The sequence below is a fragment of the Flavobacterium frigoritolerans genome, from assembly GCF_025847275.1.
In the GTDB taxonomy this organism is placed as follows: Bacteria; Bacteroidota; Bacteroidia; order Flavobacteriales; family Flavobacteriaceae; genus Flavobacterium; species Flavobacterium frigoritolerans.
This window is the reverse complement of sequence record NZ_JAOZEV010000008.1, coordinates 115343-173013: the sequence shown is the minus strand read 5'-3', so window position 1 is coordinate 173013 and position 57671 is coordinate 115343. Positions and strand designations below refer to the sequence as shown.

General features: G+C 31.5%; 37 protein-coding genes (2 of these 37 running past the window's edge). 25 read left to right on the top strand and 12 right to left on the bottom strand.

Going from position 1 to position 57671, the window contains the following annotated elements:
- From OIU80_RS12145 to OIU80_RS12115, 7 genes are all read left to right on the top strand, one after another.
- On the top strand, positions 1–500 hold the final stretch of the coding sequence (locus tag OIU80_RS12145; protein ID WP_264287271.1) for an Eco57I restriction-modification methylase domain-containing protein. The gene continues 3988 nt to the left of window position 1, outside the view; only the last 500 of its 4488 coding nucleotides appear in the window; its start codon lies off the left edge, out of view; it ends in the stop codon at positions 498–500.
- Positions 497–889: a hypothetical protein gene (locus OIU80_RS12140; protein WP_264287270.1), complete on the top strand. Its 393-nt coding sequence runs from the start codon at positions 497–499 to the stop codon at positions 887–889. The genes OIU80_RS12145 and OIU80_RS12140 overlap by 4 nt, the downstream gene beginning before the upstream one ends.
- A 1-nt stretch (position 890) precedes the next feature.
- On the top strand, positions 891–1646 hold the full coding sequence (locus tag OIU80_RS12135; RefSeq protein WP_264287269.1) for a hypothetical protein: 756 nt from the start codon (positions 891–893) through the stop codon (positions 1644–1646).
- 9 nt (positions 1647–1655) lie between these two features.
- Entirely contained in the window at positions 1656–3131 is a 1476-nt protein-coding gene (locus OIU80_RS12130; RefSeq protein WP_264287268.1) for a ComEC/Rec2 family competence protein, read from the top strand.
- A gap of 148 nt (positions 3132–3279) precedes the next feature.
- Positions 3280–3510 (top strand): hypothetical protein, encoded by a 231-nt coding sequence (locus tag OIU80_RS12125; RefSeq protein ID WP_264287267.1) that lies wholly within the window; start codon positions 3280–3282, stop codon positions 3508–3510.
- A gap of 122 nt (positions 3511–3632) precedes the next feature.
- Positions 3633–7289, top strand: coding sequence for an ATP-dependent RecD-like DNA helicase (locus OIU80_RS12120; RefSeq protein WP_264287266.1), 3657 nt, complete (start codon positions 3633–3635; stop codon positions 7287–7289).
- A gap of 11 nt (positions 7290–7300) precedes the next feature.
- On the top strand, positions 7301–14230 hold the full coding sequence (locus tag OIU80_RS12115) for an AAA domain-containing protein (protein WP_264287265.1): 6930 nt from the start codon (positions 7301–7303) through the stop codon (positions 14228–14230).
- A gap of 548 nt (positions 14231–14778) precedes the next feature.
- On the opposite strand, the gene OIU80_RS12110 is transcribed toward OIU80_RS12115, so the two are convergent.
- On the bottom strand, positions 14779–15609 hold the full coding sequence (locus OIU80_RS12110) for a M57 family metalloprotease (RefSeq protein ID WP_264287264.1): 831 nt from the start codon (positions 15607–15609) through the stop codon (positions 14779–14781).
- Positions 15610–16179: 570 nt separating this feature from the next.
- On the opposite strand from OIU80_RS12110, the gene OIU80_RS12105 reads away from it, so the two are divergent.
- The 7 genes from OIU80_RS12105 to OIU80_RS12075 all read left to right on the top strand — a co-directional run bounded on the left by OIU80_RS12105 (position 16180) and on the right by OIU80_RS12075 (position 27197).
- Positions 16180–18894, top strand: coding sequence for a S8 family serine peptidase (locus OIU80_RS12105; protein WP_264287263.1), 2715 nt, complete (start codon positions 16180–16182; stop codon positions 18892–18894).
- 119 nt (positions 18895–19013) lie between these two features.
- Entirely contained in the window at positions 19014–20036 is a 1023-nt protein-coding gene (locus tag OIU80_RS12100) for a catalase family protein (protein ID WP_264287262.1), read from the top strand.
- A gap of 9 nt (positions 20037–20045) precedes the next feature.
- Positions 20046–21920 (top strand): LodA/GoxA family CTQ-dependent oxidase, encoded by a 1875-nt coding sequence (locus tag OIU80_RS12095; protein WP_264287261.1) that lies wholly within the window; start codon positions 20046–20048, stop codon positions 21918–21920.
- Between the two features lie 23 nt (positions 21921–21943).
- Positions 21944–23014 (top strand): NAD(P)/FAD-dependent oxidoreductase, encoded by a 1071-nt coding sequence (locus OIU80_RS12090; RefSeq protein ID WP_264287260.1) that lies wholly within the window; start codon positions 21944–21946, stop codon positions 23012–23014.
- A 226-nt stretch (positions 23015–23240) separates the two neighbouring features.
- Positions 23241–23585, top strand: a complete 345-nt coding sequence (locus tag OIU80_RS12085; RefSeq protein WP_264287259.1) for a hypothetical protein — start codon at positions 23241–23243, stop codon at positions 23583–23585.
- Positions 23586–23972: 387 nt separating this feature from the next.
- Positions 23973–24917, top strand: coding sequence for a hypothetical protein (locus OIU80_RS12080; protein ID WP_264287258.1), 945 nt, complete (start codon positions 23973–23975; stop codon positions 24915–24917).
- Between the two features lie 348 nt (positions 24918–25265).
- Entirely contained in the window at positions 25266–27197 is a 1932-nt protein-coding gene (locus tag OIU80_RS12075; RefSeq protein WP_264287257.1) for an amino acid permease, read from the top strand.
- Between the two features lie 296 nt (positions 27198–27493).
- On the opposite strand, the gene OIU80_RS12070 is transcribed toward OIU80_RS12075, so the two are convergent.
- The gene (locus OIU80_RS12070) at positions 27494–28696 is read right to left on the bottom strand and encodes an aminotransferase class I/II-fold pyridoxal phosphate-dependent enzyme (RefSeq protein WP_264287256.1); all 1203 of its coding nucleotides are present in this window, start codon (positions 28694–28696) and stop codon (positions 27494–27496) included.
- Positions 28697–28988: 292 nt separating this feature from the next.
- Between OIU80_RS12070 and OIU80_RS12065 the strand changes: the two genes are divergently transcribed.
- Positions 28989–29447, top strand: coding sequence for an Lrp/AsnC family transcriptional regulator (locus tag OIU80_RS12065; RefSeq protein WP_264287255.1), 459 nt, complete (start codon positions 28989–28991; stop codon positions 29445–29447).
- 290 nt (positions 29448–29737) lie between these two features.
- Positions 29738–31141 carry a dihydrolipoyl dehydrogenase gene (lpdA, locus tag OIU80_RS12060; RefSeq protein WP_264287254.1) on the top strand — a complete coding sequence of 468 codons (1404 nt, stop codon included), beginning with the start codon at positions 29738–29740 and terminating at the stop codon, positions 31139–31141.
- Between the two features lie 117 nt (positions 31142–31258).
- Here lpdA and OIU80_RS12055 read toward each other — a convergent pair whose 3' ends face one another.
- Together OIU80_RS12055 and OIU80_RS12050 are read right to left on the bottom strand one after the other, a co-directional pair.
- Complete coding sequence (locus OIU80_RS12055) at positions 31259–31636, bottom strand: DoxX family membrane protein (RefSeq protein WP_264287253.1); 378 nt, start codon at positions 31634–31636, stop codon at positions 31259–31261.
- A gap of 191 nt (positions 31637–31827) precedes the next feature.
- Complete coding sequence (locus OIU80_RS12050) at positions 31828–32733, bottom strand: DUF4349 domain-containing protein (RefSeq protein ID WP_264287252.1); 906 nt, start codon at positions 32731–32733, stop codon at positions 31828–31830.
- A gap of 207 nt (positions 32734–32940) precedes the next feature.
- On the opposite strand from OIU80_RS12050, the gene OIU80_RS12045 reads away from it, so the two are divergent.
- The 3 genes from OIU80_RS12045 to OIU80_RS12035 all read left to right on the top strand — a co-directional run bounded on the left by OIU80_RS12045 (position 32941) and on the right by OIU80_RS12035 (position 37936).
- Positions 32941–34227 carry an anthranilate synthase component I family protein gene (locus OIU80_RS12045; RefSeq protein ID WP_264287251.1) on the top strand — a complete coding sequence of 429 codons (1287 nt, stop codon included), beginning with the start codon at positions 32941–32943 and terminating at the stop codon, positions 34225–34227.
- Between the two features lie 296 nt (positions 34228–34523).
- Positions 34524–35831: a tRNA lysidine(34) synthetase TilS gene (gene tilS / locus OIU80_RS12040; protein WP_264287250.1), complete on the top strand. Its 1308-nt coding sequence runs from the start codon at positions 34524–34526 to the stop codon at positions 35829–35831.
- Positions 35831–37936, top strand: coding sequence for a protein-disulfide reductase DsbD family protein (locus OIU80_RS12035; RefSeq protein ID WP_264287249.1), 2106 nt, complete (start codon positions 35831–35833; stop codon positions 37934–37936). The genes tilS and OIU80_RS12035 overlap by 1 nt, the downstream gene beginning before the upstream one ends.
- 319 nt (positions 37937–38255) lie before the next feature.
- On the opposite strand, the gene OIU80_RS12030 is transcribed toward OIU80_RS12035, so the two are convergent.
- The 4 genes from OIU80_RS12030 to OIU80_RS12015 form a co-directional block, all read right to left on the bottom strand.
- Positions 38256–39572 carry an ammonium transporter gene (locus OIU80_RS12030; protein ID WP_264287248.1) on the bottom strand — a complete coding sequence of 439 codons (1317 nt, stop codon included), beginning with the start codon at positions 39570–39572 and terminating at the stop codon, positions 38256–38258.
- Between the two features lie 502 nt (positions 39573–40074).
- Entirely contained in the window at positions 40075–41382 is a 1308-nt protein-coding gene (locus OIU80_RS12025; RefSeq protein ID WP_264287247.1) for an amidohydrolase family protein, read from the bottom strand.
- A gap of 35 nt (positions 41383–41417) precedes the next feature.
- Positions 41418–44405: an amidohydrolase family protein gene (locus OIU80_RS12020; protein WP_264287246.1), complete on the bottom strand. Its 2988-nt coding sequence runs from the start codon at positions 44403–44405 to the stop codon at positions 41418–41420.
- Between the two features lie 175 nt (positions 44406–44580).
- The gene (locus tag OIU80_RS12015) at positions 44581–46017 is read right to left on the bottom strand and encodes a S41 family peptidase (protein ID WP_264287245.1); all 1437 of its coding nucleotides are present in this window, start codon (positions 46015–46017) and stop codon (positions 44581–44583) included.
- 345 nt (positions 46018–46362) lie between these two features.
- Here OIU80_RS12015 and OIU80_RS12010 point away from each other — a divergent pair, with 345 nt between their 5' ends.
- A complete protein-coding gene (locus OIU80_RS12010) occupies positions 46363–46770 on the top strand; it encodes a RidA family protein (RefSeq protein WP_264287244.1) in 408 nt (135 codons plus the stop codon).
- 57 nt (positions 46771–46827) lie between these two features.
- On the opposite strand, the gene OIU80_RS12005 is transcribed toward OIU80_RS12010, so the two are convergent.
- Together OIU80_RS12005 and OIU80_RS12000 are read right to left on the bottom strand one after the other, a co-directional pair.
- Entirely contained in the window at positions 46828–47901 is a 1074-nt protein-coding gene (locus tag OIU80_RS12005; protein WP_264287243.1) for an alanine/ornithine racemase family PLP-dependent enzyme, read from the bottom strand.
- A gap of 203 nt (positions 47902–48104) precedes the next feature.
- The gene (locus tag OIU80_RS12000) at positions 48105–48539 is read right to left on the bottom strand and encodes a GNAT family N-acetyltransferase (RefSeq protein ID WP_264287242.1); all 435 of its coding nucleotides are present in this window, start codon (positions 48537–48539) and stop codon (positions 48105–48107) included.
- Between the two features lie 956 nt (positions 48540–49495).
- Between OIU80_RS12000 and OIU80_RS11995 the strand changes: the two genes are divergently transcribed.
- From OIU80_RS11995 to OIU80_RS11975, 5 genes are all read left to right on the top strand, one after another.
- Positions 49496–50131 (top strand): hypothetical protein, encoded by a 636-nt coding sequence (locus OIU80_RS11995; RefSeq protein ID WP_264287241.1) that lies wholly within the window; start codon positions 49496–49498, stop codon positions 50129–50131.
- Between the two features lie 342 nt (positions 50132–50473).
- Positions 50474–51103 carry a hypothetical protein gene (locus OIU80_RS11990; RefSeq protein WP_264287240.1) on the top strand — a complete coding sequence of 210 codons (630 nt, stop codon included), beginning with the start codon at positions 50474–50476 and terminating at the stop codon, positions 51101–51103.
- A 1259-nt stretch (positions 51104–52362) separates the two neighbouring features.
- Positions 52363–52992 (top strand): hypothetical protein, encoded by a 630-nt coding sequence (locus OIU80_RS11985; protein ID WP_264287239.1) that lies wholly within the window; start codon positions 52363–52365, stop codon positions 52990–52992.
- A 435-nt stretch (positions 52993–53427) separates the two neighbouring features.
- Entirely contained in the window at positions 53428–54963 is a 1536-nt protein-coding gene (locus OIU80_RS11980; protein WP_264287238.1) for a YifB family Mg chelatase-like AAA ATPase, read from the top strand.
- 52 nt (positions 54964–55015) lie between these two features.
- Positions 55016–55525: a hypothetical protein gene (locus OIU80_RS11975; RefSeq protein ID WP_264287237.1), complete on the top strand. Its 510-nt coding sequence runs from the start codon at positions 55016–55018 to the stop codon at positions 55523–55525.
- Between the two features lie 61 nt (positions 55526–55586).
- On the opposite strand, the gene OIU80_RS11970 is transcribed toward OIU80_RS11975, so the two are convergent.
- Both OIU80_RS11970 and OIU80_RS11965 read right to left on the bottom strand, forming a co-directional pair.
- On the bottom strand, positions 55587–56819 hold the full coding sequence (locus OIU80_RS11970; RefSeq protein WP_264287236.1) for an RsmB/NOP family class I SAM-dependent RNA methyltransferase: 1233 nt from the start codon (positions 56817–56819) through the stop codon (positions 55587–55589).
- Between the two features lie 141 nt (positions 56820–56960).
- Positions 56961–57671 carry the 3' end of a KUP/HAK/KT family potassium transporter gene (locus tag OIU80_RS11965; protein ID WP_264287235.1) on the bottom strand. It continues 1248 nt past the right edge of the window, so 711 of the gene's 1959 nt are visible here — the last part of the coding sequence; the start codon falls outside the window, past its right edge; the stop codon is at positions 56961–56963.

Sequence of the window (57671 nt, the reverse complement as noted above, 5' to 3'; positions counted from 1 at the left end):
ATCGTAGAATTAGTTTCCATGGTCTAATTGAATTGGTTGTTATTGGGACATTACTAGATAGTGGGTTTACAATAAAAAACATTGTAAAAGCAAGAACGGATTTAAAAGCTAAATCTGGAAAAGATTATTACCCGTTTGCTACCAATAATGTCAAAGATGATTTAAAAGTAGCTGGTAATTCTATTCTATTTCAATTCCCTCACGGAACAGTTACTTTAGATGGGACTGGTCAATATAATTTAGAGATTATTAAGCAATTCTTTAAAGATATTATTTTTGAAAATGACATTGCCATGCGTATCATGCCACATACTGGAAACGGAGAAATTATTATTGATCCAAAATTTGCAGGAGGTAAGCCGTCATTCATTAAACATCATGATTTAGAAGTAGAAATGATTATGGGATTTTATGATGACGAGGATTCAATAACCGAGCTAATGGAAAACTACAGCCTAAGTAGAGAAGAAATTGAAGCGGCATTAAATTATTGCTCATGAGTAGTTTAAAAATATACATCCATCCCAACTTTTCACCAAAAATTACGGCTATACTTTATGATTTGCACGAATTACAAAAAGTCGAGAAGTATGAAATAATCAAATGGCAAAACCTTGATGAAGCTGAAATTGATTTAAAAACTTCAATCTTTCTCATGACAGACAAGGAGAAAAAAGGATTATCAGTTAGTACTCTAAAACACTACGAAAGCGGTTATCGAATTGTAGCCTGCAAATTACCAAAAACTAAATTAGACTTCTTTGAATTAGGGATGTCGGTTTTAAGAGTTTGGCCATTCATAATAGAAAAATCGACTGATGAGGACTTTTTATTCACTTTTAAATATGGTGGTAAGAGGTTGAGTGGAGTTAAAATTAAAAAGATCTAAGATGGAAGAATATGTATGGAATCCAAATTTTGAAAATTTAGATTTATTTCCTCATCACATTTATAATAATTTTGGACTAATTTATCATGGAACCTCAACAATTTATTCAGATGATATTGAAAACAATGGTTTCAGAATAAATCATTTACCTTTTCCTATTGAAGGATTGCGAGAAATAATAAATTTATTGGCAGATTTAGGTGAGCCTTCGGATTATATGCCAAATGATTTCCAATTCAATTTCAATCATGCTGGAGCTATTGAACATTATCTTGCTTCTTCACATGATATTAGTTTTACTATCTCAGGTTATCCTGCATTAAAATTTGCTTCAGGAAGTTCAAAAGGCGGACAAATTGTTGGTAAAATAAAAAATGCATTAAATAGAATCAGGGCGTTGATTAATTTATTACTAAATGAAAATCCTATTGAATTAATTAGAAGACTTGAAAGAATTGAACATATTGATAATGAATGCAATGACATAAGTAATGCTCAAGGAGTTATTTATGTAATTAGACCTTCAATGGAAATAATGGAACAATTATACACTGATCATAAAGTTGTTTTTTCAAGAGAAGCAATACCTGTTGAAAGCATAATTGCAAAATTAACAGTTGATGCCAATTTTGTTTTACCTGAAAATTTCAAAAACCAAAGTGAAAATATAATAAATACGCATTTTTCAAAACCACAAACGATTGGGTTTCATTTTTACAAAAAACAAATGGGTTATGATGATACTGAAGATAATTAAAAATAAATTATGACATTATTCCAACAAAAATTTAAAATTCATCCTGTAGGTCAAGGATTATTTTATTCGGGGCAAATAAATATCCAGCTGCCAAATAATCCAGTTCAAGAATATAAATTCATTTTTGATTGTGGCAGTATGAACAAAGTTAACTGTGCTGATGAAATTGAGGAATACCATAGTGTGTTTTTTCCTGAAAATGATATTTTAGACTTATTGGTCATCTCTCATTTTGACGAAGATCATGTTAATCACATATATAAATTACTAGAAAACAGAAAAGTAAAAAAAATAATCGCCCCTTTTTTAAATTTCAATGAAAGATTTTTATTAGTCTTACGTTGGATTGAACAAAGTGGTTCAATTGGGACGGAGCCTTTATCTTTTTTTACTTTGAACTTACTTCTAGACCCAATAAATACATTATCAACATATTTAGATGATAGTGAAGGGGAAATTGTATTCATAAATTCTGGTCCAGATAAACCTTTTCTTATAGATGATGAATTAGAAAATGAAAATTTTTCAGAAGAATTAAAAGAAGACAAATTAACTCTTGATTTTGGAAAAGATTTATCAACTCTAGAAAGTGAAGATATAGATGAGCTGAAAGCCACAAATATTGAAAAAGCAAAAAAAACAACTGATGCAAATAGACCTACTTTAAAAATAGGAGTCATTCCAATTATGGAATTTTTATTTTATAAGAAACAAATTGGGAATGATGAAAAAGAATTTTATGATGCGGTTTATAAATTATTTATAGAAAAATTCGAAAGTAAATTTGGAGACCCAGAAAATCCAACTATTGGTGAAATAACAGATATAATAAAAACCATTAGAACAGCGACAGAAATTATAAAAATATTTATTAAAGCTAAAGAAGATCTAAATTTCAGTGCTTTTAAAAACACTAAGATTGAAGACCTTAATACTTCAGCTTTATGCTTATTACATAGAAATAAACATTCATTTTATCACTATTTAAGTAAAATATCAAATAGTCATTTATCTTTTGAAAATGATGTTATAAGAATTCAAAAAATTGAAGGTTTAAATGCTTTTTCAAAAGTTAAAACATCAGTTTTACACCATCACAGTTTAAGAAGTTTTCACAATCCGTACCATAGATTTGAAGAATACCCAAATGTATTACTAACTTCAGATTCATTCTTACTACGTGAAGTTGACGTTATTGCTTTTTATAATAAATATAAAAACTATTGGAAGAATTTTTGGTTATTCCAAGTACCACATCATGGCTCATGTAATAATGCTAATGTTACATTATTATCTAAAATACCTCATTATACAATTACATTCATAAATTATGGAGTAATTAAAACATGGGGTGGTAAATGGAGGCATCCATCTCCACAGCTAATATCAGATATTACTGCAACCGGACATTCAAATAATTTGATCCCTGTAAATGAGTTTACAGGGTTAGAATTTGAGTTTATCATAAGAGGATATATAAATTAATAATGCTAAGAGAATTCTATAGAATTTCATCTAAAAAAATTGAATCAACAAAATAAGCCAATTAAAAAAACTACAATAAACTAAACTGAAAAATATAAATACACTAGAAATTTTAATTACCCCAAGTTATGAATCCACTAGAAATTCAATGGATTTTTCAGAAGACGATGAATATGATGGCGACGCTGTATTATTTCAACAAGGATACGATATGGATGTCATTGAAGTACAACCTGGAGATACTTTTGAAATAGATGATGATTGTAAAGGTCAGGTCAACCGCGAAGAAACCCAATACAAGCTCATCAAAATAAAGAAGAGTCGGGAGAGGAACCGAATGAATGGGATGAGGACTACTACCAAGCAGGTGATCCCATAAACTTACCACCGGGTAATTACAAATTTTTAGAGGATGGGATAACTATTGAGGAAATTGCTTGAGAATTGGAAACTTTTGACATAGAATAATAGGTTTAAGAACGAAGATAAAAACATACTATAATGAACAAACATTTATCAATACGCATAGCTTGGCACGATAACAAATGGAACGGAACAGTATGCAACCATCCAGCTCAAAACACCTATTGCAAACATTTACCACGTATCCTATCCGAAAAAAATGATACAGTTGAAGAGCAAAATGCAGGTAAACTTTGGAACGAAATTCAAGACACATTTTTGCCACCTTGCAAAGCCGAAGGTGGTGCCTTTATGAATACGATGGCATACAAACGTACTTTCAATCATCCATATAGTCGACCAAATGGAAAAGAAATACCACATTCTGCATTAAAACCTACTACGTTTACAATACCCCCTTTTAGTAGCTTTGCTGTTCCTTTTTGGTGGATGTTAAAAAACAATCAAAAGGAGTTGCGAGAATCATATCCTGATTTGCCTTATGATGAAAACCCACCATTTACTTCGTCTTGGCTATACACTGCAAAAGCCCAAAATGCTGTACTTCAAAAATTTTTTGACCCGATAAAAGAAAACCATTCTCTCGCAATTTACTATGTCAAAGGGGCTAATCCAATTGATGAAGACTTACGCAGATTAATTGCCGGTATAGGAGTAATTAAGAAAAAATCTTCAACTCTGGAATATGAAACCAAAGAGAATCATACTTTTCCGCTTTGGGACAGATTAATAACTCACGGTATAAATCCAAACGAACCACAAAGTGAAGGAGTGCTTATCCCATACCAAGAATATTTAGACTTACCGGATGATTATTTACACAAAACCAAAGAAGGTAATAAAACAAAACAGGATTTACTGGATGAGATCAAACTCACACTTCAGGATACTGGTAGCAGACAAGAAATAATTGAAGAATTCGCTTATGGTAGTGCCTGGGTAAATGATAGTACGATGTTGATTGTATTATCAAAACTAAGAGCCACAGTTGAGCGCATCAGGGAACATGGAATTGTAAAAGGTCATTGGACAGAAAACTTGATTTGGATCGACAAACAAATCGGGAAAGTAAAAGAAAATATGGGGCCATTCCCGTCTTTTGCCAATGCCTTGATTGCTCTAGGATTTCAATATGCGCATTCCTTGGAATCAGATTTAAGAAACGAAAATAAACTAGATGTAAAAGACAATCCTTGGGACAATTGGGAAGATCTTATTTTTGGAAATACAACATTTTTTGGCAAACCATACAGTAAAGAATTTGTTCATTTCAAGGACATTTGGGCAACTGAAACGCAAGATCGTTTGAACTTGTTGCAGTTATTGTCTCGTTTTGAATTAAGTGAAAAACAAATCAAGAATTGGTTTGATCCTATCTTAAGAAACAGAATGGGTATTACAGTAACTGACAAAGAAATTCTTGAAAACCCATATATCATTGCCGAAGAAGATCTGGGTGATGCAGATCACTACCCAATAGCGGTAGAAACCATTGATAACGGTCTTTTTGAAGATTTTTCTATTCAAGGAGAAAACAGCCCTCCAAAACCTCAATTGGTAGAATCCCCACTTGACAACAGGAGGATAAGAGCTTTAATTTCTAGCATTCTAAAAGTAGCCGCCACAAATGGAGATACTCTTGTTTCAGTTAGTGAAATAACAGAACGCTTAAATTTATTAAATCTGCAGCGGACAACTGTTATACCTACAAATTACATAAAGAGTAGTTTAGATTTTATCAAATTAAAAATAGAACATTTCAATACAGAAGAAATTGAAGCGTTGCAATTAAAAATATATGCCGAAATTGAAAGCTATCTTAGGAAAATATTATTGGCACGAAGTAAAAGGCAATTAGATCCGTTAACAGAAGACTGGGGAAATCTAATCAAAAAAGTAATTCAAAAAAGCGAAATTGATTTTAATCCTAATGATAACAGACATTTAGCTGCTTTAGAAGATCAAGTAACCGCTTTAGAGCAAGTAACAAGTAGAAAATTATCGGTACTTCATGGACCTGCAGGAACAGGAAAAACAACGGTGCTAGGAGCCTTATTCGGAAGTAAAGAATTGATGAAAGAGGGAATATTATTATTGGCTCCAACGGGAAAAGCGAGAGTGAAATTAGGAAAGATGGCAAATGCAGAAGCTTTAACAATTGCACAATTTTTGACCAAACAAAATAGGTTTGATTGGGAGAGAATGAAAATTAAATTTACGGGTTCAGAGAAATATAAAGGCGAACAAAATGTAATTATTGATGAATGTTCAATGCTAACAGAAGAAGATTTATACGGACTTTTGCAGGCATTTGATTTAGCACATATCAAAAGAATAATTCTAGTGGGTGATCCATACCAGCTTCCTCCTATTGGTGCCGGTAGACCATTTGCAGATTTATGCAATTATATTGAATCTATTGAAAGTAGCGATGAAGATAAAGATGCTAAACAATCATTGGCTAGATTAAAAGAAGTGGTGAGAACAGTGCAAGGAGAAAACTCTGATTGTCTTACATTGGCGTCTTGGTACTCTGGATTAAAACCCAGTAAAAATGCCGATTCTGTTTTTTCCAAATTAGGCGACAATGATAGCATGAATGACTTAAGAGTAGAAAACTGGCAAAATGAAAAAGAATTATACAATAAAATAAACCAAACTTTGGTTGAGGTTCTAGGATTAAAAGATGAAAATGATTCCGTTACACTCAATAATTTTTTGGGTATTAATGGCGATAAAATAGATACATCAAAAATTGAAGCTTTTCAAATTCTGACTCCTGTTAAGTCGCCTTTTTGGGGTACTTTTAATCTCAATCAAATTATTCAAAGTCAATTTAGAAAAGACCTAAAAAGCGCTGCTAAAATTGGAGATTATAAAATTGGTCAATACGATAAAGTAATTCAAACAAAAAATGAGAGGAAGGATGCAAATCCAGGCAATCAAAAACACCAAATTTCGAATGGACAATTAGGGGTAGTAAAAGACACAAATAAGGGATATGCTAATGTCGCCTTTGCAGGAATTGAAGAAGCCGTAACTTTTGGTTATAGATCACAAGGACAAACAGAAACTGATGAATCCAATATTGAATTGGCTTATACTATAACGGTACACAAAAGTCAAGGAAGTGATTTTGAATATGTTTTTCTGGTTATTCCTAAAACTGGAAGAATAATCTCTAGAGAATTAATTTATACGGCATTAACTAGGGCAAAACGAAAATTAATTCTATTAATAGAAGGCGACAGTCCGCACTGGATAATCAACCTTTCAAAACCCCAACATTCAGAAACCTCAAAAAGGAATACACATATGTTCAGACCTTCTGTCAGGGAATCAAAATTACATATACCCTACGTTGAAGGCTTGATTCATAAAACAAAAAAAGAAGGTTTATTGGTCAGAAGTAAATCAGAAGTAATCATTTCAAATGAATTGGAATACAGAGAATTACTTTTTGAGTATGAAAGAGAACTTATAGGTAAAAAAGGCCAAAAAAGAATTCCAGATTTCACTTTTATAGATGCTGCAGGTGATATAATCATTTTGGAACATTTAGGTATGTTGTCTGTACCAAGTTACAAAGCGGACTGGGAAAAGAAAAAACAATTCTACGAAGACAATGGCTATCATTTGAATGAAAATCTATTCATTACTACGGAAAGCGAAAAAGGCGGCATTGACTCTAAAGAAATTGAAAGAGTTATTGACAAAATCCAAAATTTATTATAACCAAGTTTACTATGAACATTAAAAATATTCAAAAATATAGAAGTTTTTATAAAAATGAAATTCGTGATCTCCCTACAAGAGATGAAAACTTTATTGGAAATTTTTTATTGGATAAAGAAACTAATAAGAAGAAATTTGGTTGGTTCGAAATTTATCATGGAGACAAAGAAGGTTATGGAAAAGCAGAAGCTGGTATTGAAAACTTTTTACAAAGTTTTTTAGATATGGCTAAAGACGGACAGGCTGTTTACGAGTTTCTACAAAATGCTGTAGATGCAGGTAGTACTCATTACACTATGGTTTGGGGTGAAGATCCAATTGATAACAACCATTACTTATTAGTTGCCAACAATGGCAAAATGTTCGATTTAAACAGTGTGCGCTCTATTCTAAATGTTGGTTCTTCTACAAAAACAGCCGATAGCCAAACTATTGGTAAATTTGGTATTGGTTTCAAATTAGCTCATCGCTTGGTAGGTAAAGACAACGGTTTACAAGAGTTAATAAATGAAAATTCAGGTCCATTATTATTTAGTTGGAATAACTACGAAATACAAAACCTTGCTAATGGGAGCAGTCCTTTACCTAGTGATATTGTTATTTCAACTAGCAAAGATGGATATATAAATTTAGATGACAATAATCCTTGGTTATTCAAAATACTAATAACGTGCTTTCCTTGCTTACCTGAGAATGATCATGTGGTGGAATTACCTAAAATGGCAAATGGTATTCAAGCAACAAAAACACCATTTAGCAAAAAAGAATACGAAGTATTATCACGTTGGGTAAAAAACAACCAAAGCATACTTAACCAAGAAACATACAATGAGGGTTCTTTATTTTTTATCAAATTAGGATCTGGAAAAGAAACAGAACTAGCCGAAAATAACTTAAAAGAAGGTGTGAAATTTGCCCTGGCCATTTTAAAAGAAACTACGGATAGTGAAATCAAAAAAGAAAAAATTCTACACACCGTACAGTTAAATAAAGAAGAGCCTATAACCTATCCTGATTTAGAATACATTAAACTTTCGGTCGACAAAAAAGCAGAGATAGATACCTATGCTTACATCCGTTTTGGAGTTGATAAATACGATGATTTAATACCCGAGCAAAAAAAGAAAATTGCAGATGAAGCTGATATTGAAGCTTTATTTGGCTTTAGAAAACACAATGAAATAAAAGATTATTTTAAAGGTGCTCCGAACCTATATTTATACTTTCCCCTTTCAGAGGAAGTACATAATTTCAATTATATACTACACTCCAATGCCTTTTATAAAGGTAGTTCACGTACATTTTTACACAAAGGCAGCAGTAAAGAAGATGGTATTAATGAACGTCTTTTAAAAACTATAGTTGCTAAAATTGACATAATATTCCAAGAACTTTCATCGTCAACAATGTTAAGTGATAGAAAACTATTTCTAAATTTTTATGCTGCTTTACTAACTTCTAGCAAAAGTTCAAATCAAGACAGAATTTGGATTGAAGTGCCATATATTGATCCAATTGATGAATTACTTAAGAAATATATACCTGTTCGTAAATCATTAAATAATGACGATTTTGAAATTACCAATAATTATGAAGAAGTATTCATAAAAAAGACAAAAATTGAAATAGATTCCGTAGTCTGGAAATTAGAGAATGTAAATTGGTTTTACTGGGGTGATGATGCGGAAAATAGTATTCAATTAAATGCTGGTTTAAAATTGGGTGTAAAAGAATTTACCATTTACAATCTTTTTTCAGCAAACGAAACCATTAGTGATTATCTCAATAACTGGTTAAACAGTGATATTAAAAAAATACAGAATATACTCATTGAAATAAGCTTACTAGATACTGATGTTGTAAAAGAGCCTACTTTTAAAAAGAACTTATTTAACACAAAGCTCTTAAATTTTAATAATAATGAAATTCTAACCATCAATGAGTTTCAGGAAAAAGAAAAGAATGGTTACTTTATTGTTTTTAATAAACTTAACGACATAAAAGACTTACTTCAAAAGTTGAATTTAAAATATACAACCCTAAATTTTGATGATTACAGTTTCAATCCTAAATACTTTAGTCTTTTTGCTAACGATTCTCAAGTAAGAAGCTATAGTATCCTTACAAAACTATTTAGTCAGGTAATAGAAGATGAAAAGCTAAATTCACTTAACAAAACAGAAAAAAATAGGATTTTCGAAGCTTTCAGAACTTTAAATGATAATCCTGGAGAAAGAATTGGGGAACTAAAATTGTTTAACAACAACAGTAATTTACCGGTTTGTTTTAAAAATTTATATTCAAGTTCAACAGTTGCTTGGCTTAATAAATTTTGCATTAATAGTACTGAAAATAATACAGATTACAAAAAGTACCTTTTAGATAAAACGGAAGATATTTATCAATTCATCGTATTTCCATTTTGGAGGCAAATTGCCAATTATATTACCGCAAATCCATCAAAGGAAAAAGAGATATTAGATGATATCGTAAGTGTTTATACGAAAAGTACTTGGGCGGAAAAACATCAAAACCTATTAGAACATCAAAACCTAATTATTTACCAGGCTGATGTAATTGAATCAGACGAAATATTTTATAACAAAGAGCTATTAACACTTTCAGATGAGGTATATAAAAGTATCCAGAACACGGCATTTACTTATTTTGAGGTGCATATTCCAGATAAGCCTTTAGTACCGTATTTAAATGAACCTCCTTTTTCTTTTACATCTACAACAATAGACCCATTAATAGAAGATAAGACTACAACTTTACATCATCTTAATGACTTATTGTTATTATCAAAAATATGTAACATTGATTTCTTTAGTAGTAATTGTATCATTTCAATTAATGATGTTTACTCCATAGATTCATCTTCAGGTAAAAAGCAAATTGCCACTTCTAAATCTGCAATTGTAAAATACATTGATTCTTACCATCCTAGCGAATATGTTTTAATTCCTGATACTTTAAATTTTTATAAAAGTAAAGTCGAATTATCAGACAGTAAACTTGTAGAACATTTAATTGATAGATTTTCCGAAGATGATAATAAACAAGAATTAGATCTAGTTGAAATAGTAGTGGCTGAACGCTTTGAAGATAAAAAAGCTCTACTTGAATTATTAAATTATGCGAAACTTGATGCAACTTGGAAAGAAGAAAGATCAAATGAATTATATCTTAAAATTTTAAAGGAAGTAGTTGAAGGTGATATTACACCGGAAGAATTAAATACAATTCATAAAAAAATAATAATCAATAAAGGGGAAGATGAGATACTAATTGGAAATATTGATAGTGCACACGATTCTATTGAAGTAGTGAGAGGAGAAAAGAAAATTATTTTATCGCAATCCCAAATATTAAATCTTGAAAATGCCGAAAACATCAAGTTAATTCAAGAATTTCATGATGAAGCGAAGAAAAGAGATTTAGTTACCCAAAAAACAGCTGATAAACTATTTAAAGTTTCTAATACAGGTATCACAAATGATTTGGTTGATAAGTTCAATGCAAATTTGAATGACGAACAGTTAGAAAATGCACATCAATTGCTTTTTGTTTTATTATCCGATAAATTTAAAAAGGAAGAATTCAAGAATTACACTTTAAAGTCTCAAAATGGAACTTGGTACAAGTTAGAAAAGCAGATAATCATTTATAACGATGAAAATTCAAACTTTGTAAATCCTACTTATGTTATAAATGAAAGCTATTATAATTTGCAATCCTTATTACAACTTAGTGATTTGGAAGTTTTTAGTTATGGAAAAAATGAAGATGATATAATAGCTCCACGTTTCTTATTTGTTAAAGGATGTAATTCAGGTATATTGGAAAGTACTGAATCAATTAATGAAAAAATGAATTATTTACATCAAGGATGGAAAAATCTTGTTTCTACAATCAGAGAAAATAAACCAAAAGAAACTTGGGATGATTTTTTAACTATTTCGCCAAATCAATTTGTTTTAAATGGTATTCAGATAGAAGAAGAATTATTACCAGCTGATTATATTGGCTGGTATCAAAATGACAAAAATAAGGAAGAGTTTTTAAAAGCAATTGGATTAAATACAAATGAAAGTTTTATTCAAAAAATCAGAAAATTTCTTTTGTGTGATGCAAAAGATTATTCTAGTGAAATCGAGATAAAAAAATTTAACAATTCTCTCCTTTTAAATACTATTAATGGTTTGGCTGGAGATTTTAAAAATTTAAATAACAAACCAGTCATTTATAATGAAGAAAAACATTGTTCACAATTATTACTAATTGATGAAATAATAAATCACTTAATTAGTAAAGAAGTAGAACAGTATCCTGTTGTAGTTTACAATACAGCAACTTCGTTTAAAGTTTTAAAATCCAAGGAGGAAATAGTTTATTTAATTAATGAAATCCTGCATTGCAAGCTAAAAGCAGCAAATGAAAATAATTTATGCCTATTATACAATGAATATAATATTTTAAAACATTCCCCACTCCTGGATTCAAGTATTGCAGAAAATTGTGATGTATTACAGTTTGAAAAAACATTTGTTCCAAGTAATAATATATCTGAACACGACGAACCTTTTTATCATAGCTGGAAAGCAGAAAATAATATAAAACTTTTCAGAGAAAATGATTTACAATATGACTTGTCAATTATGATAAATGATGAATCAACAATAATTGGCAGAGTTTCAGAAGGTTTGTTCCATGTTAATGACAATACTGAAAGTTTTCAAGAAATATTTTACAATAAAAATACTTCATTGGAGGAATTAAGTATAGCTATTCGTGAAGTTGATAAAAAATTATCCGAAACTTTAGATGAGTTGGTTAACAAAAAAAATATAATGTTAACAAGCATCTATAATGCATTAAATTCTGCCGGCAAGAATGAAGTCAAAAGTTCGCATTTAGAAGCACTGGAATCAGCTTTTAAAGAGGAAAATTTAAAACAAGAACGTAAAGAATTAATAGATAGTATCAAATTAAATGTAGATTACTCATACACTTGGTTTGAAGCATACTTGAAATTTTTATTAACATTTGAAAGTAAGCAAAGTACAATCACTCAAAAAACAATTACTTTTCAAGAAATAAAAAGATACATAATTGATTTTGAATTATCTAATAAGTATTTTCTACTATGTGGAGCAAGTTCGTTAATACCATTAAATATTGAAGACTTTGAAGATTTCAAAATAACATTAGTTATTAAAAATCGTAAAAATGAAAAAATTATTGTCGAAGGTATTTCCAAAAGAGGACAGGATTTATTGATCTTTTGTAGAGAGCCAATTTCTCAATCCATCATTGAATCTTTCAATGACGTAATACAGGTAAAAATAAGTTACTCTCCTGTGATTGATTTACTAGAACGATTATACAAAGCATTCATTAATAGAAAAAATATAGATGAATGGAATGATATTAATGATGCTCTTCCTAGTTTAGAGTTTATATATGGCCCTCCTGGAACTGGAAAAACCACAACTCTTTGTAGCAGAATTATTGATGGCATAAAAGAAAAAAGCGATGCAAAATATCTAATTCTTACACCCACGAATAAAGCGGCTGACGTATTATGTAAAAAACTTTTGATACGTTCAAATAATCCATCAGATACAATCAACTCAAAGCTAAAAGAGTTAGATAGCCTTGTCAAATCAATTACAATTTCTAGAGTTGGTAAGCCTACAGATCCAGTACTTGAAAATTTAGATGAGGATATTTATCAAGATTCTTTGAATATGAGACAATTGGAATATACTAATATTTTGGCGTCAACTATACATCGTATCCCTTATTTTGAAATAATCGACGAAGATGAAGATTGCAATATCAAACTTTTTAAATTACATGATTACTGGGATTATGTTGTATTTGATGAGGCTTCTATGACAAATTTACCATATTTAGTTTTTGCAATTATGGCAATTTATAAGTTTAATCCAAATGCAAAATTCATTATTGCTGGTGACCCAAAACAAATCCCTCCAGTAGTTGACGTAAACGATAAAGACTTAGAAGAATTAGATATTCAGGATGAAAATATATACACAATGATGAATATCGATAGTTTTAAAAGTTGTGAGCAAATTTTAAGACCTAATGATAAAATTTTAAATCTTGATAGACAGTATAGAAGTATCGGTAAAATCGGACAATTATTTAGTGATTTAGCCTATAGTAATTTATTAAAACACGATAGAGAAGAAAACAATAATAATGCTAAATTACTACCTGAGACTTTCAAAAAAATAATCAATAATAATGTAACTTTCATTGATATTCCTTTAGACGTTGACAATTCTATATATAGTATCAATAAACTATTATACAGTTCATACCACATCTATAGTGCAATTTTTGTCACAGAATTAATTAAACATTTTGATTCCCTTTTAATTGAAAAAGAGGATTGGTCTATTGGTTTAATCGCACCATATAAAGCCCAAGCAATTTTGTTAAATAAATTAATTACTTCTTTTGGTATTTCTGAAAAAATTAAAATTTACTCAGACACAGTTCACGGATTTCAAGGAGATGAGTGTGACATAGTATTTTTTATTTCAAATCCAAATAACTATAAATATTCAGGACATAAAAAGTGTTTACTTTCTAAAGAATACATTTACAATGTTGCCATCAGTAGAGCTAGAGATTATCTAATAATTCTTCATCCTTTTAATGCTATTAAAGACAATTATTATATTAATAAAATTACATCATCATATAGCAGAAATTTTGAAATTCCAATTATTAGACAATCATCAGAATTTGAAAAAATCATTTTTCATGAAAAAGACTTTATTAGAAAAAATAGTTATATAACAGGGCACGATAACATTAACGTATTCGGTCAAGTAGAAATGAAGTATTTTATTAAAGCCAATGAAAATGCTATTGATATTCAGTTAAGAAAATTGAATGGATAAATGGAATTTAAAAATATGAGCTATTATACATACGAGCCCATTATGTATGTTTTTCCAAAGTTTATTGGCATTTCTTTTTTGGAAGAAGTTATAAAAGTAAACCAATACGAATCAATAACGAAACACACATTTTTTCCCACACTATAAGAATCAAATTCCCATTTTCTTGAAATTCCCCAGCTATTTCTCGATTTTTTTTTCTACATTTACAGAGGTTAATAGACCCAAGAATTTTAAGAGTAACCTATTAGTGCCCTTCTTTTTTTGACATAACATAACATCCAGTGTTTACTGGTGCTTACGATACAGGTGGCGGAGCCTCTTTCTCCGCCAGTATTTAAACCCGAACGAAAGTTTCGGGTTTTTTGTTTTTATGCTGTTCGAGTTTTGTTTCTTTTGATTGTATGAAATATAATGGATCAGTTGCTAAAGCAAAAGATAAACCAAAATGACAATCAATTTTAGGATGAGACACAACAAAAAAGAAGCTGCCTCATAAATCAAGAAGCAGCCTCTTATGTTTTGTAAAGAGAACTCTAATTTAATTTCTAATATAAATAATTAAGAGCTGTAACATCATTAGCATTGAAAGCTCCTGTTTCATTAGAACTGAAACATGCTCTCATATAAGAAGTCGCATCATATCCTGAAGGAGTTCCTGGGATCAGAATTGCTCCAACACCAGCTGTTCCTTCATTTGAATTTTGTCCACAACTTTGACGGCTAAACCAGTCAGTATGACGTAAACCGATACAGTGACCTATTTCATGTGCGGCTACATGCGCATTTACACCTACTGAATAAGTATCCAATCCAGAATATAATGTTACTGAATTATAAGGGGCTCCTCCAGAAGGGAAACCAGCTACTCCTCCAGCAGATCCAATCTGTCTTCTTACAACAATGTTTGCACCCGCGGTACTTGAACTAAAGGTTAGTGTAAACTTAATAGTTAATCCTAAATTATTGTATCTATTTATTGCTGCTTGTAATCCAGCAACCATATTTGGAGACAGAGCTGTAGTACCAGTTCCTGATAATCCAACAACTTTAATAGTTTTTGGAGTAGATACTAAATTGGTAGTACGGTATTGTTCTGTTGTAATACCTCCATGAAGATCCATTTTGTTTAATTGATCTTCTGTCATGACAATACATCCTTCAATCAAGAATGCATCTTCAGTAGTGCCATCTAACGTAGTATTTTTAATCACTTTAACATCTGTGCTATTTAGTGAAAGTGCTCTAATTTTATTTAACACATCTGGTGTTACTTTAAGAGCTTCTTGATTTGATTGATTAGACTCGTCTTCTTTGTTGCATGATACTAGCATTAGTGCTATAAATGCCAAGGCTAAAATTGATTTAATTGTTTTCATTTGATAGTTTTTGGGGTTAGTTTAATAGGTTGATTTATAAGGGCTTTACAAAACATTAGTGCTATTTATTATCAAATTTATATAAATTTAATCAATAAAATACTTACAAAAATATCGATTTAACAAATTTGATGTTTTTTGTTAAATTATTTTACATGTGTTTTTAGTAATAATTATCTGATTATCATTGTGAGCCCAGTAAAATTAATAATTGAGTAAAAATCAGTTAGTTATGAAGGATAATATCGAATGCTATTTTAAATATTTTATTTTGTTTAGTAAGTGTTAAAAATGATTTTACAATTTCAGATAACATTTAAAATACAAACAGGGTTGTAAAAAGAGAATATTACTCTTACAGACTTTGAGGATTTTGAATGAAATAAAAACTCATAAATGTTTTACAAATAATTTAATAACTTTGACTTAATTAGAAGAGATAAATGTTTAAAATAGAAATCATTATGAATGAATTTTATCTAAGTTAAGAAGTAATAGACGGTCACAATAATCATTTTTTTGTCTAACATTGATGAAAATTGTTAGCACTATCCCTAATAAATACAGTAAATGAAGACACAAATTACTTTTCTCTTATTTATGATAACGGCAATCAGCTTTTCTCAAAGTTCTGAAAAATGGAAACAATACATAAAAAAAGAAAATGGGAGAAAATTTGAGAAATATTATTTTACTACTTTAGAAAATGCACATCATAACAAATACAAGATTGTAAAAAAATTGGATAATGCTTTTTGTATTGTTGAAAGCGAAAGTTTGCGATCTAACCATCCCTTAAAAAAAGGAGTTCCTGCTAATGATTTATGGAAGTTACCATCAAATTTTTCAAACCACAAAGAGGATAAGCAATATGTTATAGCAACAGATACTATAGAATCGTTAATTACTGACTTAAAATTAATGAATATTTCTGATATCAAAATAGTAGGTGCCAATCTTGTAATTATAAAAAGTGATTCCAGAAAAATTATTGATGAGATTATATCTTTGAGCAGTGTATCTTCTATTTCACAAGAATCGTTACAACCTAAAGGGGAGTCTAAAATAATAGATCAAAATTTTAGTATCAATTACATAAATAAAGCTCATGCTAATTTTTCTCTTTTAACTGGCGAGAATCAAATTGTAGCTATCAAAGATGATTTTTTTGATCTAAATGATATCGATCTATTAAGTAAGTACATTCCTTCGGCTACGCAATCGGCTACTGTATCAAGCCACGCAACGGCTATGGCGACTATAGTTTCTGGATTAGGAAATAGTTCTGTCTTAGGAAAAGGAGTTGCTCAAAAGGCTAAGATACTATCATCTGACTTTTTGAATATCTACCCAGATGAAGTAGCAACTTTGCAAGGTGCTACCACTCAAAATCATTCTTATGGGACAGTGATTGAGAATTTTTATGGTTCGCTAGCTAATGCTTATGATTTTCAATTATTTTTAAATACTGATTTGACTCATTGTTTTTCATCTGGTAATAGTGGACTTGAAGGTTATAAATCTATTACAGGTAATTTTAAGCAATCCAAAAATAGTATCATGTTGGGCTGCATTGACCAGAACGAAGTAATTATGCCGTTTTCTTCAAAAGGACCAGCTTACGATGGACGAATAAAACCAGAGTTAGTAGCTTTTAGTACACAAGGAACTTCAAATTCTACAGCATTAGCTACAGGAATTATTACTCTTATGAAACAGCATTATAAAACCATAAACAATATCTCTATAACTAATGCCTTAACAAAAGCAATTTTAATTAATAGCGCAAAAGATTTAGGAAACATTGGTCCAGATTTCACCTATGGCTATGGTAATATAAATGCGGATAAATGTCTAAAAACTATCAGTGAAAATAGAATTATATCTGGTAATTTGATATCTGGTCAAACCAATTCACATAATATTACCCTTCCATCAAATGCAAAAAACTTGAAAATTACATTAGTTTGGAATGATTTACCAGCTGCAATCAATAGTAATATAAGCTTAATAAATGATTTAGATATAGAAGTTATTTCGGGTGATAGCACTATTTTTTTACCATGGATTCTTAATCCTGATGCTCCTCAAGAACAAGCTAAAAGAGGAAAAGATAAACTTAATAATATAGAGCAAGTGACTATTGAAAATCCCACTTCCGGATCTTATAATATTGCTGTTATTGGTGCTTATGTCTCAAATACATCTCAGGATTATAGCATTGCCTACGAATATGAATTGGAAAATCAATTTGAATGGAATTACCCTGTTAGTAATGATAATTTCCCCTATGATGGTACAACTATTTCTCCTTTCAAATGGAATTCTTCATTTTCGGGAACCTCTGGTCAATTGTCTGTTAGTTATAATAACGGACAGACTTGGGAAATTATCGCTAATGATATAAATCTAGATAACAAACAATTTACTTATACTCCTACAGAAAAAAAATTCTCAAAAGCAAAATTAAAAATGACCATTGATAAGGTTGATTATATCTCTGATAGTTTTACGATTTCTTATGATTTAAATATCAATACTAGTTTAGTTTGTGATGGCACAACAGAAATTAATTGGGACAAACCTACCGATGTTGTTTTGTTTAATATTTATCAACTGATAAACGATCATCTTGAGTTTAAAGAACAAACAGCAAACGTTAATTATACGTATACTGATGGAAAAATTCACACCGTTACACCAGTATTTGACAATGGCGAAGGAATAAAAAGTGAGTCAACATTGCAGCATGATCAAAATTCAAATTGTTATTTCGAATTGATTTTGGCAGAAGTTTATGAAGAGGACAAAGTGAAAGTTAGTGCCAGTCTTTTTAGCTTGTACAATATCAAAAGAATAGAGTTAGTGAAAATAATTACTTCTACCGAAACTGTTATTAGTACAATAAATGATATTAATTCAAAAACATTCTCTTTTTTAGATACTGCGCCGATAAAAGGCAGTAATAAGTATAAAATAAATATAATTTTAGAAAACAATAATGTAGTGAGTTCCCTAATTGTGGATGCTAATTATTTAGGGAATGATTTGTTTTATGTTCACCCCACGCTATTAAGCAAAGACAAAGAATTAACTATTGAAGCTAAAAAAGAGGAAAACGCTATTTTCTATTTGTACAATATTAGTGGACAAAATGCGATTACTTCTCCATTGCTTTCTAAAACCAATAACATTAACCTAAAAAATATTGCCTCAGGGATTTATATCTATAAAATAATAACAAGTTTAGGTGGAATACAAACTGATAAAATTGCAGTTTTTTAAAAATCTAAGAATAGTCATTTTAGTTTTTGTGTATTATGTTAAAATCACGTATTACTACCTAGTATCATATTTTTCTTATTTTTTATATTGCAGTAATCAAATCTACAACCTATAATTATATGCAAAACGAATTATCAAAAAAGGCAGCTATTGATTGCGAGGCCAATCCTGCTTCATCCCTCAAGAAAATGTTTATCGATACGACTATGGGAAATCGTATCATTGCCGGACAATGCCCCGTACGCAGAGGTGTATTCCTTAAGCCTCATGGCGTTGCCAAAGCAGATTTTATTATGATGCCGGGATTACCACCAGAATACAAAGTAGGAATCTTTGCTCATGACCATTTTGAAGCTTGGGTGCGTTTTTCAAGCGATACTGTTCCTCATGCCCCTGATATGAAGACTACGGTAGGAATAGGAATCAAGCTGTTTGGAGTATCAGGTAAAAAGTTATTGGAATCCAGCGAAAATGCTACTACTGCGGACTTTATTTTACAAAATATGAATGTATTTTTTGTAGATAATGCTACAGAAATGTGCAAGTTTACCAAGGCGGGAGTAGTCGATCACGATTATAATCTGTATTTAAAAGATCATCCTGAAACTGAACGAATTTTGGATGAAATGCAAAAAGTAGTCTCTAGTTGCCTAACTACGCCTTACTGGAGCGGGCTTCCTTATTCTTTTGGAGAAAATTCTTTTGTAAAATACAAATTGGAACCAATCGATCCTCCTTTTAGTACACCACCATCTCAAAACTCAGCAGATTATCTACAAGCTGATCTACAAGCTCGTCTGAATATGGGAGAAGCACAGTTTAGATTTATGGTTCAATTTCGTAAAGATCCTGAAAAAATGCCATTGGATAAAGCAATGACTCCTTGGGATGAAACAGAATCTGTTCCAGTTCACATCGCTACACTCGTTATTCATAAACAAGATATAACGAATCAAGGACAAGAACAATATGGAGAGAATCTTTCTTTTAATCCGTGGCGTACTTTAGAAGCGCATAAACCGCAAGGTACTATTAGTGATGCTCGTAAAATTGTATATGAGGCTGGAGCAGAGTTAAGACGTTTTAAAAATGGTGTTCCAGCTGTAGAACCAATTGTACCAAGACAATTAAACAACCAATAAGCTAGCATTATGGATACTAAAAATATAAAAAAAGTAGCAATTTATCCGGCAATAGGAATAGCAAGAATTGGAAATTCTCCTGAATATTTTCTGGCCTCTGATTTACCAGGCGTAGCACCAGTTGCTGAAGACGGTTTTAAAGACGGTGATAATTTATTTAAAAAACAGGTGCCTTTATTCCGTATTTATGCTTTGGATGAAAATGACAATCCACTTTATGAAATTAATATGGATACTGCAGCTGATGTAAATATCGAATGGAATGTGCATGTAGCCAATAGAAAAGCAGCATGGTATCAGTTTAATAATGCTTTGGATTTAGGAGAATATAGTATTCCGAGTTTGAAACGTAACGGAGGTATTACAGGGGTAGAAAGAGATCAGTTTGTTATTGATCCAGGGCCTAGAACAATTAGTGGTAAGGATATGTCCGGAAAAGAATATCAGTTGGATACTGGAAAATTCTTCGATAAGGAAGTTTCTTTGGGAGAGTTAAAAACAGATGACAAAGGACGCTTGTTATTTTTTGGCGGTGATGGAAATAGTGAATCTCGACTTAATATTCGTGCCATAACTTTTGCTAATAACGACGACTGGCATGATGATACTTCGGATGGTGTTGTAAGAGCTAAAGTAACCATAGGCGGGCAAACATTTGACGCTAAGCCTGCTGTTGTTGCTTGTACGCCACCAAATTTTGGACAAGGATTATTTCCTGTGGTAAGTATGCTGGATGTGGTTCAGGATTTGTATTTAAAGGAAGGCTGGATAGCTCCAAAAGGAACAGTAAATTTTTATGAAGATATCTACCCAATATTATCTCGAATGAGTACTACGCAATGGGTTAATGAAGGTTTCTTTGTATTGTTTGGCACTGATTCTCCAAGTGATTTTAATAATCCAGAGTTCGTTAGCCAGTTAGAAAATCCGGGGACTCAATTTGAATCAGAAAGAAAACGAGTATTTGAATGGTTTAGAGACCACCAATCAAATGAATATGAACCAACCAAATTACCTCCTCATTATGGTGATTTATTTGGTGACTATGAAGATTTACCAGCTGTTGATTTATCAGTAACAGCTACCCAATATGAGATGCTACGCTTATGGTCTGAAGGCAATTTTGTTACAGGAAAACCAAAAGAAATTGTCCCATTTGAAGAATTATCAGCAAGCGAACAGGTTGATGCTTTATTAAAAGCTCCGTTAGAAGAATGTTTAGGAGGTCCTTTTCATCCCGGAATTGAGATTACATGGCCATTCCGACACCTTATGATGTGGGACGAACCTTTCCGCTTAAAAGTTTTATCAGAAAACGAAAAAGTAAGAGATGATTATGGAGGTATTATCACTTCGGAAATTGCTTTGTCAGAAAACGGACCATTAGACGGAACGGGTCCTGGATCACTTACACGTTGGCTGGGCGTGCCTTGGCAGACAGATGAAGCTAGTTGTATGTCGGGCTATGATGTAACTCTTTATTTACCATTGCCTTCATTTTGGTCAGTAAGAGTTCCTAATACTATATTATCAATGGATAGTTATGACCGATTGAAATCGACAACAACTAATGAGGGGCAGAAGCTAAAACATTTCTCTTATCGTGTGGATTGGATGCGTGACTTTACTTCAAACTATGTACCGCGTATTAATAATATGGTTGCCAAATGGCATCAGTTGGGTATTATTACCAAACAGGAACTTGATACTCAATCGCAATTTTTACCAGATACTTTGTGGGTAGAAACCGATCGAGAAGGACCAGTAGGTATTGATCCAACTTTGGAACAGGTAAAACATGCCGAAAGAGAAGCTACTATAAGTGCCCGATTATTAAAAGCAGCACCGCGTGAAAGTCATCCATTAAAACGACACGAATTATAGCAACTTCAATTTCTATAGCCGTAGTGATTATTGGCGGTGGTCCAGCTGGTCTGGCTACTGCATTAACATTGCGTGACCATAATATTCCATGTGTTGTAATAGATAACCATATGGGAAGTACTGTTAAACTTGGGGAATCATTGGCTCCCAGTGCCAATACCATATTCCGAAAATTAAGTTTGGAAGAGGTGTTAATTTCCAAACTCCATAGTTTATATGTAGGTAATAACGTTGTGTGGGGCGATGCATCGCTCCGCCAGCGTTACTTTTTAAATGAACCTTACGGTGACGGAAGACATTTGAATCGTGCACTTTTTGAAAAACAGCTTCAGGATATTGCTATCGAAAGAGGTGTGATTTTATTAAAAAACCACCGACTTACCAATATTACAGAACAAGACAATAAAATAATTGTGAGTTGTTCTGATGCTGATAATAGTACAAAAATAATTACTGCCGATTTTATAGCCGATTGCAGTGGCAGAGCTTCTATAGTGGCTAAAAAAATGGGAATTAAGAAACAGATTATCGATAATCTAGCCTCCTATTATTTTATTACAGAGCAATCAGAAGAGTCTTTAAAAGGAATGACCTTTATCGAATCAGTAGAAGACGGTTGGTGGTATGCTGCTCCGCTACCTGATAATAAAGTAATAGTCAATTTTATGTCGGATAGTGACTTACATCCTACAAAATCTACTTCACTTAATGATTGGTTACTCGGTAAAATTGCCACTACTCAACATCTTAAAAACTATCTTCCCACAATAATATCTTCAACAACCGAAGTAGGTATTAAAACAGCTACCACATCTCTATTGGAAAAACCAGGTGGTAAACAATGGATTGCTGTGGGCGATGCATTATGTACTTACGATCCATTAACTTCTTTTGGAATTACAAATGCACTTGTAAGTGGTCATAATGCAGCAAATGCAATATCTGGTTTTTTAGATGGTAATATTGATTCATTGTCTGAATATATTACCTCTCAAATGGCTTTGTTTGATAAATCAGTTGCTTTATTACAAAATCAATATCAGTCGGAACAACGTTGGTTCAAGCATCCTTTTTGGGAAAGACGACAGTTGTAATGGATGATATTATGATGTGACATAGGATAAGTGTTTGGTATGTAAGTAATTACTGAAGTACTTCTACTTGTTTTTGAAAAAACAGGTAAAAGTACTTATAATCAATACGTTATGTTTGTTTAATTTAGATACCCTGTAAAACAATAGATAAATAGTTTTACTATGAAACAATAGGTCGCATCCGAAAAACCTTAAACGAGTAGGAAATCCCCAAATACTTTTTATTATGTCACAATCAACATTTTCTTGGTCCTTAGAGGCTTATGAGTCTCGTGGAAATTTATGGCTACGATGGAGTACCAATGCACCATTTAGAGCACAACAAGGGCAAATTCACGTATATAATGCGGGCTTCCCTTCAGATCCTCAAAAAGAGACAAAAGCATGGTCTTGGGATGACGAAAATAATGCAAACTGGGATACTGGACAAAAATGGGGCACAGGATGGAATTGTGCTTACATTGCTGAGAGAAGTCCAAATGGACCTTATACTTATTTTATTAAATTGACAACTACAAGCACTATGGGACCTAATGTTCTTAAAGTTCAAGAAGTAGTTACTGAGCAGTAAAATAAGTGTATTGATTTAAAATAGCTTATATGAAGAACATTTTCATATAAGCTATTTTTTTTATAAATAATAAGGGGTAAAAGTAATAGACAATGAGTTAATCTTGGATTATGCTTTTCTGTTGCACTGGTTTTTTTGCTCCAGAAAGTATTTGTATAATCAAACACATCGGATTAAAGGTGATCTGATTGGTAATGAGGAGGAAAAGTAAAAGTTAGTTTGTAAAGACATTTATTGATTTATTAGGTTTTGTCTTTTTATAAGTTCGCTTTGGTAATTTTCATCATACTAGCATAATTAAAAACCTTATCAGTCAATATTTTTAAAATATTATTTTATTGTAGGTATTATCGCTATATTGGGAGATATTTTAAAAAGAAAAGTAATATGATTGATTTTTTGAAAAAAAACAAAAACTTAAGAAATGCATTATTTGTTTTTATAATTGCTTTTTCCTCTTTTCTTGCCTTTGAGCCTTTATTTGAAAATTTAGGACAAAAAGCATCTCAGGAGTTTGCCGCGGCTATTTTCGGAACCATCTTTGCTGCCGTTATCACAATGGTCTTATTAAACAAACAATCAGAAACAGAAGAGGAGCGTAGCCGTAATGAAAAAGTCTTTGAACAAAAAATTGTACTGTTCAATCAGATATTGGATAATCTACAAACTATTTATGCAAACTTAGATAATGTAGGTAAAATAAAAATCAGTCATGCTGAAATCACGAAAATAGAATTTTTACTGGCAAAAATGATAATGATTGGAAATGATAAAACGATAAAAGAGTTTAAATCCTTATATCAGAATATAACCAATAATTATGTTCCCGAAACGCAAATACTCACCTTGAATATAAGTCATAAACATACTATTTTCCGTTTTGCAGATTATTGTAGAGAAGAACTGGGATTGTCAGATAAGAATTTAGAAAAAGAAATATTGGAGGATATTGTATTGCAAGGAGAATTATTTTATAACCTTGAACAAAAGGAATCTTTGGATTTTGAAACGCAAGAAACAATTAAAGATATTTATGGATTTTTGGCCTTTGATTTGAATTTACCAATAGAAAATATTAAGTTTTTGCCAAATGGATTCGAAGCCTATATAAATAAAAGTCAGACTAAAACAGTGTGTTTTTTAGAATGTTTAATTGATAATCAGGAAATACATATGAAATTGCCTGTTCATAATACGATAAAAGGGTTTCATATAAATGGCACTAAACTTAATGTAAAACCATCAGAAAGGAATAAATTTATAGCACAACAAACTAATATAGAGAAAGCAATTGAAGAGAGTTATGAGTTTGTCAAGAAGCAGAAGATATAATAGTGATATCAAATGAAAAAGATATTCTCAAAGAATATTAGGTAAAATAAATTTAATGTTGAAGAACAGATATTCACTTTTTACTTACAGTTGGTAAAAAAAGATTAGATGAAACAATATGCATATAAAAGGATATGAGGAATTAATGGTTTTAGGTTTATAAAACTAGAAATTAGAGTCTTGCAATGTCATTTTTTTTATTTAATATTAGAGATTGATAAAAAGTCTATCAAAAGTGTTTCAAAACAAAATCGTTTTATATATTTGAATTCAAGATGATTTTTGCATTATTTGCAAAATAAAAGCAAAAAGTTCGAAATAAATTAATTATTAATAGTAAGTACACCTATGTCATTTTCAAGTCTATTCCGAAAAAAAACAGTACAAGATATTTTAAGTCAAGTAGAGAAAAATAATGCCAATGGAACTGATTCATTAGGCAAGCATTTAACAGCGCGTGATTTAACAGCTTTTGGTATTGCAGCAATTGTAGGTGCAGGTATTTTTAGTACAATTGGTAAAGCTAGTGCCGATGGGGGACCAGCAGTTATTTTTTTATTTCTATTTACAGCTATTGCTTGTAGTTTTGCTGCTTTTGCGTATGCAGAATTTGCTTCGATGGTTCCAGTTTCAGGAAGTGCTTATACATACTCATATGTTGCTTTTGGTGAAATTATAGCTTGGGTCATTGGTTGGGCATTGATAATGGAATATTCGGTCGGAAATATAACCGTTGCCATATCATGGAGTGATTACTTTACAGGGTTGCTCGCCAGCGGAGGTATACATTTACCCCAATGGGTTCAGATGGATTATTTAACTGCCTCAAATGGGTTTAAAGATGCAACAGCTTTGATGCATGGTGGAAAAGCATTTGAAAATCTAGAACCAGCCTTACAATCAGCATATACAGCATGGACAACAGCGCCTATGATAGGTTCATTTCATTTTGTTGCAGATCTACCAGCTTTATTGATTATTATTCTGATTACAGCATTGATATATCGCGGGATGAAAGAATCTCGTAATGCGAGTAATATCATGGTTGTTGTGAAATTATGTGTAGTGCTTTTAGTAATTGCAGTTGGTGTTTTTTATGTAGATACAGCTAATTGGGATCCTTTTGCACCAAATGGAGTAACAGGAGTTCTTAAAGGAGTTTCAGCAGTTTTCTTTGCTTATATAGGTTTTGATGCAATCTCAACAACTGCCGAAGAATGTAAAGATCCACAACGTGATTTACCACGAGGGATGATGTGGGCAATTATAATTTGTACCATTTTGTATATCGCAATTGCATTAGTACTTACGGGAATGGTAAGTTACAACCAACTTAATGTAGGAGATCCACTTGCTTTTGTATTCGAGAAATTAGATTTAAAATGGATGTCGGGAATTATAGCAGTAAGTGCTGTAGTGGCTATGGCAAGTGTTTTATTGGTTTTTCAGATGGGACAACCTCGTATCTGGATGAGTATGAGTCGTGACGGATTATTGCCAAAGCGTTTTTCTAAAGTACACCCTAAATATAAAACACCATCATACGCAACTATCGTAACAGGTTTTGTAGTTGCTGTTCCAGCTTTATTTCTAAATCTTACAATGGTTACCGATTTGTGTAGTATAGGAACTTTGTTTGCCTTTGTATTGGTTTGCGCAGGAGTTTTGGTATTGCAGAACAAACCAAATATTCCAAGAGGAAAATTTAAAACGCCTTATATAAATTCAAAATTTATAATGCCGATTTTATTAATTATTGGATTAGTATTTTCTTTTGGATACAACAAAAAAGCAACAATGAGTTTTATTACAAATGAAACTCAAATTAATGAATCAGCGGATATTATTACCTCTCTTGATAAAAGCCATACTAAAAAAGTATATGATTATCTAGTAACTGTTGATCCTGCTAATGCTACAACCGAAAAACCAGATCTAGAATTAATATTAAAGCAATATCAAAAAGATGAAGCAAAGTATGCAAGCGTAATTGCAGGTTTACCAGTTGCAGATTCTATTAAATATGAAAGTGGTTTAAGTTTGTTTAAGCATAAAATACCAATGTGGATTTTCTTAATCGTTTTGATAGGATTAACAGTTTGGGCTATCAGACAAAATTTATCTTTAATTCCATTGTTAGGCTTGATTTGTTGTCTTTATATGATGGCTGAATTAAGTGTTTGGAACTGGATTTATTTCACAGTTTGGTTAATTATTGGTCTATTCATATACTTTGGCTTCAGCCGTAAAAATAGTAAACTTAATATAGTTAAATTATAGTCTGATTTTTTAGTCACAGTTTTCAGTTTGAGTAAAAGTTGTGAGTAAACCAGATTTAAAGATCTAAAAAATATAAAAACAAAAAACCGTTCTGAATTATGACTCAGAACGGTTTTTTGTTTTTAGTTCCAGTAAAAAGCAACATAATTTCAAAATCTAAGTAGTCTGTCAGTCTAATAATTTAAATAAATCTAAGAAGTCTAATCATAAAAAAATCCGCTTAGAGATAACTCTAGCGGATTCAAACAAACCAATTAAAAATTAAGCAAATTTATTTATAAAGAAATGTTTCATGTTTATAGTACCCCAAGCTCGACCATGCAGGCTTTCATCATTTGATACGTTCTTTCGATGTCATTATCCAATCCTATTGAGAAACGAATTAATCCATCTGTTAAACCCATTTGGGCTTGTTCTTCTAGTGGAATTTCACTAGAAGTTGAGGTTCCCGGAGCGCTAAACAAGGTTTTATAAAAACCTAAACTTACTGCTAAATATCCTAAATTTCGTGCCTGCATCAACTCCATTAATTCATTGGCTTTAGCCAGAGAACCCACGTCTATTGTAAGCATGCCACCAAAACCATATTCAGGATTAATCATTGTTTTGTATAATTCATGGCTAGGATGACTTTTTAAACCAGGGTAAACGGTTTTAAGTCCATCCTTTTCAAATTTATCAGCTAGAACATGAGCGTTATGACTGTGTTGTTTAATACGAATATGTAACGTACGCAGGTTTTTCATTACACTAGCCGAACGTAAACTGTCCATTGTAGGGCCTAAAAGCATACTTGCACCACTATTTACATTTTTTAAGCTATTTATGAATTCTTTTGAAGCACAAGTAACGCCACCAACAGTATCACTGCTACCGTTAATGTATTTTGTTAAACTATGAATCACAATATCGGCACCTAGTTTAGCAGGCGAAACCGACAAAGGAGAGAACGTATTATCAACAACCAATTTTAGATCGTATTTTTTCGCTAAACGAGATAATCCTTTAATATCTGCAACTTCCAATAAAGGGTTACTTACTGTTTCGCAATATAAAACTTTCGTTTCTGGAGTGATTGCAGCTTCTACAATATCTAATTTTGTGATGTCTACAAAAGTTGTTTTTATACCAAATCTCGGAGTGAAATTTTTAAGGAAAGCATACGTTCCACCATATATAGTTCTACTCGAAACAATATGATCTCCCGTATTACATAATTGCATTAATGTAGGAGTAATTGCTCCCATTCCTGAAGCCGAAACATTGGCAGTTTCAGTTCCTTCCATAGCAGCAAGTGCTTGGTCTAAATATAGATTACTCGGCGATGAATGACGGGAGTATAAATAACAGCCTTCCATATTTCCTTCAAAAGTGTCAAACATTGTTTTTGCCGAAAGGAAAGTATATGTAGAAGAATCTGAAATTGATGGGTTTACACCACCGAATTCCCCAAAATACTGCAAATCCTGAATCTTATCAGCTGGATTAAAATTTTCCATTGTTATGTTATTATGAGGAACGAATTAATTTCATCCTCTAGTTATTATTTATTTTTACTTAAATTAAAATCTTAGAATAAGGAACTATCCCAATAACTATTTGGGCTTTGAAATCTGAGTAGCTCAGCAATCATAATTCAAATTAATAACATATTAGAATAATAATCAATCATAGCTGGTATGTTTAGATTTTTAGACTATAAATTTGTATTTTGTTAGATTTATTATCTAATTTTGTTTTTGAGATAAGATTTGAATAGATTATTTTTCAGTTTAAAAACAGCTTATAATTATGGTATTAGATTCCATCGATAAAAAACTACTATTGCTACTCCAGACCGATAGTAAGAAAACAACCAAGGAACTGTCTTTGAAATTAGATCTTTCGGTAACAGCAGTTTATGAACGAATAAAAAAGTTGGAGCGAGAAGGGATCATCCATAAATATGTAGCCTTAGTAGATAAATCTAAAATAGAAAAGGGATTTGTAGTTTTTTGTCATCTCAAACTCATTCAGCATACAAAAGAATTTTTAACCAAATTCGAAAGTGAAGTGACTCAGTTAAAAGAAGTCCTCGAATGCCATCATGTTAGTGGAGATTACGATTATATTCTCAAAGTATTAGTAAAAGATATGGAAGCTTATCGGGAGTTTTTAGTAACCAAACTCACAAACCTGCAACATATTGGCAGTACACAAAGTACTTTTATGATTAGTGAAGTAAAGAATACAACGGTGATTTCTTTTTAAGGTGCAAAGGTTTTTTTAAGGTACAAAGCGACAAAGGTTCAGAGTGACAAAGGTTCAACTTTGCGCCTTTGTAAGAGATTTTTAAATAATTCTACGAGATTGATTTTTTAATCAGTTTTAAAAATCTGCGTTTTCTACTAAATCTCAAAGAAAATTTAACGTTTTTATGTATTTATTACAATAAGTTTTCCATAGTTCGATAAATCCTGAGAAAAAACTCTAACTTTTAAAGTTTAAACAAAACTTAATTCCTTAATTTTGTATCGCTAAAAAATAAAAAATCAAAAACTATGAGTTCATTTGACGTAGTCATTATAGGTTCAGGTCCCGGCGGATATGTTTCGGCAATTCGTTGCGCGCAATTAGGTTTCAAAACAGCTATAATCGAAAAGTACAATTCGCTTGGAGGAACATGTTTAAATGTAGGATGTATTCCATCAAAAGCATTGTTGGCATCTTCACATCATTATGCCGAAATCAAACATTTTGCAGATCACGGAATAGAAGTTTCTGGGGATGTAAAAATCAATTTAGAGAAAATGATTGCTCGTAAAAAAGCAATTGTAGATCAAACAGCAGGAGGAGTTAGCTTCTTGATGGATAAAAATAAAATTACCGTTTTTAATGGTTTAGGTTCTTTCGTAGATGCTACACATATTGCTGTTGCAAAAGAAGATGGAACATCAGAAACTATTGAAGCTAAATATACCATTATTGCAACAGGTTCTAAACCTTCATCTTTGCCTTTTATCAAAATTGATAAAGAAAGAATCATTACTTCTACTGAAGCATTAGCATTAAAAGAAGTTCCTAAACACCTAGTTATTATTGGTGGAGGAGTTATTGGTATTGAATTAGGACAAGTATATTTACGTTTAGGAGCACAAGTTTCTGTAGTTGAATTTATGGACAGAATCATTCCAGGAATGGATAGTTCTTTGTCTAAAGAATTAACTAAAGTATTGAAAAAACAAGGAATGAAATTCTACGTTTCTCACAAAGTAAAATCAGTAGAAAGAAACGGCGATGCAGTTGTAGTTCAGGCTGAAAATGCAAAAGGGGAAACAATTACTTTAGAAGGAGATTATTCATTAGTTTCTGTTGGTCGTCGTCCTTACACAGACGGATTGAATGCTGATAAAGCTGGAGTGAAAATTTCTGACAGAGGACAAGTTGAAGTAAACGATCATTTACAAACAAATGTTCCAAATATTTATGCAATTGGAGATGTTGTTCGTGGAGCAATGTTAGCACATAAAGCCGAAGAAGAAGGAACAATGGTTGCTGAAATATTAGCAGGTCAAAAACCACATATCGATTATAACTTAATTCCAGGTGTTGTTTATACTTGGCCAGAAGTTGCAGCTGTTGGACAAACAGAAGAGCAAGTAAAAGCTTCAGGTACTGAATATAAAGTTGGAAGTTTCCCATTTAAAGCTTTAGGTCGTGCAAGAGCAAGTGGAGATTTAGATGGATTTGTAAAAATTATTGCAGATGCTAAAACTGATGAGGTTTTAGGTGTGCATATGATTGGAGCTCGTACTGCCGATTTAATTGCTGAGGCAGTTACAGCAATGGAATTTAAAGCATCTGCTGAAGATATTTCAAGAATGAGTCATGCACATCCAACATTTGCAGAAGCAATAAAAGAAGCTGCATTGGCTGCAACAGATAACAGAGCATTACACGTATAGAAATGTTTTAGAGACGCACAGTAGTGTATCTAACAGCATGTCAAAATAAAACCCGACAATTAATTTAGTCGGGTTTTTTTATGGAAAAATGTCTTAGTCTGTGCAGTAGTTTTTTTACTATGCTGTAAATACGCTTCTATAATTATTCCAATATCTGTAAATTAAAAATATGTTGGCTAAAAATAATAAAACTGCAATAGGTAATTGATCAGGAGACATAAAATAATTGATGAACAAGATATTGATAGTAACTGGTAAGATTAAAATATTGGCAAGTGTCACGTAACGCCCAGTAACAAAAGCTATTCCGCTAATTAATTCTATTGACTTGGCTAATGGATATAGGTATGACGAGGCGATTAGACCAACATTAAAGGCTTTGAAGCTATCATTCGTAATTGGTTCCGGTGGAACTAAATCAAAGAAATAACTTAGAGAAGTAAAAAGCAGTAAAAGACCAATTAAAGTTCGGATAATAATAGTCGCGATTTTCATGATATAGATGATTTTTATAGGTTAAAAAATATATGATTTTTGATATAAAATTACCTTATTCAAATAATTAAAAAACGGGTTTAATTATTAATTTATTATTAATTGTGTAAACTATTTAATGATGTTTTAGGATTTGTTTAATTCTATATCAAATATAATGATTTTTAGGCTATAAATAAATACATGGATTCTTATATTTTAGATTGATTTTTAACATATTTTCTATAAAGAAAAAATCCACCAGCGGCTATTAAAATAAATGGCCAAAGATTTAAGAAAAATACAATTATTGATTGTAGTATATACCATCCACTTTTTAGAGCATCTATAATTTCGATACCAATATTTGGTTTGTAGGTATTGCTATCTTTACTGCTAGCAACTATTTCTTGTTTTAAAGATTGGTTTTGATAAAGCTGTAAAGTAATTGTGCTAAAATTAATTTGATCTTTTAAAGATAATTTTTCAATTTTACTAGAATCGTTTTGCTCTTTCTGCGCAGCAAGCGTATTCTCAGCTTCCATAACATCATTTATTTTTTTGCCTTTGGTATCAATAGCATTTTCAATTCTTTTGTTATTCTCTGAACTTCTATTTTGAGCAAGTTGGTTAGCTAGTAGTTTTAAAGAGACATCATCGGCTTTGATAACGCGATAATCCAGAAAATCAATTTGTTTAGCAATTGTTTTTATGACAGTATCAAGTTGTGTGTTGGGAACACGAATCGTTATGTTATTTATTACCGAGTATTTTGTGGTTTGCAGAGTGCTGTCCTGACTTATTTTGGTTTGTATTTCGTCATGAATTGTACTTTGTAAATTAGTATAAGTTACAAAACCTCCAAACTTTACTGTTGCATTTTCAATTGCATAAGTCGATTTTGCCACGTTTTTAACTTTAAATTTTATATCGGCGGTTCGAATAAATTTATGATTACCATCTTTCTTTTCGACAGCTGCCGAAGAAGAAACAATATCGGTTGTACTAGTCGATGCTTCTGCGGCTGAGTCTTCAATAGACGAGTCCGCTTTTTTACAGGAAAATAATAATGCGATGATTACTAGTGTAGTCAGGCCAAATTTTGCAATTGTTTTCATAGGAGATTGATATAATTATAGATTAATAAATGGGTTACTTAATAGGGTATTAAAAAAAAAGGGAAAAGTAGTTTTGTCTCAATAATCGTATCAATTTTATAAAATGGTTATAAAGTGGTGTAATAAAAAGCGTGCCAATATTTTTTGAGATTACTTTATCGAAGGAATTTTTTTGTCGTAATTTTGACGGATAAAAAAAAATAATTTTTGAGAGTTTCAATTCACAAGCATATTTCAAATCCTGCGGCCTTTAAAAAGCAACTTTTGGTTTGGGCGCAACAACATCGAGAAGTTGTTTTTATGGATAGTAATTTATATCCGCAAGAATATTCGAGTTTCGATTGTTTGCTGGCTGTCGATGCTTTTACTTCAATAAAAACCGATTTCCATAACGCATTCGAAGATTTAAAACAATACCAGCAAACGACCAGAGATTGGCTTTTTGGTTATCTGACCTATGATTTAAAAAATGATATAGAAGAATTACAATCTGCTAATTTTGATGGATTAGAATTTCCTGATTTATTTTTCTTCCAGCCTAAAAAAACATTTTCATTGAAAGGGAATCAATTAGAGATTCAGTATTTAGCGATGTGTGATGATGAGGTCGAAGAAGATTATAATGAGATTTTAGAAAGTCAAAAGACGAAAGTCGAAAGCCGGGCGAACTTTCTTATTAATCAGCGAATTTCTAAAGAAGATTATATTTCCAAAGTCAATTCGGTTTTGGATCATATTCATCGTGGCGATATTTATGAAGCTAATTTTTGTATGGAGTTTTACGCAGAAGATGCAACTATAAATCCATTAGAAAAGTTCGAAAAGCTTAATGAAATATCTCAAGCGCCACTAACTGTTTTTTTTAAAAATCACAAACAATTTTTATTATCGGCTTCGCCAGAAAGATATATTCGAAAAATAGGGGATCAAATAATTTCGCAGCCTATAAAAGGAACTTCAAAACGTTTTGTAGATAAGATTGAAGATGAAAATTCCAAGATGCAATTGGAGGCAGATCCAAAAGAACGTGCCGAAAATATCATGATTACCGATTTGGTTCGAAACGATTTATCGCATACAGCTCAAAAAGGTTCAGTAAAAGTGGTAGAATTATGCAAGATTTATTCTTTTTTGCAGGTACATCAAATGATTTCGACAATTACCTCAAGGCTTGATTCTCAATATTCGCCAATCGATGTCTTAAAAACAACTTTTCCGATGGGAAGTATGACTGGCGCACCAAAGATTTCGGCAATGAATATCATCGATAAGTTAGAAGAAACCAAACGAGGATTGTATAGTGGGGCAGTAGGTTATTTTACGCCAGACGGGGATTTTGATTTTAATGTCGTTATCCGAAGTATCTTATATAATCAGGAAAAAGAATATGTTTCCTTTTCAGTTGGTAGCGCAATTACATCACAATCAGTTCCCGAAAAAGAATATGAAGAGTGTTTGCTTAAGGCAAAAGCAATGCAAGAAGTATTGCAATAATCCGCTGGGTTAATTAATTTTAACGCATATAAACACAGGTTTTGTATTCTCTAAAAAGGCGTTTCACTTATTTTAAGTGCAGATAGCTAGCCATATGAAAGAAATGTATTTTTTTTGTATTCTTTTTTACATATAGAATCTATGTTTCTATACGTTAAATGAAATTTTAAGACCCGAGTGAAGCGAACAGACAAAGTAATTACGCCCAACAGTTTACAATAATAAACAAATCTATTTTGTATTTTTAACCAATTGATTTTTAAAACCAAATCACAACAAAAGACGTAAATTAAAATATGCTCCTAAAATTTAAAAATCATATTACTCAAACATTTCCTTTTCTCAAAAAAAAGAAATTGCTACTAGCTACAAGCGGGGGTCTGGACAGTATGGTTATGGCTCATTTATTTGCGCAGCTAGAGTATGATTTTGCAATAGCGCATTGTAATTTTCAGTTGCGAGGTTTAGAAAGTTTTGGAGATCAGGATTTTGTTAGTACTGCAGCAGATAATTTAAAATGCCGATTTTTCATTACACAGTTTGATACTGAAGCTTTCGCCAAAGATTACAAACTTTCGACTCAAGTTGCTGCGCGAGAATTACGATACAATTGGTTTTATGAGCTTCTAGAAACAGAAGGGTATGATTATATTTTAACAGCACATCATGCCGATGATAATCTAGAAACATTTATAATTAATTTAAGTCGAGGAACAGGATTAGAAGGTTTGATTGGAATTCCAGAGCAAAATGATAAACTGATTCGTCCACTATTGCCATTTTCGAGAGAAGAAATAAAACAATATGCCGAGGATAATGCTATCGAATGGCGTGAGGATAGCAGTAATGCATCTAATAAATATTTACGAAATAAAATTCGTCACGATTTAGTACCGATTTTAAAGGAGATAAATCCTGGTTTTTTGACTGCTTTTCAGAAGACTCAGGAGTTTTTGCAAGAAGCCCAAATTATGGTCGAAGATGCTTCGATTATGGTATATCAGCAAGTTGCAAAAGAAATTAATGATGAAATTCATTTCGATTTAGATCAATTAAAGCGCTTAACAAATTATAAATCGTATTTATATCAATGGCTTAAAGAATATGAATTTTCGGCTTGGGATGATATTTATGAATTGGTTGATAGTCAGTCAGGAAAGCAGGTTTTTTCGCCAGAATTCAGATTGATAAAAGATAGGACAACATTAATTTTAAGCCCAATTCCTGAAATAAAGCAAGAAGAATTTTATATAGAAATTAATGACAAAGAAGTTAATTTTCCCTTAAAATTGAAACTCTGTAACGTAGGTCACATAACAATAGATTCAAATAAAGCTATATTTGTGGACGTCGAAAAAATCCAGTTTCCTTTAGTTTTACGTAAATGGAATGAAGGTGATGTTTTTCATCCGTTTGGAATGAATGGAAAATCTAAAAAAGTAAGTAAACTTTTTAAAGATGAAAAATTATCCTTGATTGAAAAAGAAAACACATGGATTTTGTGTTCGGATAATCAAATTGTTTGGGTTGTAGGAATCAGACAAGATGAGCGTTTTAAAATAGAAAATACTACAAACAAGATACTTAAAATAGAATTACAATAATGAAATCAAACTATTACCCCCAAGCTTTACTATCAAAAAAAATCTGGAATAATTCGATTCTGTTTTTGTTGTTTTTCTTTTTTGCTTTTGCAAAAGGAAATGCACAAATCTTAGAACCAGTAAAATGGACCTCTAAAATCGAAAAGAAATCAGGAAACAATTTTGTATTAATTTTTGATGGAGTTATTGAGAAAGATTGGCATATATATTCTCAATTTACCCCGGATGGTGGACCGCTACCATTAGAAATTTCTTTTAAAAATCAAAAAGGGAATTATAATTTGGTTGGTAAAGCCAAAGAAGGAAAAACGAGAACGGCATTTAATGACATATTTGGTGTTAATGAAACTTTCTTTGAAGGGAAAGCACATATCGAGCAAGAGATTACTATTACAAATGCTAGTGTAAAAACAATCGAAGTCGAATTTGACTTTCAGATTTGTAAAGAGGTATGTATCAATTTAAATAAGAAGTTTTCTATAGCACTTCCAGCTAATTTTAAAATGAATGCCGATGTTGCAGCAGCAGCTATTGTAAAAGCAGATGAGGTTGTGACAGATCCTGTAGATGCTCTGGCGGTTGATACTTCTAGTACAGTACCTGCTTCGGAAATAATTCAAGTAAAAAAAACGGATTCAGATTTAGCTACAGCTGATAAAGATATGCCGGAATCTGCTCCACAAAGAAGTTTGTGGTCTATTTTCTTTATTGCATTTTTATCTGGTTTCGCAGCATTGCTTACACCATGTGTGTTCCCAATGATTCCTATGACGGTTAGTTTTTTTACAAAACAAAGTAAAAGCAGAGCAAAAGGAATTAGAAATGCTATTATATATGGGTTCTCAATCATTGCAATTTATGTGATATTAGGTCTTATTGTTACAAAAATATTTGGTGCAGATGCATTGAATGCGCTATCTACGGATGTTTGGTTTAACTTAATATTCTTTGTTATATTAATCATTTTTGCAACTTCATTTTTGGGAGCTTTCGAAATTATGTTGCCAAATTCATGGGCAAATAAAGCAGATCAACAAGCAGATAGAGGTGGATTAATCGGAATATTATTCATGGCTTTGGCTTTGGCAATTGTGTCATTTTCTTGTACAGGTCCAATTGTTGGGACTTTATTAGTTGAAGCTGCTTCAAACGGTGGAATTGCTCCAATTGTTGGGATGTTTGGTTTCTCATTGGCTTTAGCCTTACCGTTTATGTTGTTTGCAATGTTCCCAGGATGGTTAAATTCATTACCTAAATCGGGTGGATGGTTAAATACAGTAAAAGTTGTTTTAGGATTCGTGGAATTGGCTTTGGCATTCAAATTTTTATCAAATGCCGATTTGGTTTTACAATTGCACCTATTAGAAAGAGAAGTTTTTATCGCCATTTGGATTGCTATTTTTGGAGCTTTAACATTATACTTATTCGGTAAAATTACATTGCCACACGATAGCCCTTTACAACATATTTCGGTTGGTCGTTTGTACTTAGGTTTGCTTACACTTGTGTTTACGGTATATTTAATTCCTGGACTTTGGGGAGCACCTTTAAAATTAATTAGTGCTTTTCCACCACCACCACAATATAGCGAAAGTCCGTTTGGAGTAGGAGGGTCAAGTAATTCTGGTCTTGGGTCAGAAAAAGGATTGCCTGATGGGGCTGAATTAGGACCGCACGGAATCATGGTTTTTCATGATTATGAAGATGGAGTAGCTTTTGCTAAATCAATCAATAAACCAATCATGCTCGATTTTACAGGTTATGCTTGTGTGAATTGTAGAAAGATGGAAAACAATGTTTGGTCTGACGAAAGAATCTTACCGATCCTAAAAAATGATGTAGTGCTTATTTCTTTATATGTTGATGATAAACGCAAATTGCCTGCAGACGAGCAATACGTAACTGCTACAGGGGATAAGATTATTACGGTAGGTGATAAATGGACAGATTTTATGATCTCTAAATATAAAACCAATACACAACCTTTGTATATCATAACTGATTTAGAAGGTAAGAATTTAAATAGTTCTAAGCCAACAATTAGTTATGTTGGAGCAGACGAATATTTGAAATGGTTAAAAGAAGGAATTTCAAAGTTTAAATAATAAGTGAAGTTTCTTGATTTTTTAGATTTGATAATTAGTGGTGCATTTGCATTAGCTGCATTCTTATTTTATCTAACTCATAAAGATAATTTAAAAGTTGAAGAAGAAAAATGGGGATTAACTAAATCCAATAGAACAATTTTAAAAGTTAGAGCTTTTTTAGTTATTTTTCTTCTGATGATTTTTAGTATAGGTTATTTTTTCTCTTTTATAAATTCATTTTCTATTTAGAAAAAGGTAATATTAATTTAAGTAAAAAAGCACTCTAGATATAAATTTAGAGTGCTTTTTTGTTTGAGTAAGTTATTGAAAATTAGTTTTATAAAAATTCTCCGTGTTGAGAAATATCCAAACCTAGTTCTTCTTTTTCTTCTGTTACTCTTAGCGGCGTAATTTTATTTACAATAAAGAAAAGAATATAAGAGCCTACAAAAGCAAAAACTGATACAATAACCATTGCTATTAATTGGTTTGTGAATAATGTTGTGCTCCCAAAAATAAGCCCCTGATTATCTCCAACAGCTGGGTTAATAGCTTTAGAAGCAAAAACGCCAGTTAATACCATTCCTACCATACCACCAACGCCGTGACAAGCAAAAACATCTAGCGCATCATCGATTTTTCCTTTAGGGAATTTGCCTACGACAAGATTACTTACAATAGCAGCAAATGCTCCAATAAAGATTGCGTGTGGTATGCTTACAAAACCTGCTGCAGGAGTAATAGCTACGAGCCCTACAACAGCTCCAATACAAGCTCCGAGTGCCGATAATTTATGTCCTAAAATTTTATCTAGAAATACCCAAGCCATTGCTGCGGCTGCGGCTGCAACTGTAGTTGTTCCTAAGGCTTGTACGGCTAAACCATTTGCTCCTAAAGCTGAACCAGCATTAAACCCAAACCAACCAAACCACAATAATGCTGTTCCTAGTAAAACATAAGTAATACGAGCAGGATTTATTTTTTGAACTTTTCTTTTTCCTAAAAATATGGCTCCGGCTAATGCAGCCCAACCTGCACTCATATGTACAACTGTTCCTCCAGCAAAATCAAGTACGCCCATTTTAAAGAAAATGCCTTTTGGATGCCATGTCATGTGTGCCAAAGGAGAGTATATAAATAATATGAATAAAACCATGAATAATAAATAAGCCCAAAAACGAACGCGCTCTGCAAATGCTCCTGTTATTAAAGCTGGGGTTATAATGGCAAATTTGGCTTGGAATAATGCAAATAACATAAACGGAATAGTAGGAGCAAGACTCCATGCAGTATTAGTGCCTACGCCTTGAAAAAATAAATTAGAAGTTGGATTGCCTATAATTCCACCTATTGATGGGCCAAATGCTAATCCAAATGCAATAACGACCCATAATATTGTTACAATTACCATTGCCATAAAACTTTGAAGCATGGTACTAATTACGTTTTTCTTGCCTACCATACCTCCGTAAAAAAAACCTAATCCTGGAGTCATTAATAATACAAATGCTGTTGCAACAATCATCCAAGCAGTATCGCCAGTATCAAACTTAACAGTTTCGGCAGGAATTGGGTTATCGGACAAGATAAAATTAGAGAGAAAGGTTAATACCAAAATCGTGATAAGAATCACAGTTAAAATAATTTTTCGCATAGTTGGTTAGTTTTAAATTTTAATAAAAGTATAAAATGATTTAATACCCCTTTAAAAAACGATACTTAGTGTTTTATTTTTATTAAATTTTCATTTTGACCCCCTTAATTTTGACGGTAGTAATTAAAAATTATGCCTAAATTGAGTTTTACGAATATCTGACTCTATGAAAGATGAGTTTATAGTTTGTGTTTTAATTAAAATTGTCAGTTTTGTTTTATGATGGGAAGAGTAATTAGTTTGAATGTAGGATTTAAGCATTTTATAAAATGTATTTAAATAAAAAAGACCTAAATGAATTGCTCATTTAGGTCTTTTGACTTTGTTATAAATGGTTTATAACTATTAATTAAGAATTAGATATGATTTTAACACATAGAAACATAGAGTTTTTATTCTAAAAAAAGACGTTTCACTTATTTAAAAATACAGAGCTACTAGCTATGTTTCTATGTTTCTAAAAAAACATAAATTATACCCAACAGGCTATTATTAATAGCGTTTATTTCTGATTGTATTTCTCTTTGTATTTTTTATTTAATTTAGTTTGATGTGTTTCCAGACTAATCATTCTACCTTGTATAAAAGCATTAGTAAGTTTGTTGGTTCTCATATCGAGTGCATCACCTTCGGATATAAATAAAGTAGCGTCTTTTCCTGTTTCTAGAGTTCCGCAAAGTTCATCTATACTTAATAGTTTAGCGGTATTAGATGTTATTAATTGTAATGCTTGTTCTTTGTCTAAACCATAAGCTGCACATGTTCCAGCCAAAAATGCTAAGTTTCGAGTATTCATACGTTCATTGTCGCCACTATTTTCTAAACCAACTAAAATACCTTTGTCGGTTAATATTTTCGCCATCTTATAAGGTAAATTAACATCTTGATCATCACTTTGTGGCATATCATGAACACGTTTTAGTAATACTCCGATATTGTTTTTTTGTAATAAATCAGCAGTTTTATAAGCTTCAAAACCACCTACGATAACTACTTTTTTGATTCCATTATCCTGAGTTAATTTTATAGCATCAATGATTTGTTTTTCTCCATCGGCATGGATGAACAAAGTTTGAGTTCCATCAAAAAGCCCTTTTGTTGATTCAAAAATCAAGTTTCTTTCTTTTGGAGCGTCCCCGAAATAGGCTTTAGAATTAATTAAAAAAGCATTGATTTCTTCAATTTGGGGTACATAATCTTTGTTGGCTTCAATAGGACCTGGCTCAAACCAAGAACCACTTTTTTTAAAGCTAGGAGGGAAATTAAGATGAATCCCGTCATTTTCTTTAAGTACGGCATCTTGCCAACTCCATGCATCTAATTGTACTATTGATGAAGTTCCAGAAACTCTTCCGCCACGAGGCGTGATTTGTGCTATTAAAATTCCGTTTGGACGAACGGTTTCTATTACCTTAGATTCAGAATTATAAGCAATAATACTTCTTACATTAGGATTAAAACTTCCAATTTCCTCATCATCATTAGATGATTTTACAGCATCAATTTCTACAAGTCCTAACGTGGAATTTGGAGCAATAAATCCTGGATATACATGTTTACCGCTAGCTTCAATTGTAGTGTCGTATGCATCTGCAGCTAGTCTGATTGTTCTGGCATCAGCTACCAATGTTATTTTTCCATCTTTAAACCCGATAGCACTATTTTCTATCACAGTTCCATTGCCTAAATGTGCAGTAGCATTTAGTATTAAAACTGATTTTGTTTGTTTTGGAGCTGGCGTTTGCTGTGCTTTTATATATATTGGCATGCAAAATGCCAATAGTAAAATATATATGTTTTTACTTGTCATAGTTCTCTATTTTTCTATTTGTGAATCTTTCGTTTTTATTGTTCTAAAGTATCACAGTGATATTCTTTTTTCTCTTTCTTTTTTGGTTGCTGAGTAGCTGCTCCTTTGTTTTTTTCTTGTAGCAATTGACCTATTAGCTCACTTCTTTCTTTGGTTATAGCAAGCTCTTGTTCTGTTTCTTTTAGAACATCATAATATACAACACCTTCAATAATTGTTTTTTCGGCTTTAGCATAAATAGATAATGGATTAGTATTCCATAACACAACATCTGCATCTTTTCCTATTTTTAAACTACCTACTTTATCATCAATATGTAATAATTTTGCAGGATTCAGAGTGACAAATTTCCAAGCTTCTTCTTCAGATACATTACCATATTTTACTGCTTTGGCAGCTTCTTGATTTAATCTTCTGGACATCTCGGCATCATCAGAGTTATAGGCAACTACAATTCCTTCATTGTGCATAATTGGTCCATTAAATGGGATAGCATCATTTACTTCAAATTTATATGCCCACCAATCAGAAAAAGTTGAAGCTCCAACTCCGTGTTCTTTCATTTTATCGGCTACTTTATATCCTTCTAGAATATGGGTAAAAGTGTTTACTTTAAAATTGAATTTTTCAGTAACATTCATTAACATTAAAATCTCCGATTCTATATAAGAGTGACAAGTAATAAAGCGCTCTTTGTTTATGATTTCGGCAATAGTTTGTAATTCTAAATCTACTCTAGGTGCTTTTCCTTTTTTAGAACCCGAATTGTATTTTTTCCAAGTGGCATCATACTCTTTTGCGCGTTGAAAATAATCAGTAAAAACTTGTTCAACTCCCATTCTTGTTTGAGGGAAACGTGTAGGATTTGTAATTCCCCAATTAGATTGTTTTACGTTTTCACCCAGTGCAAATTTGATAAATTTAGGCTGATTTTTATATAGCATTTCTTCTGCAGGTTGTCCCCATTTCCATTTTACAATTGCTGAACGGCCACCAATTGGGTTGGCAGATCCATGTAGTAATTGAGAAATTGTAACTCCACCAGCCAAATCTCTATAAATATTAATGTCTTCTGAGTTTACAACATCTTCAATAGTTACTTCTGCTGTTGAGTTGTGTCCCATTTCATTTACCCCATTTGATATTGCAATGTGTGAGTGTTCGTCAATAATACCACTCGTAAGGTGTTTTCCTTTTGCATCAATAACTGTTGCTGATGCATCGGATAAATTTTTCCCTACAGCAGCTATTTTTCCATTTTTGATTAAGACATCAGTTTCTTCAAGAATTCCTTCTTTTTCATTAGTCCAAACAGTGGCATTTTTAAATAATATAGTTTGTGCTGTTAATTTTTTTGAGTTACCAAAAGCTATGTTTGGGAAAGTAACTGGCATTATAGGGTTTAATTTTTCTGTGTTAGCAGAGTCTTTTTCCATTACAAAAGGAGCTGTTTTTATTGCAGTCCATTGAGTTTCATTTCCATTAGGTAAAACTGCTTTTCCAGAAAGTTTTTGTATGTTTTCTATAAGTCCTGTTAAGCGAGTATAGTCAGCTTTAGTAGAATCTTTGGATTTAATTAGTAATGAAACCCAATTGTTTGAAACTGAAAATGTAGTCGTTGCTTTTTTAGCGTCAGCTGTTGTAACTTCTGATTTTGGGGCAGTAATTGTACCATCGATTTTCCATTTATAAGTAGTTGTATCAATTGTTAAATCATAATTACCACGGATGTCTTTTGTATTAACATCAGTAACAACATATTTACTTCCTTGAACCCAGTTTTCATATAAAACGGTTTTTTCATCAAATATTTCTCCTGAAGTAATTACGAAGTTTGCATAACTACCATTTTTTAAACTTCCTATTTCATTACTTTTTCCTAATATAGCAGCAGGTACAGTTGTTAAGGCTTCAAGTGCTTTTGTTTTGTCAAAACCATATTTAATAGCTTTTATCAAATTGGTTCTAAAATCTTCTGTTTTTTTTAACTTGTCAGTTGTCAAAGCAAAAACAATCCCATTGTCAGAAAGAACTTTTAGATTAGTTGGGGCTTGATTCCAAAAACGTAGGTCGGCTAATTCTAATTGATTGGATTGATAAGGATTAGAAACATCATATGCTTCTGGGAAATTTATCGGGATAATAAATTGAGAATTTGTCTTTTTTATTTCTTCAATTCTTTCAAATTCATTTCCTGATCCTTTTAAGATAAAATTTAATCCAAATTCTTTAGCTATTTTGGCAGCTCTTAAGCTGTTTAATTTGTCTTCTGTAGTAAATATTTGTGCCAGTTTTTCGTTACTAGCCAAGGCTTCTAATGATAGATCTTTGGTAGTCGAATTGCCTTTTTTATACCAGTCTAAATCCAAATACATTTGGCGAAGCAATGCCATCATACCCATTAAAGAACTTGGATACGCTTGGTTAGTTGCTACACTTCGTGTAAATCCAAAATGATTGGTTGCTTTGTTAGACAGTATTCTTGTACTATTCTCACTATTATTTAATGCTATTAATACACCAGTTCCACGAGCAACTCCGTCAGGGATATGAGTTCCAACTACTCCAAAACCTGCTTTTAATAATTCTTCGGCTTTAGGTTGGTCGTATTTAAAGCTTTCGTATGCGTTTACTTCAGAACGAATACTTTCATTCCAATAATATCCAGCTCTTTTAGTATCGTATAATGGGTTGCGCCCTCCAGAATAACCTTTTGGTTTTTCTACTCCAAATGAGGTGTAAATATCTATAAATGAAGGGTAAATTGTTTTTCCTTCCAAATTAATTGTGACGCTATTTTTGGGAATAGCGATATTATTTCCTGCACCAACTACTTTTCCATCTTGAATAAGTAAGGTGCCTTTTTCTATTTTTTGTGTAGGAGTTACATAAATAGTTGCATTAGTAAAAACGGTATAATTATTGTTTTTATTGTGAATACTTTCATTATTAGGAAAATAATCCTGGGCGTGTATTTTTGTTAAAAAAGTGCTCAAAAAGAGTAGTAATATGGCTTTTTTCATAAATATATAGGTTAGTTTTTCATAAAAATAGCAAATATTAATACTTGGGCAAGTTAAAACCTAAAAATTATTTTATTTATTGAAGCAAGCTAATGAAATAGCGCAATGGGACGTTTTATTAGGCAATCTTAAAAGAGTAAAATAGGTAGTAATAGTACTGATTTATTAGCAGATACTAGTTTTTATTTAACAGGCTTTCATAGCGGGCTTTTAATCCTTCCAGATATGGAGCCTTAATTTCGGCAGCAATTTCTACAGATTTTTTTAAAACTGCTATAGCATTAGTCTTCTTTCCGTTTTGTTCCAGAATATCACCATATTTTAAAAAGGCGATAGGAGAGTTGGGGTGTAACTCAGAATTGCTCTTTAATATGGATTCGGCAATATAAGGTTTAGTTTTTTCATACTGAGAAGCAACTGCAACGATATCGTCCTCTTTGTATAAATCAGATTCAGTTAATTTTTTTACAACATCAAATAGTTGCTGATCCATCTTAGCCGTATCAGCTTCGTTAACAGGTTTTGTTTGTTGAGCAATAGCTGTTTGTAGTTCCTGATACAGTTTTTTAGATTCAGCTGCATTTTTATTTCGATACCCTTCCGCTCCTTTTTGTGCTAATTCTATAGCTTTATCATAAGCTACTTCGGGGGTAGTCTTGTATTCGGGAATTACACCTATACCTTCCCAGTTCGTTTTTGTAATTGGGTTTATACCAGTTCCATTAGGAACAAACATTTCTAACAGATTATTAATTTCTAAAACCTCACCCGGATTTGCTCCGCCACCAGTTGTTTCACCTATTAATGTTGCTCTTTTTTGGGTTTGCATATTATAACTGAATTCTTCGGCGCCCGAAAAAGTTTTTGGGCTAGTAAGTATGAATAAGGGAATATCGAGCATCTTTTTTCCATTTACATCTTTTACCCAAAATTCCTCAGTAAAATTGTCTTTTCTAAAGTATAAAGTATTTAGTAATAAAGGGGCTTTAAAAAAATAACTGCATAAATACTGTACCGTTTTTGGACTACCACCGCCATTCGTTCTTAAATCAATTATGATAGCATCGGTATTTGCCAGTAAGTGCATATAAGAATCAATTGTTTGTTTGGTTTCGTGTATAAAAAAGTCAAACTTAAGATATCCGATATTTCCATCAATTATTTTAACTTCTCTAAAACCATTTGCCAGTTTGCGGTTTTCGGTGTAATTGTGCAGATAAACTTCATAAGAATCTTTATTTGGATCTTTCTTTTCATTAATAGCAGGGATAAATTTGGGCCATATTCCAAGATGCTTGTCATTATTAATAAATCGAACTTCTTTTGTTAAGGCTACTGCAAAAGAATCTAATAAATCATATTTTTTAAACTTACCTTCTTTCACGGAATTTTTTAAATGGTTTCCAATTAATTTGGCTTTATCAGGAAATATGTAATTTTTTTGTAATAACGAATCCATTTTTAAAACGGTTTCTTTTTTAAATTTTTCATTTATTGTTTTCTGTTGGGCGTTTGTATTTACTATAAAAGCAAATGAAAATAGTAGAAGAAAAATAAACGGGTGATTAAAATAAAAAAGCCTGTTTTCTGTTGGGGATAATTTGTTTTTCATGATTACTCTCGTTTGATTGGTTGGTAACTTTTTTTTATTGAAATGCCTTAATGATTCAAGGACAAATGGTTAGGGGAATACATGTGCTAATATATAATTTTATTGTAAATCATTTATAAATAATGAGTTGCCTTAATTTTTTAATATCGTTGAAGTTATAATAGCGAATATAATTTATTGAAATGAATGTTGAATCAGTGCGAAGTGCTGATTTTGCTGATAATACAACAAGTTAAATATTTCAAAATAGAAAACAGATTTAGAGTTGCATCTTTTAAATTTGTTAGACTCGAAATTATTTGAGAAATAAAAGTTGTCAAAATTTAATAATTATTAGAAACAAAAATGGGCGAAAACAATAAGATAAAAGCAGTAACAAGATCAAATCCAAGTACATTATCAGCACCAGTAGGTAATTATTCACATGTTACGAAAATATCAGGTAATGCAGATATTTATACTTTTTCGGGTCAAATAGGTACAAGTAAAGAAGGCAATTTGCCAGATAATTTTAATGAGCAAGTAGCAAATACTTTTCAGAATATAAAAGCTGTTTTAGATAGTCAGGAATTGGTAGCTGATGATGTTATAAAAGTGAATATCTGGGCAACACAAGAAATTGACTGGGATGCTTTTTATGCGGTATGGAATGCGTTTTTTGGAGAAGTATATCCATCAATGACTGTAGGTTACATTTCGGCATTGGGATTACCAGATATTAAACTGGAAATCGAAATCTGGGCTGCTAAGTAACTTTATTAACTCTACTAAAATAAAAAACGAGATGATATTCATCTCGTTTTTTATAAACTACTCAATAGTTTTTTCGATATAATCGGAGTTTAGCAGATATAAGGCACCCATATATTTAATATTAAACGAGACTAAATCTCCAATTTTATATTTCTTTTTAGATTTAGAAATATCAATTACTAACATATCCGAACTAGCATCGACAATACTAATTTCGGCATCATCAGATTCTAAGTATTGCGGTTGCATATCGAGTAAACCAATATCAAGGATTGCCCGCAATGAAGTACCGCCAAAATCTTCGGTATCGTTCATAGAAAAGGTATTTCCAGCGACATTTTCGCCCAATTCGCCAGTTGGGATATCTGGTTTTTCGGTTATTTCGATAATCTCAGTATAAAGCTTGAAAACATCGTTGTGCATCCCTTCAATAGTTTCTCCAGTAAATAAGTCCTTCCCGAAGAACAATGCTTCACCAATCCTAAAATGGTTAACTTCCATTGGTCTTGCATTTTTAATGATTAAAGGCAGTGCAACCGAAGTTCCGCCAGAAACCCACGGAATACTGATATTAAATTTAGCTTCAATAAGTTGCTTGTATAAACTTAACTGAATTAGTTTGTCCTGAGTAGGCATCACGCCGCTCAAACAATTAAGGTTGGTACCAATACCGCGAATTTCAATATTTGGAAGACTTAAAACCTGACCATAAAACTCAACTAAATCTTCGCCCATTACACCTTCGCGTAAATCTCCCATTTCAATCATAATAATGATTTTATGGATTTTATTTTGTTTTTCGGCTTCACGCGAAAGCAGCTGTATGGTATAAATTTCAGTATTAAAACTAACATCGGCATATTTTACAATGCTTGCAATGCTTCGTTTTGCAGGTGGTTTAATATAAACGGTTTGAATGTTTGGATCTAATGCTTTGATTTTCCTTAAGTTACTAACTCGTGAGTCATGAATTTCTGTAACTCCCAAAGCAATTATCTCTTTAAGATATATTTTGTTTCCACATAAAAGTTTAGAGACAACGCCCCATTTAATATTTTTTGAAATGAAAATGTTGTTGAGAAAAGTATAATTCTCTTCTAATTTTTTACGATATAATTTTATGAATGCCATTGCGTTCCTTTTCTTTTTTTAATTTAAATTAACCTGTTGGGTGTAATAGGTAAAAATGGTAGTTAACGCACAAAAAAATATAGGTTTTCGAAATATGTTTTTTTTCATATCCTATATAATTTATTTTGAATGAAACGTTTTTTTTAGCTTTTATAGTCTGTAAAAGCTTGAATTACAAAGAAATGAGTTGAGCTAATAATTGCTTATTTATTCAAACGCATTTCAAGGTATTTATTTGTAAAACCTAGTTTTTCGTACAAAATTTTAGCTGGATTATCGGGTTCTACATGTAATGCAATATTTCCTTGGGCTGTAGCAATTACTTTTTGCATTAATTTCTTTCCGTAACCTTTTCCTCTTTGGCTCTTGTCAACTGCAATATATACAAGTATATTTTCAGGAATATAATCTTTCATCCCTGTATTGTTTAATACACAAGCACCTACGATTTTATTCTCTTCTAGACCAAGCACGATTGTTCCGCCTTTAGCAGGATTCATTGCATATGCGATTGCTTTAAGTATATCTTCAAGAGTGTCTCCATATTGTTCCAGATGAGTATGAAGAAATTTAGCGATTATTTCACCAGTAAATGTTTTATCCTCTCCTTGTTCAGGAGTAATTATCTTGAATTCCATTTTATTGTTCTTTTTCGATTATTTGAGCCCAGTTATGAAATTTTTTCAAAGGGCAAAAGATGCAATATGAATTGCAAATTGATACGTTTTTTTAGTCAGATTCCAGATAGGTAAAATAGAATTTGATAAATGGCAAATAAATATTTTGACTAAAAAATGATAGATATTTTCGCAATTTAAGGAAAAATAACCGCAAAATCACCAAAATAACCAGCTTATTTTGTTTTGGGCAAATAATCAAGAGGTTGGTTTTATTGCTTTTTTAGAGTAGAAAAAGGATTTTTATAAATGCAATTATGAGGAAGTTTTATGAGTAATAGTAGTAAGTTCCAATTGTTTTTGTTGTTAAAATAGTGAGGAAAGATTCTGGTCAAAAATTTCAATAATTTTTTTATGAAACAGTATTTTTAAATTATAAGGTTAAATCCATATCCAACATATTCAATTTCTTTTTTACTGAAATATTTAATTTATAATTCATAAAAGGGCATTCTGTAAGACTTATAGAAATAATTGTCTTAAGCCTCTTTTAGTTGTTTTATTCTAAAAAAAATAGGAAAAATTGCCTTGTTTTTAAATTTTGTGTAAAGATATTTTGTCAAAATAATTTTTTTAATATATTTGTAAATCTAAAAATTCAAGTAATGAGAGGTGTATTGTATGAGTGTAGGCACTATATAATATTATTTTTTACCGATTAATTACTGGATTCTCCCCCCCCTTTTACGTGTAAGGTAATAAAAGATTTTTTTACCCTTTCAAATGCAATGTCTTTATGTTGAGTAAGTACGTAAGCAAGTTTTATTTTGATAATCTAAAATTTAAACGATCATCAATAAAAAAAATGCTTTTTAGACGCTTAAAATAAGTAGATAGATTTTATATCTATTTGAAAAAAGAATACAAATATCTAATATAAACTAAATTACAAAGATTTAAAACAAAACTATCAATTTATGAAAGGAAAGTATTTATTATTTTTATTAATAATTTTAAGTAATGATCTATTAGCACAATCACTTACAGGAATCAATACAATTTCACCGAAGGCCACATTAGATATAAATGGAAATCTAATTATCAGAAAAGTTGCTCTTGGCGACAGCAAAAATGATGTACTAACAATATCAAAAGATGGTTCCATTTATAAAATTCCAAATGAATTTCAGCCACCACGAATCTTATCAGGGACAATAGGATCTGTATTTGGAAGAGCTAATTCCGCTACTAAAACAGAAAAAAATCAAGCTGCAGTAGATCCTATAGGTGGTATTGCGATTACCAAAGGCCTTAACTACACTATAAGTAATCCCGATAACGGATATTTTGTAATTGTCTTTGATACTCCTTTCACGAATATCTATAGCGCCTCTATAAGTATGGTGGATTCATACGGAAGCAAATGGGGAGTAATAGGTTATGGTGAGCAACCGGATCTAGATAGTGTTGGATTAAGATTGTATACAAATGATAATACTCAAATTGCTTTTATAAATGTAAATGAACTTCATGTGAAAACTGGAAGAGAGAATGGACAACTACAGAATCGATCTTTTACTTTTATGGTAATGGGAGATAATAACGAAATATAATTTTTTAAAGTAATTGTAAATCTAAATATTCAAGTAATAAGAGGTGCATTGTATGAGTGTAGGCACTATATAATATTGTTTTTATCGATTAATTACTAAATTTCTCCTCCCCCTTACTAGAAGGTAATAAATTTTTTTTACCCTTTTAAACGCAATGTCTTTATGTTAAGTAAATACGTAAGCAAGTTTTATTTTGGTAATCTAAAATTTAAATGATGATTAATAAAAAAGAGCTTTCTAGGCGCTTAAGATAAGTAGATAGATTTTATAGCTATTTAAAAAAGAATACAAATATTTAATATAAACTAAATTAGAAACATTTAAAATTAAAACTATCAATTTATGAAGGGAAAGTATTTATTATTTTTATTAATAATTTTAAGTAATGATCTATTAGCACAATCACTTACAGGGATCAATACAATTTCACCGAAGGCAACATTAGATATAAATGGAAATCTAATTATCAGAAAAGTTGCTCTTGGCGACAGCAAAAATGATGTACTAACAATATCAAAAGATGGTTCCATTTATAAAATTCCAAATGAATTTCAACCACCACGAATCTTAGCAGGGACAATAGGATCTATATTTGGAACAAATAAGGATGTTCCTAAAACAGAACATAACAAAGCTGCAGTAGATCCTATAGGTGGTATTGCGATTACCAAAGGTTTTAACTACACTATAAGTAATCCCCAAAACGGATATTTTGTAATTGTCTTTGACACTCCTTTCACGAATATCTATAGCGCCTCTATAAGTATGGTAGATACGTATGGTAGCAGCTGGTGGTCAGTAAGTACTGGTGAGAAACCGGATCTAGATAGTGTTGGATTAAGATTGTATACAAATGATAATACTCAAATTGCTTTTATTAATATAAAAGAACTTCATGTGAAAACTGGAAATGACTCAGGAGTACTACAGAATCGATCTTTTACTTTTATGGTGATGGGAGATAATAACTAAATATAATTTTTTTAAGTATTCCAGAAATATAAATCTAGATTAAAACGTTTTGATACATTACTTAATTGGTTTCTTAATTAAATAGGGGGATGTTAATGAATACTATAATGTTGATAAAATGATGACTTCGCCAGATATTGAATTGCTCGTTGCAGAATTTGATGGCGAAATTATTGATTCAGGTTAAGTGAAGGATAGACAATGTAAAACCTTATTTTAAATAGCCATAAAAAGGTATATAGAAAATTAGGCTTTACAAATGACTACATTCAGACGAGAAAGGAAGTGTAATTTATTTCTTAGCCTTAATTTCTTTAAAGATTTGCTTTAAGAACAGAGTGTAATTCTCTTTTATTTCATCAAATAATTTTGGATTAAAAGTCTTGATATTTACTAAAGCTACATTGTCTTTTAAATAATACGCCTGTAAATGGCTACTTGGGTTTTGTTTATGAACTTCATATTCGGCATTTTTATATAGTTCGGAATGGAGGTTGATTGTTTTATAATAGAAGTGTTTTATTTAACCAATTCATCTTTTGTCTTTTATAGTATGCACATTAATACTGTTTATGTTACAATGAAGGAGCTATTATAATTTTTGAGTATAGAAAAAAGATTTTTATAAATGCAATAATGAGGAAGTTTATGAGTAATAGTAGTAAGTTTCAATTGTTTTTGTTGTTAAATGAGTAAAGAAAGATTCTGGTCAAAAAAAAATATGAAACTGTATTTTTAAGTTACAGATTAAATCGATATCCAACATATTCAATTTCTGTTTTTACAATATTTAATTTATAATTCATAAAAGGGCATTCTGTAAAGTTTGCAAAAATAATTGCTTTAAGCCTCTTTTATTTGTTTTTATTCTAAAAAGTCAGTAAAAACTATGAGTTTTTTAGATTTTGTGTAAAAATGCTTTGTTAAAACAAATTTTTTTGATATATTTGTAAATCTAAACATTAAAGTAATAAGAGGTGTATTGTATGAGTGTAGCCACTATATAATATTATTTTACCGATTAATTACTGGATTTCTTCTCATCCCTTTACTAGAGGTAATAAATTTTTTACCCTTTCAAATAAAATGTCTTTATGTTAAGTAAATGCATAAGCAAGTTTTATTTTGGTAATCTAAAATTTAAACGGTAATCAATAAAAGTGCTTTCTAGACGCTTAAAAGAAGTAGATAGATTTTATATCTATTTAAAAAAGAATACAAATGGCTATTACAAACATTTAAAACTAAAATATCAATTTATGAAAGGAAAGTATTTATTATTTTTATTAATAATTTTAAGCAACAATCTATTAGCACAATCATTTACAGGAATCAATACAATTTCACCGAAGGCAACATTAGATATAAATGGAAATCTAATTATCAGAGAAGTTACTCTTGGCGATAGCAAAAATGATGTACTAACAATATCAAAAGATGGCTCCGTTCATAAAATTCCAAATGAATTTCAACCACCACGAATCTTAGCAGGGACAATAGGATCTGTATTTGGAAAAAGTAGTTCAGCTTCTAAAACTGAAAAAAACCAAGCTGCAGTAGATCCTATAGGTGGTATTGCGATTACCAAAGGTCTTAATTACACTATAAGTAATCCCAGAAACGGATATTTTATAATTGTTTTTGATACTCCTTTCGCGAATATCTATAGCGCCTCTATAAGTATGGTAGATTCATACGGAAGCACTGGATCATCAGTGCCTAATGGTGAGCAACCGAATCTAGATATTGTTGGACTGAAATTGTATACAAATGATAATACTCAAATTGCTTTTATCAATATAAAAGAACTTCATGTGAAAACTGGAAATGACTCAGGAGTACTACAGAATCGATCTTTTACTTTTATGGTAATGGGAGATAATAACTAAATATAATTTTTTAAAGTATTCCAGAAATATAAATCTAGATTAAAGTATTTTGATACATTACTTAATTGGTTTCTTGATTAATTAAGGAAGATATGATAATGAATACTATAATATAGATAAAATGTTGACTTCACCAGATATTGAATTGCTCGTTGCAGAATTTGATGGCGAAATTATTGGTTCAGGTTAGGCAAGGATAGACAATGTAATGCCTTGTTTTAAATAGCCACAAAAAGGGATATGAAAAATTAAGTTTTATAAATCATTACATTCAGATGAGAAAGAAGTGTAATTATTGAGCTATATTTAAGAATCACCTTGATTCCTTAAGGGATTATAAGTTTAAAAAAGCAACTATTTGTAAGTTAAATATTACAAATAGTTGCTTTTTTAATTTATATTTAAATACTTTTACTTTCATAAATAAAAGCATATATGTTAGTTAAAGTATACGGAAGCGCAGTTTTTGGAGTAGAAGCCACAACTATTACTGTTGAGGTAAATATGGATACAGGAATTGGGTATCATTTAGTAGGTTTGCCAGATAGTGCAATCAAAGAAAGTTGTTTTAGGATTGCAGCAGCATTAAAAAATAACGGGTACAAAATGCCTGGCAAAAAAATAACCATAAATATGGCGCCTGCCGATTTACGTAAAGAAGGTTCGGCTTACGACTTAACTTTGGCAATTGGTATTTTAGTGGCTTCAGATCAAATAAAAGCACCCGAACTAGATAAGTATGTCATTATGGGAGAACTTTCGCTTGACGGAAGCTTACAGCCCATTCGAGGCGCTTTGCCAATTGCTATAAAAGCTAAAGAAGAAGGATATAAAGGTTTTTTTCTGCCAAAGCAAAATGTAAAAGAAGCTGCAATTGTAGCTGGATTAGATGTTTATGGAGTTGAAAACGTACAGGAAGTAATAGATTTTTTAGAAGGAAAAGGAACTCTGGAAACTACAGTTATAGATACAAGAGCAGAGTTTTATAAAACATTAGATTTCCCTGAATTCGATTTCTCCGATGTAAGAGGACAGGAGAGCATCAAGCGTTGTATGGAAATTGCTGCAGCTGGTGGACACAATATAATTTTGGTAGGACCTCCGGGGGCAGGAAAAACGATGCTTGCCAAACGATTACCCAGTATTTTGCCACCAATGACATTAAAAGAAGCATTAGAAACGACAAAAATTCATAGTGTTGCAGGAAAATTAAAAGAAGTAGGCTTAATGAATCAAAGACCTTTTCGATCACCACATCACACTATTTCGAATGTAGCATTAGTAGGAGGAGGGAGTTACCCACAACCAGGAGAAATATCGATGGCGCATAATGGAGTATTATTCTTAGATGAATTACCTGAGTTTAAAAGAGATGTTCTCGAAGTAATGCGTCAGCCTCTGGAAGATAGAGAAGTAACAATTTCGCGAGCAAAGTTTACCGTTACCTATCCGTCATCTTTTATGCTTGTAGCGAGTATGAACCCAAGCCCAAGCGGATTCTTTAATGATCCAGATGCACCACAAAAATCTTCTCCACACGAAATGCAACGGTATTTAAGCAAGATTTCAGGACCTTTATTAGACAGAATAGATATTCATATAGAAGTTACGCCAGTTCCTTTTGAAAAATTAGCAGATGATAATAAGGCTGAGAGTAGTGTGCATATTCGAGGACGTGTTACGGCAGGACGTGAAATCCAAGCCAAAAGATTTGAATCTTTAGAGAATATAAATTACAATGCCCAAATGAACACGAAGCAAATACGCGAGTTTTGTGCGCTCGATGAACAATCAAAATTATTATTAAAAACGGCAATGGAACGACTTAATCTTTCGGCTAGAGCGTACGACAGAATTTTGAAAGTAGCCAGAACTATCGCTGACTTAGAAGCGGCTCCCAATATTATTTCTTCTCATATTGCCGAAGCCATTCAATACCGTAGTTTAGATCGTGATGGTTGGTTGGGGTAAGAGAAATAATAGTATATTTAAATAACTAATTAATTCTTGACCTATTATAATTATGAAAGTACTATTTATTTTGTTTTCACTATTTATGTTTACAGGGATACATTCACAAACAAATGAACCTGCCTTTTTTTTGGATGGAAATTTTGTACATAAAAACGCCCTTGCAAATTTTGATGTAAACGAAATTAAAGATATTAATGTGATAAAAGATACAATCACAATTGAAACAGTTAATTATACAGGAAGAATAATGATTACTTCAAAAAATCCAAAAGATGTTAATTTAATGTCTCTGAATGATATTAAGAATAAATTCACGAAAAGTAAAAGTAAAAAGTTTCTGTTTATATTAAATGGCGTAGTTATTCTTAAAGATGTAGGAACTTATAAAATTGACGAAAAATATATATTTAAAGCAGATGTAATTAATTCTGATTCAATTGAAAATTTGAAAGACACAGATTTAGATATTATTAGTATTCTAACAAAAAACAAAGAGAATACTGAACCTAAAATGCTTATTAGAGGAAGTAATATTTCAGATTCTCTAAAACCAGAATGAAAAAAAGGTTTAACATTGAATTCATGTTAAACCTTTTTAAATATATAAGTATAATTTCGTTTTACGAAGCCACAACTGGAGCATCTTTACGCTCTAATAATGCCATATAAAAACCATCAAAACCAGACTCAGAAGCTAATATTTTACGATCTTTTACAAAAGTAAACTGCTTACCAATTTCTGTTTTTAAGAATTTCTCTACTTGCTCTTGATTCTCAGAAGGCAAAATAGAACACGTAGCATAAACTAGTTTACCACCTGGTTTTACAATCTTAGAATAGTTTTCTAAAACTTCAGCTTGAACTTTACGAATGTTATCGATAAACTCAGGCTTTAATTTCCATTTAGCATCAGGGTTTCTTTTTAAAACACCCAAACCACTACAAGGAGCATCGATTAAAACTCTATCAGCTTTTTCGTGTAATTTCTTAATTACCTTAGTAGTGTCGATAATGCGGTATTCGATATTAAAAGCACCATTACGTTTTGCTCTAAGTTTCAATTGCTTCAATTTACTTTCGTATAAATCCATTGCAATTAATTGACCTTTGTTTTCCATCAAAGAAGCAATATGTAATGTTTTTCCACCAGCACCAGCACAAGTATCAACTACACGCATTCCTGGTTTTACATCAAGAAAAGCAGCAACAAGTTGAGAGTTAGCATCCTGAACCTCAAAGAAACCTTGTTTAAAAGCATCAGTTAAGAATACGTTGGCTCTTTCTTTTAGAACCAAAGCATCAGGTTGATCTTTTAAATAGTCAGTCTCGATATTTAAATCCATTAAGATCGCTCTTAATTGCTCCTTAGTCGTTTTTAGAGTATTTACTCTAAGTATAACTTTAGCAGGCTGGTTTTGAGCAGCAATTTCTGTAGCCCAAAGTTTTTCACCTAATTCTTTAACTCCTAATTCATCCATCCAGTCAGGAATAGATTCTTTAATCGCTCTGATTTTAGAAAGCTCGTCAAAACGACCTTTTATTTTTCTTTCAGGAACACCTTCAAGCTGGCGCCAATCAGGAATAGGATATCCTCTTAATACAGCCCATACCGAAAACATTCTCCAAAGGTTATCTCTGTCAAACGGTTCTTTAACTTCGGCAATTTCACCGTATAATCTTTTCCAACGAACTATTTCGTATATCGTTTCAGCGACAAATTTCCTGTCAGAACTTCCCCAACGTTTGTCTTTTTTTAATGCTCTTGCAACCACTTTATCTGCATATTCACCTTCATTAAATATAGCATTTAAAGAATCGATGGTAGTATAAACTAAATTTCTGTGTAATCTCATTTTAAATAATTGAGCTGCAAAGGTAGTATTAATTGCTTGAAAGTTAAATTTTTAATTTTGAATGTTCTTTTTATATTTTTAAACCAAAAAAAAACACTCTTTTAGGAATTAAAAGAGTGTTTTGTAACTATTTATTAAGGCTTAGTGAACTCGTGTTAAGCCTATATTTTCTGGAGCATGAAGCACCATTGGGAATTTTTCTATTTTTACAGAACTGCTGTCTAGTCCAAAAGCGCGTTCTTCAGATAAACTTAATTTCTTGATAAAGAAATAAGAGTTCATGATAATATTTTCATGCCATCTTAAGTCATTATCGTTAGAAAGGAATTTCTCAGATAATACAAATTTGAAATCTCCAATAATATTATTTTTATTCAAAGACTCGTATCGGCTAGTAATATCAACTTCTCCTTTTTTGACCATATCACGAATAACTTCTCTAAACATTAAGTTGATTTTGGTAGGTTCTCTAAATCCTAAATTAAAATCAACTCTATAAATATCGTCTTTAGCAATTTCGGTAACTTTATATTGAGTTTTGTATGGCTCAGTCAAAATATTTACGTGAACGAACCAGTAAATGTCAGCTCTCTTTGGACGTTTTTGCAAAATAGAATAAATGACTTTTTCCTCAAGTTCATCTACACGACTAGCATTCGTCATATAAACTAAATGCGTTGCATATTTTGGAATAGATAAATCTTCGCTCAATTCCATCAATACTTTTTTATAGTCTTCAATTTTGATAACCTTAGTATAGTTTTTATTGATTTTCTTGGCTAAGTACCAAATCGTCATAATCAAAATAAGTACCGATGCAATAATCAATGTTACATAACCACCTTCGGCAAA

What these genes read in the sequence shown, in the direction of transcription:
- OIU80_RS12140 (WP_264287270.1), top strand. Translation starts at nt 497, where the DNA reads ATGAGTAGTTTAAAAATATACATCCATCCCAACTTTTCACCAAAAATT.
- OIU80_RS12135 (WP_264287269.1), top strand. Translation starts at nt 891, where the DNA reads ATGGAAGAATATGTATGGAATCCAAATTTTGAAAATTTAGATTTATTT.
- OIU80_RS12130 (WP_264287268.1), top strand. Translation starts at nt 1,656, where the DNA reads ATGACATTATTCCAACAAAAATTTAAAATTCATCCTGTAGGTCAAGGA.
- OIU80_RS12125 (WP_264287267.1), top strand. Translation starts at nt 3,280, where the DNA reads ATGGATTTTTCAGAAGACGATGAATATGATGGCGACGCTGTATTATTT.
- OIU80_RS12120 (WP_264287266.1), top strand. Translation starts at nt 3,633, where the DNA reads ATGAACAAACATTTATCAATACGCATAGCTTGGCACGATAACAAATGG.
- OIU80_RS12115 (WP_264287265.1), top strand. Translation starts at nt 7,301, where the DNA reads ATGAACATTAAAAATATTCAAAAATATAGAAGTTTTTATAAAAATGAA.
- OIU80_RS12110 (WP_264287264.1), bottom strand. Translation starts at nt 15,609, where the DNA reads ATGAAAACAATTAAATCAATTTTAGCCTTGGCATTTATAGCACTAATG.
- OIU80_RS12105 (WP_264287263.1), top strand. Translation starts at nt 16,180, where the DNA reads ATGAAGACACAAATTACTTTTCTCTTATTTATGATAACGGCAATCAGC.
- OIU80_RS12100 (WP_264287262.1), top strand. Translation starts at nt 19,014, where the DNA reads ATGCAAAACGAATTATCAAAAAAGGCAGCTATTGATTGCGAGGCCAAT.
- OIU80_RS12095 (WP_264287261.1), top strand. Translation starts at nt 20,046, where the DNA reads ATGGATACTAAAAATATAAAAAAAGTAGCAATTTATCCGGCAATAGGA.
- OIU80_RS12085 (WP_264287259.1), top strand. Translation starts at nt 23,241, where the DNA reads ATGTCACAATCAACATTTTCTTGGTCCTTAGAGGCTTATGAGTCTCGT.
- OIU80_RS12080 (WP_264287258.1), top strand. Translation starts at nt 23,973, where the DNA reads ATGATTGATTTTTTGAAAAAAAACAAAAACTTAAGAAATGCATTATTT.
- OIU80_RS12075 (WP_264287257.1), top strand. Translation starts at nt 25,266, where the DNA reads ATGTCATTTTCAAGTCTATTCCGAAAAAAAACAGTACAAGATATTTTA.
- OIU80_RS12070 (WP_264287256.1), bottom strand. Translation starts at nt 28,696, where the DNA reads ATGGAAAATTTTAATCCAGCTGATAAGATTCAGGATTTGCAGTATTTT.
- OIU80_RS12065 (WP_264287255.1), top strand. Translation starts at nt 28,989, where the DNA reads ATGGTATTAGATTCCATCGATAAAAAACTACTATTGCTACTCCAGACC.
- lpdA (WP_264287254.1), top strand. Translation starts at nt 29,738, where the DNA reads ATGAGTTCATTTGACGTAGTCATTATAGGTTCAGGTCCCGGCGGATAT.
- OIU80_RS12055 (WP_264287253.1), bottom strand. Translation starts at nt 31,636, where the DNA reads ATGAAAATCGCGACTATTATTATCCGAACTTTAATTGGTCTTTTACTG.
- OIU80_RS12050 (WP_264287252.1), bottom strand. Translation starts at nt 32,733, where the DNA reads ATGAAAACAATTGCAAAATTTGGCCTGACTACACTAGTAATCATCGCA.
- tilS (WP_264287250.1), top strand. Translation starts at nt 34,524, where the DNA reads ATGCTCCTAAAATTTAAAAATCATATTACTCAAACATTTCCTTTTCTC.
- OIU80_RS12035 (WP_264287249.1), top strand. Translation starts at nt 35,831, where the DNA reads ATGAAATCAAACTATTACCCCCAAGCTTTACTATCAAAAAAAATCTGG.
- OIU80_RS12030 (WP_264287248.1), bottom strand. Translation starts at nt 39,572, where the DNA reads ATGCGAAAAATTATTTTAACTGTGATTCTTATCACGATTTTGGTATTA.
- OIU80_RS12025 (WP_264287247.1), bottom strand. Translation starts at nt 41,382, where the DNA reads ATGACAAGTAAAAACATATATATTTTACTATTGGCATTTTGCATGCCA.
- OIU80_RS12020 (WP_264287246.1), bottom strand. Translation starts at nt 44,405, where the DNA reads ATGAAAAAAGCCATATTACTACTCTTTTTGAGCACTTTTTTAACAAAA.
- OIU80_RS12015 (WP_264287245.1), bottom strand. Translation starts at nt 46,017, where the DNA reads ATGAAAAACAAATTATCCCCAACAGAAAACAGGCTTTTTTATTTTAAT.
- OIU80_RS12010 (WP_264287244.1), top strand. Translation starts at nt 46,363, where the DNA reads ATGGGCGAAAACAATAAGATAAAAGCAGTAACAAGATCAAATCCAAGT.
- OIU80_RS12005 (WP_264287243.1), bottom strand. Translation starts at nt 47,901, where the DNA reads ATGGCATTCATAAAATTATATCGTAAAAAATTAGAAGAGAATTATACT.
- OIU80_RS12000 (WP_264287242.1), bottom strand. Translation starts at nt 48,539, where the DNA reads ATGGAATTCAAGATAATTACTCCTGAACAAGGAGAGGATAAAACATTT.
- OIU80_RS11995 (WP_264287241.1), top strand. Translation starts at nt 49,496, where the DNA reads ATGAAAGGAAAGTATTTATTATTTTTATTAATAATTTTAAGTAATGAT.
- OIU80_RS11990 (WP_264287240.1), top strand. Translation starts at nt 50,474, where the DNA reads ATGAAGGGAAAGTATTTATTATTTTTATTAATAATTTTAAGTAATGAT.
- OIU80_RS11985 (WP_264287239.1), top strand. Translation starts at nt 52,363, where the DNA reads ATGAAAGGAAAGTATTTATTATTTTTATTAATAATTTTAAGCAACAAT.
- OIU80_RS11980 (WP_264287238.1), top strand. Translation starts at nt 53,428, where the DNA reads ATGTTAGTTAAAGTATACGGAAGCGCAGTTTTTGGAGTAGAAGCCACA.
- OIU80_RS11975 (WP_264287237.1), top strand. Translation starts at nt 55,016, where the DNA reads ATGAAAGTACTATTTATTTTGTTTTCACTATTTATGTTTACAGGGATA.
- OIU80_RS11970 (WP_264287236.1), bottom strand. Translation starts at nt 56,819, where the DNA reads ATGAGATTACACAGAAATTTAGTTTATACTACCATCGATTCTTTAAAT.